Source organism: Halopseudomonas sp. 4NH20-0008 (assembly GCF_057548395.1).
In genome coordinates this window covers 171,360-229,030 of sequence record NZ_BAAJMD010000005.1, presented here as the reverse complement: position 1 = coordinate 229,030, position 57,671 = coordinate 171,360, and the positions used below count along the sequence as shown (strand labels likewise).

Below are 57,671 nucleotides of genomic sequence, written 5' to 3'. Positions count from 1 at the left end.
TGGAAAAGCTGCTGATGGGGCTCTACCACCCGGACTCAGGATCGATCCTGATTGATGGCATTGATCTGCGCCAACTCGACCCGGCTGATCTACGCCGCAACATTGGCTACATTCCGCAGGATATTCATCTGTTCTACGGCACGTTGCGCGAAAACATTCTGATTGCCGCGCCCCATGCCACTGACCAGCAATTGATCGAGTGCGCACGCTTGAGCGGCCTGACCAGCCTGACCGACCGGCATCCGGACGGCTTTGACCTGATGGTGGGCGAAAACGGCCAGCGCCTGTCTGGTGGTCAGCGTCAATCCGTGGCCATTGCCAGAGCCATCATCAGTGAGCCACCGATTCTGCTGCTCGACGAACCTACTGGCGCCCTCGACCATGCCAGCGAAGAACTGGTCAAACGCAGCCTGACCGAGCTGGGCCAGGGCAAGACCGCGCTGATCATCACCCACCGCACCGCCATGCTGGAACTGACGCAACGCATCCTGGTGATCGACGGCGGCAAGATTGTGGCCGACGGTCCGAAGAAGGATGTAGTCGAGGCCCTGCGTCAAGGCCGTATCTGGAGTGCCCAGACATGAGCCAAAAGAACCCTGACAAGCCCCTGGAGCAACGCGGTTTTGAGGCCCTCGGCAAGGCCAGCAACTTACCCGGTCTGCGCAACTCCAAACTGCTCGACCGATTGCTCAAGCGCTGGCTCGGGCATGACCTGAGCGACAACTGGTCAATGGATGCAGAGTGGGCACGCCTGCATCAGGAGCCGGCCAGAGCACGACCGTTACTGCACGCCCTGTTTGCAGCGGTAATCCTGCTACTGATCTGGGCCGGTTTCGCGCCGCTGGATGAAGTGGCCAAGGGTGAAGGCCGGGTGATCCCCTCGCAGCAGCTGCAGATCATCCAGTCACTGGATGGCGGTATTGTCGAAAGCATTCATGTGCGTGAAGGTCAGGTTATCGAAGAGGGGCAGTTACTGCTGAGCATCGACAGCACCCGCTTCATGTCCGATCTGGCCGAACGCCAGGCGCAATCAATCGCACTACGCGCAGAGATTGCCCGCCTGCGTGCGCTGGTTTCTGACGAGCCGCTGAGCTTTGATCAAGAACTGCAAACGCAATCACCCGCGCTGGTCGAAGACGAAACCCAGCTCCATGCCAGCAGTCTGGCGGAATTGGAACAACAGCAATCCATATTCAGAAATCAGTTGATTCAGCGCCAGCAGGATCTGCGTGAAGCACGCGCTGCCAGCGAACAATACCGCACCACCCTGGATCTGACCTCGCGCGAATTGGAGCGCACCCGTCCCTTGCTGGCCTCCGGCGCCGTCTCGGAAGTGGATCTGTTACGCCTCGAGCGCGACGTAGCCAACTTGCGTGGTGAGCTTAACCGCGCCAACGCGGCCATCACGCGCAGCAGCGCAGCCATTGAAGAAGCCGAGAACAAGATTCTCGAGTCACGCTTGAACTCGATCAACCGTTGGCGTGCTGAGCTCAGCCTGGCCACCACCAAGCTCGAAGCCCTTGAACAAGCCGAAACCGGTCTGCGTGACAGGGTCAGTAAAACCGATATCACCGCGCCCGTTCGCGGTACCGTTCAGCGCCTGTTTGCCAACACCGTCGGCGGCATTATTTCCCCTGGCAGGGACATCATGGAGATTGTTCCACTGGATGACCAGCTGCTGATTGAGGCACGCATCCAACCCAAGGACATTGCCTTCGTCAGACCCGGACAAAACGCCATCATCAAGTTCACAGCCTATGATTTTGCTGTTTTCGGTGGCCTCGAGGCGGTCGTAGAACACATCAGTGCCGACACCATTACCGATGACCGTGACAATACCTTTTACCTGGCCCGGCTACGTACCGAATCCGCCGGCTTTGGCCAGGACCTGTCGATCATCCCGGGCATGATTACCCAGGTTGATATCATTACCGGCAAGAAAACCGTTCTTGAATACCTGCTCAAGCCGGTTCTGCGGGCAACCTCTGAAGCCATGCGTGAACGTTGATCATGACTCAAGACTTATTCATCACCGACGCCCACACCCTGTCACCCCGTTGGCAGCAATGCTTCCCGCTGGCTCGCATTGTCGACTCAGCGGCCGATCTGCCTGACGACGGCAACCATTTCCGGGCCTGGTATCTGGCTGACAGAGTTCCTGACTGGAGCGCTGAGGTAGCTGTACTCTGCAAGCGGCACTTTACCGTGATTGTCATGACCCGTGCGGCGAGCTTCAACCAGCTTACTGACAGCCTGGGTGCGGGTGCACGCGGTTACGTCGATGCCTTCGCCAACCGCGAGATACTCGACCAGGTTGCCCAGAGTGTGTCCGCTGGCGCACTCTGGCTTCCGGCTGAAGTGGTCTCTTCGGTGGTTGGCGCGCTGAATCGTCACACCCACTCTGAGACATCCCAGCAACAAAACGATATGACCCTGGCCCGCCTTACCGGGCGCGAGCGTGAGGTGGTCGAGGCACTGCGTCAAGGCCTGACCAACAAGCAGATCGCTATCCAACTGGATATCAGTCCGCGTACAGTCAAGGAACATCTCGGTTCAGTCTTTGCCAAACTGGGCGTCAATGATCGACTGCAACTGGCCTTGCTGTTCAACAGCCATCAACAGACCGATCGCACCCTGTCCTGAACTGCATTCGACCCGGAGGAACTGCCATGTTTGTCAAACGTGATTCGCTGGGACAGATCATCACCATCAGCCTTGAGCAGACGCCGGATTGCAATGAGCCGATTGATGACAGCGACCCCATGCTGGTGAACTTTGTTCAGAACAACCGCACGACCGCGCTGCAAGAGTACGAACTGAAGGAGACCGACCTACCCTTGATCCGGGTGATCGAGGATCTGGTCGATCTGCTCTCGGAAACCGGTGTGATCCGCTTCACCGACCTGCCCCAGGAAGCCCAGAGCAAGCTGTTGAAACGCAAGTCCATGCGCCGTCGCAGCTCCAGCCTGAACCTGCTGGACTACGACAGCGATGTGATTTGACCCGGCTTGCTTAGGCCGGATCCTGAACCCCTGGTCCGGTCACCGCATCCAAGCCACAATCCCAGGCACGCTCTATCACCTTAGCGTTCTGCACGCCTTCAAGTACCAAGGTCAAACCAATCGAATGACCCAAGCTGCAGAGCCGCTGCAAATAGTTCGCAGCCCCGCTGTCATCCTGAAGACGCTGGGCATACACGGCATCAACCTTAAGGTAATTCAGTCCCACGTCATGCAGCGCGGCTGACTGCATGAAAGCCGCGCCGGCGCTATCCAGACCAATACGACAACCGGTGCTGCGCATGCGCTCGACAAACAGCGCAATCGCCTCAGGGTGCTGCAGTGCAATGCGTTCCTGGCACTCCAACCAGACATGCGCTGCCTGCTGCGCATGCCGCCTGAGCAACTGTTCCATGCGCTGCAATCTAGGGGCATCAAGAATGATTTCCGGTGACAGGTTGATGGCAATATCACCCTGTAGTCGAGCATCGGCCAAGCCCGTCAGCACATGCTCCAGCAGTGCCAGATCAAGGTCAGGCTGCAAGCCCAGACGCCGGGCCCAGGGAATAAAGTAGCCAGCACTGCGCAGGCTGCCTGCCAGCTGCAGACGCATCATCGCCTCGTGATGCAGGACCTCACCCTTGCTCGACATGACCGGATAAGCCTGAATCGCTACGCCATCCTGCAGAGCGACCAATAAAGCCTCACGCCAGTCCTCGGCGGTGACAAAGGGCACAACGTCAATCTCGCTACGGGTTTCCAGTTCGGCATGGGTTTGGCCTTGCTGCTCGGCACGTGCCAACACACTGTCTGCGCGCATCATCACGCTGGCCCGGGACTCGCCTGGGTAAAAGCTGCAGCCGGCCTGCAACAGTACCGGCCTGGCCTGATCGGTTGCCGCGGCAACCTGCTCAAGACGTTGCAACAACTGCTCACTGAGCATCGGCAGATCGCTCACTTCAGTCAGCACCAGGGCAAAGTCCGAGCCATTCAGGCGACCGAAATAGCGCTCGCGATAATGCCCTGCAATCCCTGCAATCTGGTCTTGAACGCCGTCAGCCAGGGCACAGATCAATCGGTCGCAGCCGGCATGCCCCAGCTGGCTGTTGAGTCCGCCCAGATCCTCGATGCGAAACAGAAAAAAACCGTGCTGAGCCTGTCTGTCCGCAGCAGACAGCACCGCATCAAACTGGCTGAAAAAGAAACTCCGGTTGGACAAGCCCGTCAGGCTGTCATGTTCCAGCTCATAACGCAGCTTCTCCAGACGCCGCGCCTCAATATCCAGAATGCTCTTGACCTTCAGCGACAGGCTGTTCATGGCCCGCACCAGCAAACCGAACTCGCGGGTACGGGGCTCACCGGCGGTCAGGAAACGCTGCTCACCAATAGCTTCGGCCTGCAATATCACCGTGTCCAGCGGCCGGATAATACGTTTGAGCAGCAGGGAACCCACCAGACTGCTGAGCAGCGCCAGCGCCAGCATCCACACGCACAGCTGCCAGGCACTGCGCCATAGCGCTTCATAGGCGTAACCCTGATGGCTTTCAACACTCAGGCGCCCAAAGGATTGCCAGCCGTTGGAAACCAGGGCCGCGCCGGGCTGCACATCCAGCGCAAACAGATGCACAAACCAGTCGGGCACGCCCTGAACCTGCTCAGCCTGCGACTCGCGCAGCACCAGCGGCTCACCGTCAGTGGCATGCAGGGTGATGCGCAAATAGTGCCCCATATCAAACTGCGCCGAGACAAAGGTCTCGAGCAGAGCCGGGTCCTTTTCGATCTGGCTCAGGGTCAGGGCCAGGGAGCTGGCGTTGTCCATGTTCTTGAGGCTCAGCTGCTCTTCAAAGTACTGTTTGGCCGCCATAAAGCTCAAGCCAAAGCTGCTGACAAACATCAGACAGACCAGCAGGGCAATGGCAATCCAAAGCTGTTTAATCAACGACACGGCATACCTCTCTTTGCAGACTGACAGACAGGGGAATCACCACGACATACCCTCACTTTCCATGCGTTCGATAACATTACGCCAGCGCGACAGCCGCGCGGTGGAGCTGCCCAACGGGGTAGCTGAACCGGCTGCCCACATGCCCTGATAATTGAAACTGAAGACCGGATCCAGATCGGTGCGCATGCTTGCCGGCAGCAGATCCTCGATCAGGCTGTCGAGAATCAGCGGCTCCGAGCTCGGAGTGGCCTGGTAGCTCAGCACCATGTGGGCACGACTGGTGGAGCTGCGCGGCCCACCCAGGCGGGCCCGTACATACACCAGTCGCAGTTTGCTGTCGTCAACGCCAGCCTGCAGCAAGCTGATGTACTTGGCGATCACATAATCCTCGCAATCGCCCAGGCCGTGGCCCAGCGTCTCCAGTGGCGTGGCCCAGTAGTCCTCGGCCCCGTACAAATCACTATCGAGCCGGTAACGTAAATGCTCATGGAAAAAGGCATTGATCTGACGCACCTGGTCGAGCTCCGCTTGTCCCTGGAGCGAATACAGCAGGCTCTGCCAAAGGGCCGATACCGCCAGTCGGTCCTCACCAAAACGCGTCTTGAGCTGAGCATCAAAACGGCTGAAGTCGATACTCACCCCGCGACTGACCGGTTCGGCAAACAACGCCAGACTCCCCGCGAACAATACCATCAGCGACAGTCGCGCACGCTGCAGCCAGCGGCGCAACACCGATCCGGAAGCAGACGAGACTGAAGCGGGGTAGGGCAAGATGTATCCTGTCGCAAGAAGGCCGATATGGGTCAAAAACGGCTGACTATCACCTTGCCAGCATAGCGCAGCCGCTGGGGAAAATCCCCCTGCAGTGGACAGGCTAATACCCTGTCATTTCCAGATAGCCCACTCCACTATGACTACCCTGAGCGCGAACCGGGCCTTCCCAATAGCTGATACCGGTATCCATCCAGGCCTGCTCGTTCAGCGCGCGGGTTCTGATATCCAGCCCCAGCGAGGGAACCTGCAGATGCCAGCGCGTTGGCACGCTGCGCCCAGCCACGCGCGTCTTACCCTCCGGGGTCATGCGTATCTGTTCGGGCGCAAGCGGTGTTGTCTGACCATCGGCCGCAATCCAGGTACCCGAGTAATAGTGCCCTTGCGTGTCACTGCGCAAACGGAACAGCATCAGTTTGTTGCCATCATCCAGATGCAGTGAGAACCAGTCCCAGCCCTGCTGATCGGCTGCCAAGGGTTGACTGCTCCATTCCCGATCAAGCCAGGCCTGCCCCACGACCTGATGCTGTTGCCCCTGCCAGGTTATCTCGCCAGTGACCCGGTAGAAGGGCTGGCTGTAATACCAGGACGCCTGCCCGGCCGTCGATTTACGACTGAAACCGCGCTCACCCTGGAGCACCAGTGGTTGGTCGCTGTCCAACTGCAGACGATAGGAAAAGTCCTCACCCCCGGCTTCAACCTGCAACGGACTCAATGACTGGTTGGGCCGCCCCTGCAGTTGCCAGTCATCAATCCAGGCAGCAAAGGGTTGCAGACGAACACCGGCATGTCCAACCCCGCCGCGTGCAAGACGATCCGCATGCCGGTGCCCGCTGGCATGGGTCAGTGCGGCATGACCCAACCAGACCTGCGCGCTGGCCCAACCCTCCTCGGCCTGGGCAGCTGTTTGCGGCTGCAGGGCCTGACGGAACAAGGTCCACTGCACACCCCATTCCTTACCCTGCTGGTCGCGCAGATTGGCCGTGACGTACCACCACTCAATACGGTAATCCGGGTGGGCGGCGTGGTCCCCCGGGAAGCGCAGCTCGCGGCCCGCTTCGACGGCGGTAAAACCCTCAGAAGCTTCGCCCAGTCCGGCGAAGCCGCGCATTTCAGGCGCAGGAGTCGGTTCACAGCCGACCAGCAACACGCTGGCCAGCCAGCACAACAGATGCACCTTAGACTTCATGGCTAAACCCCTTGAGCAAGGCCTGCGGCCCGGTTCTGGCCAAACGCCAGAGCGGTACCAGACTGGCCAGCAACACGGCCAACAACGCCATCAGCACCAGGGTCAGCCACTGTCTGGGGAACCAGTGCCAGGGCAGTCGCCAGCCAAAGGCCTGCACATTGACCACATCCACCAGACACCAGGCCAGCAGCAAACCCAGGGGAATGGCCAGTAACGCCGTCAAAGTCGCCAACACCAGCATCTGCAACAAGCTCAGCCAGGCCAATTGCCGGGGTCGCAAACCCATGGCCCAGAGCGGCGCCAATTGAGTCAGACGACTGTCAGACAGGCTCAGCAAACTGGTCAACAGCGCCACGGCCGCCACCCCTAGGGTGAGCGTGTTGAGCGCCGCCGTGGCGGCAAAGGTCTGCTCAAACACCTGACGTGAGTAGCGTTTGAGCGAGGCCTGATCTATTACCCGGCTGCTGGCCAGATCGAATTGATTCTGCAGCGCCTGAGCCAGACTGGCCGCGCTCCCTGCCTGCGTCAGCAGACCCAGACTTGAGAGCGGTTGTTCGGGCCAGCGCTGGGCCAGCAGGTTGGCCGAAAGCAGAATCTGACCACGCGGATTGCCATAGTCAGCATAACGACCCAGCACGCGTGTGGTCCAGGACCCCTGCGGCGTATCCAGCGTCACGGCATCATTGACCTGCAGATTCAGACGGTAGGCCAGTTGCTCACTGAGCAGCACACCTTCACCGGCGGCCAACTGCGGCCAGACATCCGCCCGCGCTTCCAATAGCGGCCAGGTATCGGCATACAAGGGATGATCGACTATGCCGCTCAACTCGGAAGGCCACCCACCCACTCGGGCTTGAACCTGCCAACTGGGCAGCTGATCCAGTACCTCGGGCTGCGCATCAAGCCAACTGACAATCTCCCGTGCCTGCTGGTTCGAAGCTGGACGCACATACACATCGGCAGCCAGGCGCTGATCCAGCCAGCCATTGAAGGTCAGGCGGAAGCCTTCGGTCATGCTGCCTACCCCAACATTCGCCGCCAGCGCCAGCATCAGTGCCATCAACGCCATACTCAGTCCGGATAGTTGCTGCTGACTGTCAGCCCAGAACCACTGCGCCACGGGGCCCTTTGCGAGGCGGCCGGCAGCACGTAACAGCAGACTCAGACCCAGAGGTAACAGCCAGGCCGCGCCTAACAGTAACGATGCCAACAGGGCAAAACCGGCCAGCAATCCATCGCCCAGTCGCACCAGCAGTGCCGCCCCCATCAACAGCCCGACACCCAGCACAGCCAGCCTGATCAGGCTGCGATTCTGCGCCTCACGCCAGGCTTGCGGCCGCGCCCACGCCAACAAAGGCAAACGCAGGGCGGTCAGTACCCGACTGCCACCGGCCAGCAGAGTGCCGCAGAGTGCCATCGCCAGTCCGGCCAGCCACCAACTGGCATCCAGATTCAATTGTGCCCCGACCTGAGCGCCATACAACCCGCGCAAACTGGCCGCCAGATCACCTATTAATGCTGCCGCCACAGCAAAGCCACTGAGGACGCCAAGGCTGCCGCCCAGCAGCGCCAACAGCAGTAACTCGAGGAGCAATACCGAGGCCAGCATGGGCAGGCTGACGCCACTGGCCCGCAGGCTTTGTAGCAAGCCACGCCGCTGTTCAAGTGCCAACCCGAAGGCCGCATGCACGATAAACAGGCCGACCGCAAATGCCAGCAGCCCGAGCGCCGACAGATTGAGATGGAAGCTGTCCGTCAGACGACCCAGATCGGCCTCCTCCCGACTCTCGCGTACCAATGGCACGTCCGCTGGCAATGCTCGCTCCGCACCCTTGGGCCCGTCCGCCAACAGCAACTGCGTGAGCTGATCGGTACCAAGTAGCCGTTGCGCCTGACCGATATCCATGAACAGTTGGCCGGGCGGCAAACCATCTATTACCTGCAACGCTGGCACGGTCTGGCCGTCGGTCAAATCCACCGCTTCACCAGGCTGCAAACCCAGTTCTGCCAGTGTCTCGGCCGCCAGCCAGGTGCGTCCCGGCGCCAGCAGAAAATCAAGCAAGGCATCGGCAGCGGTGTTCTGGCCGGTCAGTGGACTGTCGCTTGGCAGACTCAGCGGGTCAAAGCCGGTCAGTTGGACGCGCCGCTCAGTGCCGGCAATCGACAGACTCAGGCTGCCCTGCACAATCGGTGACACTGCCCAGCCCTGGCGACGCAGCTGCACAAACACAGCCTGATCAAAGGACTGCCCGGTGGGACTGACCAGCAGCGTGCTCTGTTCGCTGCCGAACACCGCTGCGGCCCGGTCATAACTGTCACGCGCCTGACTGTTTAGAGCTTGCACGCCGGTCCACAGGGCCGTTGCCAGCCACAAGCCGATCAGTAGACAACTCGCCTGCAAGGGGTGGCGTCGCCAGTGGCTGATCAGGCTGTGTAACACCCACAGGAAGCGACTGATCATGGCCGTGCAGCAGGCTGAACACGGCCCATGGACAAGCTGACCTGCTGCTGCAAACGACCAGCCAGGCCGGCACTGTGGGTGACCATCAGCAGCCCGGCACCACTGTCGCTGACCAGCGACAACAGCAGTGTCAGCACCTCGTCGGCGGTCTGCTCATCCAGGTTGCCGGTGGGCTCGTCAGCCAGAATCAACGGTGGCCTGACAGCCAAGGCGCGGCCGACCGCCACCCGTTGCTGCTGACCACCGGAGAGCTGTTCGGGATAGCGCTTAAGCAGTTCCGACAGGCCAAGCTGCGCGGCCAGATAGCCTTGCCACTCGACATCCAGGCGCCCGGCCAGGCGCGCCTGAAACGCCAGATTGTCAGCCACGGTCAGGGACGGAATCAGATTGAACTGCTGAAAGATCACCGCTACCTGTTCACGTCGATAGGCCGCACGGGCCCTTTCGCCCAGGTTGTCGAGTGCCAAGCCATCGAAGCGAATCTGCCCCTGATCAGCTGTATCAAGGCCACCCACCAGGTGCAGCAAGGTACTCTTGCCACTGCCGGACTCGCCCATCAGCGCCATGGTCTGGCCCCGTTGCAGGCTAAGATCGATGCCATTCAACACCGGCACCCGCCCCTGTGGACTGCTGTAGCCCTTGTACAGATCCCGTACTTCAAGCATGACCTGCATACTCCCGACTGAACGCATCCAAGGGGTAATCCGGCGCAGCAGCCGCCAGCTTGTGTTGGGCCTGCCGCCATTGATCGGGGGACAAGCCGGTCCAGCGCTTGAAGGCCCGGGAAAAACTGGCCGCCTCGGCATAGCCCAGCTGCTGGGCTATGCTGTCCAGCCCCAGGGCGCTGTCGTGCAACAGCCGCTCGGCCAGAGTGCGGCGCACACGCTGATCCAGCGCGCGATAGGCCTGCCCTTCATTGGCGAGTCGACGGTGCAAGGTTCGCTCCGACAATCCCAGCCATCCGGCCACCTCAGCGGCGGTATACAAATGCCCGGAACGACTCATCAGCGCCTGCAGCACCTGCCGAGCCAGCGGCGTCTGCACATCATCGAGCTGTTCACACAGGCGTTGGCACAGACTGGCACAGTTACGCTGGGTAACCGGATTGGCCTGCGGCAGGGCCTGGTTCAGGTCGTCCCAACTGATCAGCATGGCGTTCTGCCCGGTACCGAGCACAACCGGACAGTCAAAGTAATCGGCATAGTCGGCCTTCGGCTCAATTGCCGGCAGGTCAAGATACACCGCCAGCGGTCTGAAACGCCGTTGCAGCAATTCACCATAGACCGCTTGCCAGGCAGCCAGCCCGCGCTCGATGACCAGGCAACGGGCGTCTTCAGGAAGTACATTAGCGTCCAGCGACATCAACAATCCATTGCTGTCGGCCTGTAGGGCGACCGGACAGATCGACAGGGCCAGAGGTCGGAACTGCTGGGTGATATCGATGGCTTCACGCAGGGTGCGGCTGGCCAACATGGTGTAGCCGAGCAGGCCGAGACTGGTGAGGTGGTAACGCTGCCCCAGCAGCAGACCGCTGCCAGGCGCCGGGTGTTGCGCCACCAGATTGCGAATCACCGCCAGCTCCTGCCAGAGTTCAAGACTCTGGACGTGCTCGATCGGCGTATCCTGCAAACCGGTTTGTTGCAAACAGCTTTGTGCAGACACACCAAGCTCCTCAGCCAGGGCCAGCAGCAGTTTTACATTGGTGTTGTCGCGGCGCTGACGCCAGTTCATGGGAGCAACCCCGGGCCACGTGAGTGGCAGTAAGTATCATGCCGTGGCGGCAATAATCATGGAGTGAGTATAGGGGCTGCTGCATGATCAAACAGCCGTCAACCTATAACAAGAGGTAACCGCCATGCCCGAATTCTTCTACACCACTGCGCAAAACAATCAGGCCCGCCCCAGCCAACACTTCAACGTCAAACCGGTGGCCGGCTCATTGGGCGCGGATATTCACGATATTGACCTTAACAACCTGTCCGACGCGGGCCAGGCCGACCTGCGCCAGGCGTTGATGGATCATCAGGTACTCTACATTCGTGACCAGTCTCTGAGTGTTACCCAGCTGGAGGCGGTATCACAGCGCTTTGGCGAATTCGGCGTCGAGCCCTATGTCACGCCCATGGCCGACCACCCGCATGTGGTGCATGTTTTGAAGGAAGCCGGTGAAGGTACGCCCTTTGTTTTTGGTGGCGCCTGGCACTCGGACTGGTCCTTCCAGGCCAGACCGCCGGCCTTTACCCTTCTCTACGGGCACGATGTGCCTGAGGTTGGCGGCGATACCCTGTTCAACTCCATGTACCTGGCACTGGAATGGTTGTCTCCTGCCATGCGTCAGATGCTGCATGGTTTGAACGGTGTTCACAGTCCGGAGTTTGGTTATGGCCCTAATTCAAAGCACAACGCCGGGCTGGAAAGCATGCAGATTCGTTATGGCGAAAATGTCGACCATGATGTGCGCTGTCATCCACTGATTACCCGCCACCCGGAAACCGGTCGCAACCTACTCTTTGCCAACCCGGCCTACACCCTGGGTATCGAAGGCATGAAACCGGAAGAATCCCGCCCACTCCTGGACTACCTGTTCTCGGTGGCCACGGCACCGGCCTTTTGTGTGCGTATGCGCTGGACGCCGGGTACCCTGGCGATCTGGGATAACCGCTGCGTCTGGCACCAGCCGGTCTCGGACTATTTTGGAACGCGTCGGGAAATGTTCCGCACCACGGTAGTGGGTGAGCCACCCGTGCGGGGCAGTCTGTGATGCTGTCCGCCAGCGCCGCCGCACAGCGACTGCTGACGGCACGGCAGTCGGGACAGGGCTGCGAATCACTTGGCCTGCAGGCCCTGGAGCAGGGTTATGCGGTGCAGGCCGAACTGACAGCCCTGTGGCGTAGCGCTGGCCTGCAGCCCTGTGGCTACAAACTGGGCTTGACCGATCAGCGCATGCAGCAGGCTACCGGTGTCTCACACCCGCTGTACGGGCCGTTGATGCGTCAGTGGCACTACCCGAGCCCGGCCAGACTGACAGACGCAGGCCTGCTGTCGCCGCGTGTGGAAGGGGAAGTCGCGTTCGTGTTCAAACAAGGTCTGGACGATGCGAACGCCAGCGAAGCTCAACTCAAGGAAGCACTCAGCCATGTGCTACCGGCGCTGGAGGTCTGTGATTCAGCCTTCCTCGGCTGGCCTACCAGCTTGCCTGACGCACTGGCGGATAATCTGTCCTGCGGCCTGTATGTGCTCGGCGATCAGCCGGTTGCCGTTGACACGCTGGACTTCGCCAACCTGGAGATGACCCTATTGTGTAACGGTGAACAGGCCGCCAGAGGACATGCCAACCAATGCATGGGCAGCCCCCTAATGGCCTGTCTGTGGCTGGTACGCGAACTGGCCGCCCAGGGTACGCCGATACAGGCGGGCGAGATCATCCTGTCAGGTGCGTTGGGGCCGATGCTGCGTGTCAATGAAGGGGATAGCGTGCAGATGTCGCTGGGTGTGCTAGGCGAGGTCAGCTGCTACTTTTGAAGGCAAATGAAAGGCAAAGAAAAACCCCGCCGAGGCGAGGCTTTGCAGAACGTTATTCCTGATCATCCGTAATGGCGGTGTCTCCAGACACTGTCCCTGATCCTTGTTGGTATGGTCGCTTCCTGCGCTTGCTCCAAGCACGAGCAATAATACGCAGGCAATGCAGGTGCGCCCATAGCCAATGACCGTTAATCCCTGTAAGCCATAGCTTACAATTGGTAACATTTGGCTCCAACCGAGACAATTGAGACTACCTGACGGCCAGAGCCGTCAGGTATGACCCGGCTCAGAACTGGGCTGCATCCAGCTCATACAGCGGCTCGCTACCGGCACGAACAGACTCACTGAGCGAGTGAATACGCGGCAGCATGCGCTTGATGAAGAAACGACCGGTGCCAATCTTGGACTGGTAAAAGCCGTCAGCATCATCAGCCAGACGCGCTACGGCCGACTTGGCCATCATCGCCCACATGTAAGCATAGGCTGTGTAACCAAAGACATGCAGGTACTCCACCGAGGCCGCACCAATTTCGTTCGGGTTGGTCTTGCTGCGGTCGATAACCAGGGCGGTCAGCTCATCGAGATTGTCGATGGCCTTAGACAGGGGCTGGACAAACTCGGCCAGTTCCTTGCCCTGATTGGCTGCTATAAAGCCACGTACTTCATCAAGGAACACCTTGACGAAGGCACCGTTGTTGGCGACTGTCTTGCGGCCCATCAGATCCAGTGCCTGAATACCGTTGGTGCCTTCATAGATCTGTGCAATGCGCACGTCACGAACCAGTTGCTCCTGGCCCCATTCGCGCACATAACCATGGCCCCCAAACACCTGCTGGCCATGCACGCAGTTTTCCAGACCCACGTCGGTAAAAAAGGCCTTGGCTACCGGTGTCAGCAGGGCAACCAGATCTTCAGCCTTTTTCTTGATCTCGGCATCATCGGCGTACTTGCTGATATCCAGCTGCGAACCCACATAGGTAGAAAACGCCCGACTGCCCTCGGTCATGGACTTGATGGTCAGCAGCATGCGACGTACGTCGGGATGCACGATGATCGGATCAGCGGCCTTGTCCGGTTGCTGGGCACCGGTCGGCGCGCGGCTCTGAATGCGGTCACGGGCGTAGGCCACGGCGCTCTGGTAGGAGGCCTCGGAACAACCGATACCCTGAATACCAATGGACAGGCGCTCGTAGTTCATCATGGTGAACATGGCATTCAGGCCCTTGTTCACTTCCCCGATCAGATAACCCTTGGCGCCATCAAAGTTCATCACGCAGGTAGCCGAAGCCTTGATGCCCATCTTGTGCTCGATCGAGCCACAGTTGACCGGGTTACGCTCGCCCAGGCTGCCATCGGCATTGACCATGAACTTGGGTACCAGGAACAGCGAGATACCCTTGGGACCGGCCGGTGCGTCGGGCAACTTGGCCAACACCAGGTGAATGATGTTCTCGGTCAGATCATGCTCGCCGCCGGTGATGAAGATCTTGGTACCGGTCACCGCGTAGCTACCATCCGCCTGCGGCACTGCCTTGGTACGGATGATGCCCAGGTCAGTCCCACAGTGCGGCTCGGTCAGACACATGGTGCCCGCCCAGGTACCGGCATACAGGTTCGGCAGGTAAGCCTGCTTGAGCTCTTCACTGCCATGGGCGTCCAGCGCCAGACAGCAGCCTGCCGTCAGCGCCGGGTACAGTGCAAAACTGTTGTTGGCGCCGTAAACCATCTCCTCGACCTGCACACCCAGGGTCTTGGGCATGCCCAGTCCACCAAAATCGGGGTTGCCGCCCAGCCCTACCCAGCCACCTTCAGCGTAGGTGCTGTAGGCCTGCTTGAAACCGGCGGGTGTAGTAACCACACCGTTATCCCACTTGGCGCCTTCTTCATCACCGCTACGGTTCAAGGGTGCAATGGTCTGCGAGGTAATCTTGCCGGCTTCCTCAAGCATCGCATCAGCGGTTTCCCAATCGATGGCGCCGTTCAGCCCAGGCAGGCTTTGCCACAGCTTGTCAGCCTCGAACACTTCATTCAGAACGAAACGAATATCACGCAGGGGGGCTTTATAGTCGGCCATGAAAAGATCCTCTCGCAGTCATTGCATCCGGGGCAGTCCGGAACATGGGACGATTGTAGCGCGGCAACGTTTCAGGTCATAGCGTCTTTAAATGACTAAATTGTAATTTTCGGTCACAGATCCTCACGATTGCTGCGAGGCTTTCCCGTTGATTCTTTCAGTTTGCACCAAAGCATGCTGTTGCAGCGCGATCTAGCCTACAGCTGACCGTCAGAGCACAGGGATGTGCGATGGCGAGCCCCACGGATGGCTTGTAGCGTGTCAGCTGTAGGCTAGATCGCGCTGCAAAATACCCCGCCCACTGAAAAGCCCATATTAAAAAGCCCCGAACCAGTCGGGGCTTGTTGTTTTTCACTTGCAGCTTGCGGCTGGAAGCTTGCCGCTGACATTAAAACTGATCAGCGGTCATCTGCATCAAGTTGTCAGCACCTGATTCCAGCGCTTCAACATGGGCACGGGCACGCGGCAGCAGACGCTTGAAGTAGAACTCCTGGGTGGCTAGCTTGGCCTTGTAGAAGTCCTCCTCAGTGGTACCGGCATCCAGCGCAGATTGTGCCGCCACAGCCATCTTCAACCAGAAGAACGCCAGGATCACGTAACCCGAATACATCAGGAAGTCCATTGCCGCCGCACCCACTTCCTCGCGGTTCTGCATGGAGCGCATGGCGATCTTCTGGGTCAGCTCACCCCACTCGGCGTTGAGCTTGTTCAGCTTGGCTACGTACTCACCCAGGGTCGCATGACCTTCATTGGCCTGACAGAATTTGTGCACTTCCTTGGTGAAGGCACGCTGCATCTTGCCCTGGCTCATCAGCACCTTGCGGCCCAATAAATCCAGTGCCTGAATGCCGTTGGTACCTTCATAGATCAGACCGATGCGGCAATCCCGTACCTGCTGCTCCTGGCCCCACTCACGGATATAGCCGTGACCACCGAAAATCTGTACGCCGTGGTTGGTTACTTCCAGGCCGGTTTCGGTCATGAACGCCTTGCAGATCGGCGTCAGGAACGCCAACTGGTCATCGGCATTGGCACGCACGGCTTCGTCCTTGGAGTAATGCGCCTTATCCAGCAACTGAGCGGTGTAATAGGACAGTGCGCGGTTACCTTCATTGAAGGCTTTCATGGTCAGCAGCATGCGGCGCACGTCAGGGTGAACGATAATCGGGTCCGCAGACTTCTCGGGCGCAGCTGGACCAGACAGGGCACGCATCTGCAGGCGGTCCTTGGCATAGGCAATAGCGCTCTGGTAGGAGGCTTCGCCATGACACAGACCCTGCATACCGGTACCCAGACGCGCATGGTTCATCATGGTGAACATGCAGTTCAGACCTTTGTTGATTTCACCAATCAGGAAGCCGGTGGCACCGTCAAAGTTCAGCACGCAGGTAGCAGACCCTTTGATGCCCATCTTGTGCTCCAGCGAGCCACACTTGACGCCGTTGCGCTCACCGACCTCGCCGTTGGCGTCAGGGAGGAACTTGGGCACGATGAACAAGGAAATACCCTTGGTGCCAGCCGGGGCATCGGGCAGCTTAGCCAGCACCAGGTGAACAATGTTCTCGGCAAAGTCATGCTCGCCACAGGAAATAAAGATTTTTGTCCCGGTGATTTCGTAAGTGCCGTCTTCGCGCGGGATAGCACGGGACTTGATCAGACCCAAATCAGTACCACAATGGGGCTCGGTCAGACACATTGAACCCGTCCAGGTACCGGGAACCAGCTTGTTAAGATACAGCTCTTTCTGCTCCGGACTACCGTGGGCGCGAATCGCTGCGGAACAGCCATGGCTCAAACCGGGATACATGCTCCAGGCGTAGTTGGCGGACGCGGTCATCTCGGCCACAACCAGGCCCAATGACGCTGGCAGGCCCTGACCACCGTATTCGACCGGACCGGTCATGGAGCCCCAACCGTTATCCACGTACTGCTGGTAAGCTTCCTTGAAGCCCTTGGGTGTGGTGACAACACCATCATCAATATGACAACCTTCTTCATCACCGGAGCGATTCAGCGGGGCCAGTACTTCACCGGCGAATTTGGCACTTTCTTCAAGCACTGCGCTGACCAGATCAGGGGTTGCATCCGTGAGGCCATGGGCCTCGTAACCGGCGGCAAAGTCGAATACTTCATCCATCACAAAGCGCATATCGCGCAGGGGGGCTTTATAGTCAGGCATGATATTGTCTCCAAAACATGGCAGGACCATACCTGCCATGACGTATTCATACGATCGTTTGAACACTACGATCAGGTCGCCACAGGGTCAAGACATTGGACTCTGAATTACACTGCTTGATACAAAGCCATAAGGCAGCATACAGGCCAGCAGAAAGACAGTCTGTATCCTTGTCGAAACACTCGCCGAATACCATGAGCCAAGCCCTTGAAAGCACTGACCGAGTTGATATTCGATAACCGTTTTGCCCAACTGGGAGACACCTTCTCCAGCGCCGTGATACCCCAGCCACTGCATAACCCTCGCCTGGTGGTTGTCAGCCAGTCAGCCATGGCGCTACTTGATCTGCGCCCGGACCAGGCTGAAACCAGCCTGTTCACCGAGCTGTTTGCCGGGCAGAAGATCTGGAGCGATGCCGACCCCCGGGCCATGGTCTATTCCGGCCACCAGTTCGGCCACTACAATCCGCAACTGGGTGACGGCCGCGGACTGCTGCTTGGCGAAGTCGTGAATAACCGTGGTGAACACTGGGACCTGCACCTCAAGGGTGCCGGCAGCACGCCCTATTCACGTATGGGCGATGGCCGTGCGGTCTTGCGCTCGTCTATCAGAGAGTTTCTTGCCTCTGAGGCGCTGCATGCGCTGGGTATTCCCAGTAGCCGCGCGCTCTGCGTCACTCTGGGCGACAATCCGGTCTACCGAGAGACCGAGGAACGCGCTGCCATGCTGCTGCGTCTGGCGCCGTCGCATATTCGCTTCGGACACTTTGAATTCTTCTACTACACCAATCAGAGAGACGCGTTGCGGCAACTGGTCGACTTCACCCTGGACAACTGCTATCCCACGTGCCGCGTTGAGCCGGAACCGGAACGCGCGCTATTCCGTAACGTACTGGAGCGCACGGCAGTGCTGATTGCCGGCTGGCAAGCCTATGGCTTCTGTCACGGCGTAATGAACACCGACAACATGTCGATCCTTGGCATCACCTTCGACTTTGGCCCCTACGCCTTTCTCGATGACTATGATGCACGACATGTCTGCAACCACTCCGATCATGAAGGCCGCTACGCCTTCCACCGCCAACCGGCGATCGCCCACTGGAACCTTGCCTGCCTGGCCCAGGCATTGACCCCCTTCGTGTCAGTCGACAACCTCAAACAGGAGCTGGCGCAGTTCATGCCACGGTTTCAGTCCCACTACCTGAAACTGATGCGCAGACGCCTGGGTTGGGCCGGGAGCCAGCCTGAGGATGAAGGCCTGCTGGAGCAACTGCTGCAAGCCATGCAAACCAGCGCGTGTGACTATAACCAGACGTTGCGCGCCCTGGCTGAGGACGACCCCGGTGTACGCGACCGTTTCATTGATCGGCAGGCGATGGATAACTGGCTGACATTGCACCGTCAACGGCAAACCCTTGATCCGAGCGCACTGGCGCAACGGCAGGCATGCAATCCGCTCTACATTCTGCGCAACTACCTTGCTCAGGAAGCCATCAGCGCCGCCGAGCAGGGTGACTTCGGCCCTGTCCGGCGTCTGCATGAGGTGCTGCAGCAGCCCTGCCAAGAGCAAGCCGACGCCAGCCAATTTGCAGCGCCACCTCCGGATTGGGGCAAGCATCTGAAGATCAGTTGTTCATCCTGAGCAGCACCCGTCTGATATATCTTTACGGAATATCAAAATCAGTTTTGGTGCTTGGACAAGTCTAATATTCCACTTTACTGTGGCGGCCTGATGGTCTCCGGTGAACGGGGCCGATACCTCATACGAGATTCAGGTTGCCGATGAACTGGGATTCCCTGCCAATGATTGGCGTAGCTGCCCTGCTGTGCTGGGTGTTCTACGCCTTTGCCCGTGAAAAATTCAGCCCGGATGTGGTCGTCGGCATTGCTGTTGCCGTATTGCTGGTCAGCACCCTGCTGACGCCCAGCGATGTGCTCGGTGTCCTATCCAACAGCGCCCCCATCACCATTGCCTGCATGTTCGTCATGTCCGCTGCACTGGAGCGCACCGGTTGCGTCGAGGCTCTGGGCAAATGGCTGTCACGGCTCGGTGGCGGCAGTCCGATGCGTACGCTGTTCAGTCTGATGGTCACTGCCATGCTGCTATCGACCTTTATCAACAATACGCCGGTCGTCGCCATCCTGACGCCGGTGGCGGTGGCGCTGGCGGCACAGGTCGGCAGCAAGGCCTCGAAGATGCTGATCCCCCTGTCCTATGCCACCATTCTCGGCGGCACCATGACCATGATCGGCACCTCGACCAACATTCTGGTCGACGGCGTGGCGCGGCAGAACGGCATGGAACCCTTCGGCATGTTCGATATCTTCCTGCCTGGGCTAATCATGGCCGGCATTGGTCTGGCCTTCATCATGCTGATCGGCCACCGTCTTTTGCCGGACCGTGAAAGCCTGTCCAAGACCCTGCGCCCGGACCAGTCCCGGCCGTTCATGACCGAATTGCTGGTGCCGCATGATTCACCGGTGATCAATCAGACCATCAGTGATGCCAAGCTCAATGGTGGCAGCGGCATTCAGGTATTGAAAATCTTTCGCGGCGACGAGGAGCTGTCGACGCCACTGAACACCACGGTACTGAGCGCCGGAGACCGTCTGGTGCTGCATGCCAACATGCGCGACTTCATGGAACTGCGACAGAATGGCCTGCTGACCTTCAACCGCGAACAGGCGGCCAATTTCGAGACCATTTCCACCCGCGATGTGGTCCTGGCCGAGGCGATTGTGGGTCGCAACTCACGTTACAGCCACCGCCCGATGCGCGACCTGAACCTGACTGCGCGCTATGGTATTCACGTACTGGCCATCCACCGACACAACGAGAACATCCAGGACAATCTGGATGAGTTTCAGCTGCAGTTCGGTGATGTCATGCTGGTTGAGGGTACGCCGACGCAGATCAAGAAGTTCGCTGACAATGGCGACTTGATCAGCCTGAATACCGTGCAAGAACGCGCCTACCGACGCAACAAGGCACCCATTGCAATCGCTGCCATTCTTGCGGTCATGGTGCTGGCGGCCTTCAAGGTCATGCCCATCGAGGGACTGGCAATGATTGGTGCGGCTATCGTTATTGCCAGCGGCTGTCTTGACACCGAGGATGCCTACAAGGCCATTGACTGGCGCATACTGACTATCATCTTCGGCATGCTGGCCATCAGTATCGCGATGAACAAGGTCGGACTGGTGGACACGGTGGTCGGCCAGGTAATGACCCTGTCACCCCTGCTCGGCCCGCTGTTCATGCTGTCATTCGTCTATTTGCTGACGTCGATTCTTACCGAGATAGTCAGCAACAACGCCGTGGCGGTGTTGCTGACACCCATTGCCATCGGTGTTGCCCAGCAACTGGGCGCCGATCCACGGCCTTTTGTGATCGCCGTCATGTTCGCCGCCAGCGCCAGTTTCGCCACCCCCATCGGCTACCAGACCAACACCTTCGTCTACAGCGCCGGAGGCTACCGCTTCACCGATTTCATGCGCATTGGTATCCCCATGAACCTGATCATGTGGGCTACTGCGACGCTGATCATTCCATTGATCTGGCCACTCTTTCCCGCCTAAGAGGGAAAGAGTGGCCAGATCAAAGCTGCAAGCTTCAAGCCGCAAGCTACAAGCTGACCAAGCAAACTCAGAGATCATTAATCCTCTACAGTCACGCCGTTGCCGGAGAGTAACGACCCGCTACTAGCCAACTCGGACAGCTTGTAGCTTGCCGCTTGGGGCTTGTGGCTGGCTCAGGCGCTTGCCGCCGCAAGCGCTTGAGTCAGATCAGCAAGAATATCGTCAATATGCTCAATGCCGATCGACAACCGCACCATATCCCGCGGCACCCCGGCCTTGGCCAGCTCTTCGTCGTTCAACTGACGGTGTGTGGTAGTAGCCGGGTGGCAGGCGAGTGATTTGGCGTCACCAATATTGACCAGCCGCACGATCAACTGCAGCGCATCAATAAATCGGGCACCGGCTTCCTGCCCCCCCTTGATCCCGAATGACAGGATCGACGCAGGTACGCCACCCATATAACGCTGAGCCAACGCGTGCTCGGGATGGTCAGGCAGACCGGCAAACTGCACCCAACTGACCTGGGGATGCTGCTGCAAATAGTGCGCGACCTTCAGCGCATTTTCACAATGCCGCTCCATACGTAGCGCCAGGGTTTCCAGTCCCATCAGAATCTGAAAGGCATTCATCGGTGACAGTGCGGCACCCATATTGCGTAGCGGCACGACCCGGCAACGGCCGATAAAAGCAGCCGGACCAAAGGCTTCGGTATAAACCACGCCGTGATAGGAAGGATCTGGAGTATTCAGCAGCGGAAAACGCTCGGCATTGTCCGCCCAGGGGAAACGCCCGCCATCAATCACAATGCCGCCCACCGTCGTGCCGTGGCCGCCGATATACTTGGTCAGCGAATGCACAACGATATCCGCACCGTGCTCGATCGGCCGACACAGCGCTGGCGTGGCGACGGTGTTGTCGACGATCAGGGGCACACCATGGCGGTGTGCGGCGGCAGCCAGCGCGGCGATATCGATGATATTGCCCGAGGGATTGCCAATCGATTCGCAGAACACCGCCTTGGTGCGGTTATCTATCAGGCTTTCCAGCGCAGCAATATCATCATGCGCCGCAAAGCGTACTTCGATGCCCTGGCGCGGCAGGGTATGGGCAAACAGGTTGTAGGTGCCGCCATAAAGCTTGGCCACCGACACAATATTGTCACCGACCTCGGCCAGGGTCTGAATCGCATAGGTGATAGCCGCCATGCCCGAGGCCACGGCCAGACCACCCACCCCGCCTTCCAGCGCAGCCACACGCTGTTCGAGCACGTCATTGGTCGGGTTCATGATCCGCGTATAGATATTTCCCGGCACCTTGAGGTCAAACAGATCAGCCCCATGCTGGGTGCTGTCAAAGGCATAGGAAGTGGTCTGATAAATCGGCACCGCCACGGCTTTGGTCGTGGGGTCAGGGGAATAACCAGCGTGTATCGCAAGGGTTTCGAGCTTCATGTTCATACCTTGTCTATCATGGGGTGTAATGCTCAGCATGCCCACGCCGCCACCGACAGGTCAATGCCTGACATTCAGCAAGATCGCGCATCTTGTCTCAAGTCAAATATTCCGCCGGCTGCGACGGGCATACTGTTGAAAACCACATTCAGGGAGTACCTGCCGTGTCACCGATTATTGCTGCCAGCGACCTCAGCCCGGAATCCGATCTGGCCGTCAGCCGAGCCTGCATGCTCGCCAGCCGTCTCAAGGCCCCTCTGATTGTACTGCATACCGTGGATAATCAACTGCCACTGATGGCTCAGGACAAGGTCTGTGAGGAAGCCAGGCATCTGCTTGCAAAACAGCTTGAACGTTGCCCGAAAGACGTCGGCACTGGCGTGCAATTGATTGTCGAGCCGGGGCGGGTTGCTGAAAGCATTCTACGTACCGTAAGCGAGCAGAATGCCCAGCTACTGGTCATGGGCCGACATCATCAGGACAACACCGAGCTTTTTGTTGGTACTACGCTGGAACGGGTCAGCCGCCTATCGTCGGTACCGGTGCTGATGGTGGCGACCCCCGATGGCGACTACAGCAGCGCGCTGCTGGCGCTGGATTTTTCCACCTGCGCCAGTGAAGCACTGCGCTGTGCTGCCCTGATATTGAACGGCGGGCAGCTGCACGCACTGCACCTGTGCAATCCACCACTGGGTACCCGTCTGGCCGGGCCAGCTGCGCGCGAGACCTTTATGACCGAGCAGCAGGAAACCTTGTCCTATCTGCTGGAGGATGAACTGGAAACCCTGGATATGATTGGCACACCGCGCCCAAGGGCCGAGCTGCAGGTACAAAGCGGTGAAGTCCGGGCACAGCTGGAAGAAGCGATTAAACGCCTGCAACCAAGCTTTATTGCACTGGGTAGCCACAGCCGCAGCAGCATGGGCGAGTCGCTGCTAGGCAGTTTGGCCCAGGCCCTGCTGCGCGAGCCACCCTGTGATGTGCTAGTGGCTCGCTAGGGAGCCTCTGAAAACCAACTGCGCTGACTCAGCTGGCTTCAATATGGTCATGCAAGGCAATAAACTGCTGAGTCAGCTTGTGTCGGCCATCAAGGAAGATCAGCGGCGTACTGACCTGGTGTGATTCGCGCATACGCACCGAGCTGGGCAGATAGACCGGCAGTACCGGCAAGCCCTCGGCAATCAGTTCATCGAGAATCTGTTGCGGCAAACTGGCGCGGGACTGGAACTGATTGACCACGATGCCCTCAACCTGCAGGTCCTCGTTGTGCTCCTCGCGGATATCTTCCAGCTCGCCGAGCAGACCATACAGCGCCTGGCGGGAAAAACTGTCGCAATCGAAGGGAATCAGGCAGCGATCTGCGGCAATCAGCGCAGACATGGTGTAAAAATTGAAGCTTGGCGCGGTATCAATGTAGATCCGCTCATAGTTGTCTTTAAGATCGTTCAGCAACTTGCGCAGCTTCTGGATCTTGTAGCGCGACTCAAGCTTGTGCTGCAGTTCGGCGAGCTCGGGACTGGCCGGCATCAACCAAAGGTTTTCAAACGGCGTTTCGGTGACGAACTGCTCGGCTTTCTTGTTGAACAGGCTGCTCGACAGGGTCTGCGAGAAGAAATCAGCAATGGTCAGGTCGACATCAGCCAAGCCCTCACCAAGCAGATAATGACTGGAGTTGGCCTGGGGATCGAGATCCACCACCAGGGTCTTGTAGCCCGCTGCCGCACTGACAGCGGCCAGATTGCAGGCGATACTGGACTTACCCACACCGCCCTTCTGATTGAAAATGACCCGCCGCATATCCCTCTCCCTGCCGTCTAACGGCTCAGCTGCTCTGGTTCAGACCACAATGGCTGACGGATCATGGTAAATGGCCGACAGCTCGTGCACTGCTTCAATAAAGGCCCCGGCATGGGCCGGATCCACTTCGGGGGTAATACCATGACCCAGATTGAAGACATGGCCATTACCCTTGCCATAACTCTTCAGGATTCGTGCCACTTCCTGACGAATGGCCGCCGGCTTGGCATACAGCACCGTGGGATCCATATTGCCCTGCAGGGCAACGCGCGAACCGACCCGTGAACGAGCGACGCCGATATCCATGGTCCAGTCCAGCCCCAGTGCATCGGCACCGGCATCGGCAATGCTCTCCAGCCACAGCCCACCGTTCTTGGTGAACAGAATGACCGGTACACGGCGGCCTTCATGCTCGCGGATCAACCCGGACACAATCTTGCGCATATAGGCCAGCGAGAAGTGCTGATAGGCATCAGCAGACAGGTTGCCGCCCCAGGTATCGAAAATCTGCACCGCCTGGGCGCCGGCGAGAATCTGCCCATTCAGGTAGGTAGTGACCGAGTCGGCCAACTTGTCGAGCAGTTGATGCATGGCCTCAGGCTGATCGTAGAGCATGGCCTTGGTCTTGCGAAAATCTTTTGAAGAGCCGCCTTCAACCATATAAGTGGCCAGCGTCCAGGGACTGCCGGAAAAGCCAATCAGCGGCACACGGCCATTCAATTCGCTACGGATGGTGCGCACGGCATTCATCACATAACCCAGGTCCTGCTCCGGATCGGGAATCGGCAGCGCGGCAATATCCGCAGCCGTGTCTATGCGCTTGCGAAAACGCGGGCCTTCGCCGGTTTCAAAGTACAGACCCAGGCCCATGGCATCGGGAATGGTGAGAATGTCCGAAAACAGGATGGCCGCATCCAGCGGATAGCGTTCCAGCGGCTGCAGCGTTACCTCACAAGCCAATTCCGGATTGGTGCAGAGCGCCATGAAATCCCCTGCCCGGCTGCGTGACTCGCGGTATTCAGGCAGATAGCGTCCAGCCTGGCGCATCATCCACACCGGTGTTACATCCACCGGCTGACGCATCAGGGCACGCAGGAAACGGTCGTTTTTCAATTCGGACATGAGGGGGTATCCAATAGCGGGTTCAGAGCGCCATTGTACCGGTTATTGCCGCGAAAGATCAGGGGCAGAAGGTCGTAACAGGTGAACAGATGCGTCAATGTGCCCCGTGCGGGGCACATTGATTCAAGTAGAATCAGACGCCGAGGTAACCGAGGATACCTTCAGCAGCCTGACGACCTTCCCAGATGGCCGTTACCACCAGGTCTGAGCCGCGCACCATGTCGCCACCCGCAAAGACTTTCGGGTTGCTGGTCTGGAACGGATAGGTCGCCTGCTCTTTTGCTACCACCAGACCCTGGTTGTCGGTCTCGATGCTGCTCTGCGGGAACCAGTTGGCCGGGCTTGGACGGAAACCGAAGGCGATGATCACCGCATCCGCCGGCAACACCTGCTCCGAGCCGGGAATCGGCTCAGGGCTGCGGCGGCCGCGGGCATCGGGCTCACCAAGGCGGGTCTCGACCACCTTCACACCCTCGACCTTGTCTTCGCCGACAATAGCGATAGGCTGACGATTGAACAGGAACTCGACACCTTCGTCCTTGGCGTTTTTCACTTCCTTGCGTGAACCGGGCATGTTTTCCTGGTCGCGACGATAAGCACAGCTTACCGCTGCCGCACCCTGACGGATCGAGGTACGGTTGCAGTCCATGGCGGTATCACCACCACCCAGGACCACCACGCGCTTGCCCTTCATGTCGATAAAGTCTGCCGCAGACTTTTCAAAGCCCAGATTGCGGTTGACGTTGGCTACCAGAAAGTCCAGCGCATCGTGCACGCCGGGCAGATCTTCACCGGGGAAGCCGCCTTTCATGTAGGTATAGGTACCCATGCCCATGAAGACCGCATCGAACTCGCTAAGCAGGCTGTCCATGCTGACATCCTTACCGATCTCGGTATTCAGGCGGAACTCGATACCCATGCCCTGAAAGATCTCGCGACGGCGCGACATGACGATCTTTTCCAGCTTGAACTCGGGGATACCGAAGGTCAGCAGGCCACCGATCTCCGGATTGCGATCAAATACCACTGGGGCAACGCCCGCACGGGCCAGGATATCGGCACAACCCAGACCCGCCGGGCCGGCACCGATGATGGCAACGCGCTTGCCGGTGGGCACCACGTGGGACAGATCAGGGCGCCAGCCCATGGCAAAGGCGGTATCGGTTATGTACTTCTCTACCGAACCGATGGTAACCGCACCAAAACCATCATTCAGGGTACAGGCGCCCTCGCACAGTCGATCCTGTGGGCAGACTCGACCACAGACCTCTGGCAGGGTATTGGTTTGATGCGACAGCTCGGCAGCCTCAAGGATATTGCCCTCGGACACCAGCTTCAGCCAGTTGGGAATGTAGTTGTGTACCGGACACTTCCACTCACAATAGGGATTGCCACACTCCAGGCAGCGATGTGACTGATCGCTGGCTTCTTCAGGGCGAAACTGCTCATGGATCTCCACGAACTGGGTCTTGCGCGCACGCAGCGGACGCTTCTTCGGATCCTGACGACCCACATCGATAAACTGGAAGTCGTTACTCAAACGGTCTGCCATCATTCCACCTCGTTACCGCAGCCCGACCCTCAGGGTCAGCGCCGCATCATCTCTGTCGCTGACCGGCCGCCTGGGGCGAGCCGGTCACTGTATGCCCGTGCTTACTGCGGATTCGCCAGCGTGGTCTTGAGCAGGGCGCGCAAACTCGCAGCCTTGGGCTTGACCAGCCAAAAGCGACGGATGTAGTTGTCCAGATTCTCGAGCACTTCCGCGCCCCAGGCACTGCCGGTTTCGTTGACATACTCGGTCAGCACCTGGGTCAGGTGGCTGCGGTAGGCCTCCATCGACTCGTTGCTGATGCGATGCAACTCGACCAGTTCATGGTTGAGCTTGTCAAAGAAACTGTTGTCGCGGTCCAGTACATAAGCAAAGCCACCGGTCATGCCCGCACCGAAGTTAGCGCCGGTATTGCCCAGCACGCAGACCATACCACCAGTCATGTACTCACAGCAGTGATCACCGGCACCTTCAATGACTGCATGCGCCCCGGAGTTGCGCACAGCAAAGCGCTCACCGGCCGTACCAGCAGCAAACAATTTGCCACCGGTTGCGCCATACAGACAGGTGTTACCAATGATCGCCGTCTGTTCCGAGCGGAACGGACTGGCCTTGGGCGGCACAATCACCAGCTTGCCGCCGGTCATACCCTTGCCGACGTAATCGTTGGCATCACCCTCAAGGTACATGTGCAGACCGCCGGCATTCCACACACCAAAGCTCTGACCGGCAGTACCCGTGAAGCGGAAGGTGATGGGCGCATTGACCATGCCCTGGTTGCCATGCACCTTGGCAATCTCACCGGAGACCCGCGCGCCGATGGAGCGGTCACAGTTGGTCAGTGCCATGTGGTACTCACCACCGGTCCTGCCGTCTATGGCAGCACGGGCCTGCTTGACCATCTGTTCGGCAGTCAGACCCTTGTCGAAGGGCTCATTGCGCGGCGACTGGCAGAATTGCGGCTTGTCAGCCGACACATCCTTGCTGAACAGCAACGGCTCCAGGTTGAGACCCTGCTGCTTGCTGGTGGTACCCGGCAGAATCTCCAGTAGATCAGTACGGCCAATCAACTCTTCCAGGCTGCTGACACCCAGCTTGGCCAACCACTCACGGGTTTCAGTGGCTACGTAGGTGAAGAAGTTCATCACCATTTCCACAGTACCAATATAGTGATTGTCACGCAGGTGCTTGTTCTGTGTAGCCACACCGGTAGCACAGTTGTTCAGGTGACAGATGCGCAGGTACTTGCAACCCAGCGCGATCATCGGTGCGGTACCAAAGCCAAAGCTTTCAGCCCCCAGAATGGCCGCCTTGATCACATCCAGGCCGGTTTTCAGACCGCCATCGGTCTGTACTCGTACCTTGCCGCGCAGATCATTGCCACGCAGCGTCTGATGCGCCTCGGACAGGCCCAGCTCCCAGGGCGAACCGGCATATTTGATCGAGGTCAGCGGTGATGCACCGGTACCACCGTCATAACCGGAGATGGTAATCAGGTCGGCATAGGCCTTGGCCACGCCGGCGGCAATGGTGCCGACGCCAGGCTCGGCCACCAGTTTGACCGAAACCAGCGCCTGCGGATTGACCTGCTTGAGGTCAAAGATCAGCTGCGACAGGTCTTCGATCGAATAAATGTCGTGATGCGGCGGTGGCGAAATCAGCGTCACACCAGGCACGGCATAACGCAGCCGGGCAATCAGTTCATTGACCTTGCCACCGGGCAACTGACCGCCTTCACCGGGTTTAGCGCCCTGGGCCACCTTGATCTGCAGCACTTCGGCATTGACCAGGTACTCGGGGGTTACGCCAAAACGACCAGAAGCAATCTGCTTGATCTTGGAGCTGCGCGCGGTGCCGTAGCGGGCGGGGTCTTCACCGCCCTCTCCGGAGTTGGAGCGTGCACCCAAGCGGTTCATGGCCTCAGCTATGGCTTCGTGAGCCTCGGGTGACAGCGCGCCAAGGGAGATACCAGCCGAATCAAAGCGTTTGAAGATCGATTCAAGCGGCTCGACCTTATCCAGCGTGATGGGCGTCTGGCTATCACTGATCTTGAGCAGATCACGCAGCGATGCAACCGGACGGTTATTCACCACCGCCGCATATTCCAGATATTTATCGTAGCTGTCGCCCTGAACGGCGTCCTGCAACAGGCGCACGACGTCAGGGTTGTAGGCATGGTATTCGCCACCAAAGACAAACTTCAGCAGGCCACCCTGTTGAATCGCTTTGCGCTGATTCCAGGCCTCGGCCGCCAGCAGTTTCTGCTCGGCTTGCAGGTCGGAGAAGCTCGCCCCCTGAATACGACTCGGCACACCCCTGAAACAGATATTGACGATCTCGTCAGACAAGCCGACCGCCTCAAACAGCTGGGCACCACGGTAGGATGCCACGGTGGAAATACCCATCTTCGAGAGGATCTTAAGCAGGCCCTTGGAGATACCCTTGCGGTAGCTCTTGAAGACCTCATACAGATCGCCGATGACTTCACCAGTGCGCAGCAGGTCACCCAACACTTCGTAAGCCAGGTAAGGGTAGACAGCGGAAGCACCGAAGCCGATCAGCACAGCATAGTGGTGCGGGTCGCGGGCGGTTGCGGTCTCGACCAGGATGTTGCAGTCACAGCGCAGCCCCTGGTCAACCAGATAATGATGAACCGCGCCAACGGCCATGGCCGCATGCACCGGCAAACGACCGGGGCTGATGCCGCGATCACTGAGGACAATCAAGGTCTTGCCTTCACGCACAGCGGCGGCAGCCTGCTCGGCTATTGCGCGCACAGCATCGCCCAGCGGCATATCTTCCGGCATGTTCAGATCAATCTTCTGACTGGCAAAGCCGGGACGATCCATGTTCATCAGCGTCCGCCACTTGGCAGGCGAGATCACCGGACTGCTGAGAATGGCGCGATTGGCGTGCTCAGGCGTCTCTTCGAACACGTTGCGCTCGGCACCCAGACAGGTTTCCAGCGACATCACGATGGCTTCACGCAGTGGATCGATGGCCGGGTTGGTGACCTGAGCAAACTGCTGACGGAAGTAATCGTAAACAGAGCGTACACGACTCGACAGCACAGCCATGGGCGTATCGTCACCCATGGAACCGACCGCTTCCTGACCATTTTCGGCCAGCGGGCGCAGCACCTGATCACGCTCTTCAAAGGTGACCTGGAACATCTTCATGTGTTGCTTGAGTTGCTCCTGATTGAGAAACTCGTTGCCGTGGTCGCGGTCATCCATGGTTGCCTGAATGCGCAGGGCATTTTCCTTCAACCACTTGCGGTATGGATGACGCGACTTGAGGCGATCTTCGATATCACTGGTGTGCAGCACTTCACCCGTCTGGGTATCAACCGCCAGAATCTGGCCGGGGCCGACACGACCTTTGCTGATCACGTCCTCTGGCTGGTAGTCCCACACGCCGATTTCCGACGCCAGGGTGATATAACCATTCTTGGTCACCACATAGCGGGCCGGACGAAGACCGTTTCTGTCCAATAGACAGACCGCGTAGCGACCCTCGGTCATGACGATACCGGCTGGGCCGTCCCAGGCCTCCATATGCATGGAGTTGAACTCATAGAAGGCTTTGAGATCAGCGTCCATGGTTTCGACGTTCTGCCAGGCTGGCGGCACAACCATACGAATGGCACGGAACAGATCCATACCACCGGCAATCAACAGCTCCAGCATGTTATCCATGCTGGATGAGTCGGAGCCGGTCACATTGACCAGCGGCGCCAGACTATCCAGATCCGGTAACAGATCGTTGCTGAACTTGTTACGACGTGCATGCGCCCAATTGCGGTTGGCGGTAATGGTGTTGATTTCACCATTGTGCGCCACCAGCCGGAATGGCTGGGCCAACGGCCACTTGGGCAGGGTATTGGTGGAAAAACGCTGGTGGAATACGCTGATCGCGGTTTCCATGCGTGCGTCAGCCAGATCAGGATAGAACTGCTCCAGATCGGCCGGCATCATCAGGCCTTTATAGGAGATGACCTTGTTCGACAGGCTGCAGACGTAGAAATTCTCGTCTCCCTGCATGGCGATCTCGGCCTTGCGACGGGCATAGAAGAGCTTGATAGCGAACTGCTGCTCATCCAGACCTTCGCCCGAGACAAAAATCTGTTCGATACGCGGCATGCGACTCAAGGCCAACGGCCCAAGCACGCTCTCGTCTACGGGCACGGGCCGCCAGCCGAGCAGGGTCAGGCCCTGATCCTGCAGTGCATTATCAAAGGCCGCATAGGCGGCCTTGGTTTCACCAGCGCTCGAGCCCATGAAGATCATACCCACGGCATACTGCTCAGGCAGCGTGACGTCCAGACTTTCCTTGGCTATGGCGCGCAGGAACTGATCAGGCTTCTGAATCAGCAAACCACAACCGTCACCGGTTTTGCCGTCGGCATTGATGCCGCCGCGGTGGGTCATGCAGGTCAGCGCCTCAATAGCTGTCTTCAGCAAGTGATGGCTGGGCTGGCCTTCCATATGGGCAATCAAACCGAAGCCACAGTTATCCTTGAACTGATCAGGCTGATATAGACCTGCTTTCATAGGCACGCTCTCATTAAAAAGCTTAAAGATCAGACACCTGTCAGCAGGTTAGGGAAAAGACCTGCACCGGCGTCGAAGAAAAAGGGGAGTTGATTGTACACAGCAGCCAAAACCACCACAATTTTTTTTGCCGCAAAAGCGTATGCAAATGTCGTAAAAAGGAAAGCTTTTACAATTTCAGCCCTTCGCGCGGGCTTTTTCATGCGTAAAGTCTGGGGCAAACCTGATCTGGCCATGCCGGAGAGTGATAACTTGAATGGAGGCTTAGCGCGCTCGGTATGATCTGATGCTTGCCGCCCCACCTTCGGAACGGCAAGCATCAGCAGTTCATTGCATGGATGACTGGATGTTGCCCATGCTTCTGGGCCAAGGCTTGAGCTGCTTTACCGGTTCTGGCAAAGCGGCAATGGCAGCCTGGGCCTGTTGCCGTGTCGAATAGCGACCCTGGGTTACAACAAACCAGGGCTGCCCCTCGTGACGGGTCTCAAAGAAGCCCAGGTCAGAGAGAGCGCTATTGCGACTGATAAAGCTCTTGGCTGCATCTTCGCTACGACTACCAAGCAATTGCAGCACATACTCGCTTGCGGCTGCCTCCCTGTACCAGGCTCCGTTGTCAGACTGGCTCGATATCGGCGCTTGCACCCGTGTTGAAACCGGCGTCGAGCGCTCAGCGGGTTGGGGGGCTACTGGTGCCGCCGCAACAGGAGCTTGTGCCTCGGCAACAGGGCTGGGCGTAGCGCTCGGCGCTGCAGGGGAACCCGCCACTACCACCGGAGGCGTACCTGCATCTGGCACTGACGGCGTATCAATTACCACAGGGTCCTGAAGCGGCTGAGGCTCAGAGCTGCCCGTCTGCGACCCAGGAGGCTCTGATGCCGCAGGACTGATCGACAGCGAATCCATTTCGGTTAATCCGGCCAGTTCAGGATCTGCATTGACCACCGCAGGGGTTGTCGCTTCAGGTAACTGCAATACCGTTTCGACCGGCGTCTGCTGCTCTTGATCACCCATCCACCAGGCAAAGGCCACACCAACCCCGACCAGCACCAGAGCCGCAATGGTTTTCAGCGGCAAGCCTGGTTTTGGGCCATCGACCGCGCGCTCTTGCTCATCCATTGCGTCCTGCATGGCTTTCATCGCCGCGCTGTTGATCAACCCTGGCCAGCCACCGCTGTGGTCATGAACCCACTCCAACTGTGCATCATCAACCAGCTCAATACCCTGTCCGGCGGCATCCAGTCGCTGGGCAATGTAATCGCGCGTTTCTTCCAGACTGTAAGGCTGCAGTGCAATCCTGTGTACCCAGCTATTGGCAAGATCACCATCGTCATCATCGCTGACATCAATTTCTATCTTGGCCAGCGCCTGGTCTATGCTCGGATCTGCAAACAAGAACAGGCGCAGAGCCGAGTCCTCACCGTCAACCAGGCACAGGTCGACTATATCCTGCAAGGCTTGCTGCTCAAGCAGCTCGGCATCATCAATGATCAAATAGAGCTGTACACCGGTCTCGTGCAACTGTTCCGCGCGGTCAAGTAACGCCTCAACATTGCGGCCACTGGCATTGACTGCCTGGCACAAATAACCCATTAACCCGCCTGACTCCGGAAACTCCTTCGCCGTCGTGACCACACACTGCGTTGTATCTTTGTTGGTACTGGCTACCAGAGCCTGACGCAGCAATGTCTTGCCGCTGCCATGCGGCCCCGTCACTAGTAGCGCACGATTACCGAATCGGGCGAGATGATGCAATTCGGCCAACACATTCTTGCGCTGCGGGGTAAAGAACTTGAAACCCGGTGTACGGGCGGCAAAAGGATCGTGCGTCAATTGATAGTGATCGAGAAAGGCTTCAATGCCACCCGGAACTGTCATGTCTTTTACCCTGCAACGGTTATTGGCGCCACGCATTCAGCGTGGCATTTAGTGATTCCAACGGAAAATCCGCTGTGACTTCCGCCTGACCCATCTGCCTGAGTAACACCAGGCGCAACTTGCCATCCAGCACCTTCTTGTCCACGGCCATCAGTTCCGTGAAGTCTTCAACTGTCATTTCGGTGGGTGGCGAGACCGGTAGTCCTGCCGCAGCGATAAGACTGCGTCCACGTTCAATGTCAGCGTCATTCAATCGACCAAGGCGGCGCGACAGATCCAGCGCCATTACCATTCCCGCGCCTACCGCTTCACCATGCAACCATTGTCCATAGCCTTGATGCGCCTCGATCGCATGGCCAAAGGTATGCCCGAGGTTGAGAATTGCCCGAACCCCGCCCTCACGCTCATCAGCGGCAACTACCTCGGCCTTGATGCAGCAAGAACGACTTATCGCTTCAGTTATCAAGGCTGCATCCAGCTGGCGCATTGAGGCCATATTGACTTCCAGCCAGGTCAAAAAGTCCGCATCACGGATCAAACCGTATTTAATGATTTCCGCCAGACCTGCACTGATCTCCCTAGCTGGCAAGGTTTTCAGGCTGTCGGTATCAATGATCACCGCCTGCGGCTGGTAAAAGGCGCCGAGCATATTTTTCCCGGCAGGATGATTGATGCCCGTCTTGCCGCCCACGGAGGAGTCAACCTGCGACAATAGCGTTGTCGGCACTTGAATAAAATCGACACCGCGTTGGTAGCACGCCGCCGCAAATCCGGTCATATCACCAATAACGCCACCACCGAGGGCGATCAATGTGGTCTTGCGGTCATGCCGGTTAAGCAGCAGTGCATCAAACACCTGCTGTAGCGTGGCCCAGTTCTTGAAGGCTTCGCCAGTAGGCAACACAACCTTGAGCAATTGATAATCTTTGAGTGTCGCAGAGAGCCGCTCCAGGTAAAGAGGGGCGACAGTATCATCCGTCACGATACAGACCTGGCGGCCATGGATATGATCTGTGAACAGCGTTGGCTGGTCGAGCAACCCACTCCCAATATAAATAGGATAACTGCGCTCACCCAATTCAACGTTCAATTGCTGCATCTTGTATCTCCCTCAGAATGCGACAAGAATACAACACCCGGCAGGGCATTGCATAAGCTGAACGAGTGCTTTGGAGAGTTATGCAGACTGTCAGTCGGCGCCATCTTGAAGGCGATTGAGGATGGTGTTGACCACAATCTTCGGGCCACGCTGATCAGTGTCGATGATGAGGTCGGCAATTTCGCGGTACAGCGGGTCGCGCTTGGCCATCAACTCACGTAAAACCTTTTCCGGGTCTGCCGTCTGCAGCAACGGGCGCTGACGATCCTTGGCAGTGCGCTGTAGTTGTTGATCGACGCTGGTGCGCAAGTACACAACCAGACCATGGGCAGCCAACGCATGTCGATTGGCTTCACGCATGACTACCCCACCCCCGGTGGCAAGAACGATACCCTGCTCAAGCACCAGCTCCGCAATCATGGCCTCCTCGCGCTCGCGGAAGCCTTCCTCACCCTCAACGTCAAAAATCCAGGGGATATCAGCACCAGTTCGCGCCTCTATCTCCCGGTCTGAATCCTTGAAGGGGTATTTGAGTTCCTTTGCAAGCAGACGCCCGATGGTGCTTTTCCCAGCACCCATCGGGCCTACCAGAAACACATTACGCAACGGGCTTACCTGGCAACGCTGATAGCTCCATTGTTGATAATGCGCGGGGTCAGGAAAATCAGCAGTTCAGATTTGGTTTCCGAGGTAATGTCCCGGCGGAAAGCACGACCCAGGATCGGCAGATCACCAAGGAAAGGCACCTTTTCAACACCGTTCTGTGTTTCGCTGGAGAACACACCACCGATCACGATGGTCTCACCGTCACCAACCAGAATGGTAGCGTTGACTTCGTTCTTGCGAATAGTCGGCACACCGTTCACTTCGTTGGTGAAGTCAGGCTCATCCTTGGTGACAATTACCTCCATGATGACCTGATTATCCGGAGTGATTTGTGGAGTTACTTCCAGCGACAGCACTGCCTCAGCAAAAGCGGTAGTAGTCGCACCACTGGAACTGGCTTCCTGGTAGGGGATCTCTGAACCCTTGAGGATTTTGGCCGTTTCCTTGTCCGAGGTAACCACCTTGGGCTGGGAAATGATTTCCCCATTACCGGTACTCTCCATGGCGGACAGTTGAAGGTCCAGAATGGTGTTATCAGTAATGAAGCCGATGCCAATACCTGAGGTAGACATACCGCTAGGCAGCCCCATATCAACGAAGGGACTGTTGAATGGACGGGTAGGACGACCCTGGAAGCCAGCGGTGGTCTGGTCTTCAGCGCTGTCGTCGACGCCCGTCTCACCATTCTTGCCAAACAGACTGAAGCGATCACCCATGCGCACGTTACCACCCCAGCGCACACCCAAGGCACGGTCAAAACCAACGTTGGCTTCAACGATTCGTGCCTCGATCATGACCTGACGGACCGGGATATCCAACTGGGTAACGATACGACGCAGTTCGTCAATGCGCTCCTGGGTCAAGGTAACCAGCAAGGTATTGGTACGATCATCAAAGATGACCGTACCTCGCATATCATCGGCGAGCGTGCCTTCATTCTCATCATCCTCATACAGGCTGGCAATGTCAGACGCCTTGGCATAATTGAGCTGAATGATTTCCTTGCGCAGGGGCGCAAGTTCAGCAATCTGGCGACTAGCTTCCAGCTCTTGGAGTTCGCGTGCAGCAATCTCCTCGGCCGGCGCCACCAAAAGCACGTTACCAATCTTGCGCTTGTCAAGACCCTTGGTCTTCAACACCAGATCCAGCGCCTGATCCCATGGCACATTTTGCAGACGCAAGGTGATGCTTCCCTGAACGGTATCGCTGGCGACCAGATTCAGGTCGGTAAAATCAGCAATCAGTTGCAGAACAGAACGCACTTCAATGTTCTGGAAGTTTAGAGACAACTTTTCGCCCGTATAGGCAAAGGCATCTGCACGGCGCTGTTCGACTTCGGTGCGAGTCAGCGGCTTGAAGCTTACAATCAGCCGGTTATCCGCCTGGTATACCAGATGCTCGTAAAAACCCGTGGGTTCAATGCTTACAACAGCGTTGCGGCCACTGGTGCTGACGTTAACAAAGTTGACCGGTGTAGCGAAGTCCTTCACGTCCAGACGCACGCGCAGTTGGTCAGGCAACTGGGTATCAGGGAAGGTCAGACGCACACGGCCGCCCTGCTCTTCAACATCAACGCGAATTGACGGGTCAGACAGGTCAATAACGACGTTACCTTCACCCTGATCGCCACGCTGGAAGTCAAGACCACGAATAGCAGGGGCTCCGGTGGCTGCAGATGCACTCACGGCAGGCTGCGACGCATCTCGCCACTGTGAAGGAGCTGCGGTTGCCGGCGCTACAGCTGTTGGCGTGTCAGCTGCGGTATAGCCTGGCGCACTGGCAGCACCCACCATGATATACAGATCATTGCCATCTACACGGGTAGCGTAGGGGACCAGGTCTGTCAGGTTGATAATGAGGCGCGTACGGTCATTCGCTTCAACCACGGTCAGGCTACGAGCATTACCCAGACCCAGCTCACGGTTGCGTTGACCAAGCTGGTTTTTTACCCCAGGCAAGTCAATCGCGATACGGGCCGGCTGATCGATGGTGTAACCCTTGGGCGTGGAAACAACCGGCTCGTCAAAGCTAAGCTTCAACTCAACCCGCTCGCCCGGCAGGGAGGCCACATCCAGATTCTGCAGATTGGCCGCCAGGGCCAGCGGACTTAACAGCGCAAGAACCGCTGCAAGTGAAAACTTTCTGGTTAAAGGCATGTGATTGCGTTCCACGCGTGACTGTTTGCAGTTCATTTTTTATCTCCCTGGTTGACTTATCCGCGCTCAGGCAAGCTGAGCGTTCGCGGGCGCTCCAACCAACCACCTTCACCGTCCGGGACGATTTCTACTACGTCGACACGGCCTTCTTCGATACTGGCAATACGGCCGTGATTTCGACCCAGATAGTCACCAATGCTTACCCTGTGCACACTACCAGCACCTCGTATAAGTGCCTGCATGCCCTGGTCGTTACTGAGGATGCCAACCATCTCAAAGGACTCGATGTTAAAGCCTTCAAGAAACTGTCGAACCCGGTCTTCATCGGGCTTGATATCCTGCGACCCGCGTGGCTGCGTCAGATCAATCTTGATCGGCGGCTGAAACGGACTACGCAAGGATGTTGCACTGTACGTGAATGCCTCATAGGGCTGAAATCTTGGCAGAGGCTCGATGGCACCGGCAGGACGAGCCCGAGTCTGCTCCATAAACTCTTGCAGATCGCTGAAGTTACCGCCACCACAGCCAGACAACAGCAAACCGGAGGCAAGTGCGACGCTCAGCATGGAATGACGCATGATCATTGCTCGCCTCCTGCTTCATTGTATCGATAGGTCTTAGCCAGAATGTCCATCTTGAGAAGGTCTGGATTACCACCCTCTTCTACTGGCTCGATTTTAAAATCATGGAGCGTAACAATACGGGGCAGGCCGGACACGCTACTAACGAACGTAGCAATGTCATGGTAGCTACCCGTGACTACTATCTGTATTGGAAGCTCGATATAAAATTGCTGTGCAACCTCAGGCTGCAGGGTAATGGATTCGAACTCAAGACCGCTGTTAAGACCCATCTGCGTGATATCTTCCAGCAAACCAGGCACTTCAGTGTCACTGGGAAGTTGTTTCAGCAGGGTTCCAAAGCGCTCCTCGATTTCTGCCAACTGTTCTTTGTAGGCTTCAAGGTTGGCTGCACGGAAGGACTTATCGGTAAATTCCGCACGCAAGGTTACTTCAGTGGCTTGCTCACGCTCCAAGGAAACCTGCAAATCCTTGAGGTGAAAGTGGTAGCCTGCAACCAACAGAGCGATAAGCAAAATAAGCCCAGTGATGAACTTCAGTGCACCCGGCCATGACCCCACGTTGTTAACGTCAATATTGTTAACATCAATCTTTTTGAAACTCTCAATTGCCTGATTAATGCTCATTGCTGGCCCTCTCCCTCAGCCGCGCTACGCGGGTCGGTCTGGCGCACAGACAGCTCGAACTCGTTAGCTTGATCCACACCACCCGAGGTAATAGCACGAACGGCAGTCAGGTTTGGCGAAGTCAGCCAATCAGAAGCATCCATTTGCCTCATCAGATTGGAAACCCGACTATTCGATTCTGCACCGCCCTTGATACTGACTACGCTGGCTTTCATTTCTACCAGACTGAAGAAAACACCGTCTGGCAAGGTCCGGGCCATTTCATCAAACACCCGCACAATAATTGGACGGTTACCCTGCAGATCCTGGATAACTTTCATACGATCAAGCAATTGGGTACGTCGAGCTTGAAGCTCTTCGATTTCCTGAATACGGGTATCGAGAAGCGCAATTTCTTTCTGCAAAAACGCATTCCGGGCATTTTGATGATCAATTTTGCCGTTAAGCACGCGATCACCCAGAAACACCAGGGCGGCGGCAAAGACAACAATCAGCACAAGAATGGTCAAAAACTCCTTCTTGCGCTCTTCCCTGAGCTGCTCGCGCCAGGGTAGTAGGTTAATGCGAGCCATTAGTCGAAACTCCTCATTGCCAGACCACATGCAATCATCAAGGCCGGCGCATCGTTGCTCAGTGCCACGGCATTAACCTTGTTGGACAGGGTCATGTTTGCAAAGGGGTTAGCTACCAACGTGGTGGTGCCGATTTTCTGTTGAATCAGTTGATCCAAACCGGGAATCGAAGCCGTACCACCAGCCAGGAGGATGTAGTCCACGTCGTTGTACTGACCACCAGCAAAGAAAAACTGCAGTGAGCGGGAAACCTGCTGAACCACGGCATCTTTGAAGGGGCTTAGCACTTCCGACTCGTAGTCGTCAGGCAAACCGCCTTGCTTCTTGGCCAATCCAGCTTCTTCCTGGGACAAACCGTAGCGCCGCTGAATCTCGTCAGTCAGCTGCTTGCCACCGAAGAGCTGCTCGCGGGTATAAATGATTCGACCCTTGCTGAGAACACTGAGGGTCATCATGGTGGCGCCGATATCGATCACTGCCACAGTCAGCTCATCGCGGTTGCCATCCAACTGATCAATTACCAGATCACAGGCCCGCTCCATGGCGTAAGCCTCGACCTCGACCACCTTGGCGTCAAGACCAGCCAGGGCCAAAGCGGCTTCACGAATATCAACGTTTTCACGACGGCAAGCTGCCAGCAGCACTTCGACGCGATCAGGGTTGCGCGGGGAAGGCCCCTGAACCTCGAAGTCGATAGCCACCTCATCGAGAGGGTAAGGAATGTATTGATCGGCTTCCAGCTTGATCTGCTCTTCCATCTCGTCATCATCCAGACCGGCATCCATCTCGATGGTCTTGGTTATGACGGCGGAGCCGGCAACAGCCACAGCGGACTGCTTGAGCGAGGTACGGGAGCGCGCAAGGACTTTTTCCAAAGCCTGGCCGACACCCTCAAGCTCGACGATGTTTTTCTCGACCACCGCACTGGGTGGTAAAGGTTCAACCGCGTAGGCCTCAACCTTGTAGCGGTTCCCGGAGCGACTGAGCTCGAGCAGCTTCACAGTAGTGGAACTGATATCGATACCCAGCAGCGTGTTCGCTTTTTTCTTTATGAGCCCTAGCACGGCCAATTTCCTATCAGCATCCGACACTTACGGACGGTTTATGTTTTCCTACATTAAATAACAGTCCGTCTACAAGCGCAAATAGCTAAATCAAAAAAAATACGCTTATAATGCAGACTGTTAACCCGTTCTCACCTGACCTTTACTCTAACCAATTCATTTGACAGGGAATTTGCCCGTCCCTTATGCGCTTTCTAAAACTTGCTTTCTGGTCCCTAATTGCCCTGATTTGCGCCCCGATAATGGCGCTAAGCGGCATTGCACTGTATCTGAGCCCTGCTTTGCCGGACGTAGAGACCCTGCGCGACCTGCAATTACAAACCCCTCTGCGGATATATAGCACAGATAACAAATTGATAGCTGAATTCGGTGAAATGCGCCGAATTCCAATTCGTTATGAGGATGTCCCAAACGACTTTATTAACGCCATATTGGCTGCCGAAGATGATAATTTCCTCAATCATCACGGCGTCGACCCCAAAGGTCTGCTCCGCGCAATCACCGAATTGGTGCAAACCGGTCAGATACAGACGGGCGGCAGCACCATCACAATGCAGGTGGCCAAAAACTACTTTCTCACCAGCGATCGGGTCTTTTCGCGCAAATTCAATGAAATTTTGCTGGCACTGCAGATTGAACGCAGTCTCAGCAAAACAGAAATTTTTGAACTCTACGTCAACAAGATCTATCTCGGCAACCGAGCCTATGGCATAGAAGCTGCGGCCCAAGTCTACTATGGCAAGTCGATCAACGAGCTGCCGCTGGCTGATCTGGCGATGATTGCCGGGCTACCCAAGGCACCCTCGCGCTTCAACCCCGTCGCCAACCCTGAGCGTACGCAGATCCGTCGCGACTGGATTCTTGGCCGTATGCTGAGCCTGGGCTATATCGACCAGGCCGCACATGATGAAGCCGTTGCCAGCCCAATCAATGCCCGCAACCACGGCGCCAATCCTGAAATGGAGGCGCCCTATGTTGCCGAAATGGCCCGACTGGAAATGCTTGAACGCTTCGGCGATGCAGCCTACACCAGCGGCCTGCATGTCTACACCACCGTCGACAGCCAGCTGCAAAGCCTGGCGAACAGAGCCCTTCGCGAGGGCCTGATGGAGTATGACCGTCGCCACGGATACCGTGGTCCGGAAGCCCATCATCCGGAGAGCGATCTGGAGAACGTTGAAGCGCTTTTGAGACCCTACACCAGTATTGGCGGCTTGCGGCCTGCGGTCGTACTTTCTGTTGAGGCTGACAAGGTAGATATTGCCTTGCGTGGCGGCATAACCGGCAGCATCCTCTGGGAAGCCATGCGCTGGGCGCGCCCACACTTGAATGCCAACAGCATGGGACCCGTGCCCCGCAAGCCAGAAGATGTTCTCAAGGTAGGCGATATTATCCGCGTAATCCCTGCAGATGATGACCTGTTCAAGCTGGCTCAAATCCCCGAAGCGCAAAGTGCTGTGGTGGTATTGTCGCCTCAGGATGGCAGCATCCAGGCACTGACGGGCGGATTCTCTTTCCAGCAAAGCAATTACAACCGCGCTACCCAGGCCCGGCGCCAACCCGGCTCAAGCTTCAAGCCCTTTCTCTACAGCGCCGCACTGGACAGCGGTTACACGCCGGCCAGTCTGGTCAATGATGCACCGCTGGTATTTGTTGATGACGGCGTCGATTCAGCCTGGCGACCGCAAAATTCCGGTGGTGACTTCCTCGGCCCCATCCGCCTGCGGGAAGCCCTGTACCGCTCGCGCAACCTTGTCTCGATTCGCCTGATGCAAGATCTCGGCGTAGATAACGCGCTCAGCTATATCGAAAAGTTTGGTTTCAGCCGTGAGGAGCTGCCCCGCAACCTTTCAGCGTCCCTGGGCACGCCAGAACTGACTCCGCTGCAGATCGCCCAGGGCTACACCATCATTGCCAATGGCGGTTTTGGTGTGCGTGCCTATCTGGTTGATCGCATTGAAGATCATAACGGGCAAATCATCGATTTCGCCGTGCCGGCAATAGCCCCCTCAGCCCGTACACAGCATGAAGAGCGCCTGCAGCGCTACGCAGAGCTCACCGAGTCGCCGGTTACCGACGTCGTTATCGCGCCACAGGTAGTCGATGCCCGTACCACCTATCAGCTCAGCAGCATGCTCAGGGATGTTATTACTCGCGGTACAGCCGTGCGTGCAAGGGCCCTGCAACGCGGCGATCTGGCTGGCAAAACCGGTACAACCAATGACCAGAAAGACGCCTGGTTTGCCGGCTACAACGGCGACTTTGCCACCACTGTCTGGGTTGGCTTCGACCAGCCAAGCACCCTGGGCCGGCGCGAGTACGGCGGCACCGCTGCACTGCCCATCTGGATGACCTTCATGGCCGGGGCGCTTGAGGGCAGACCGGAGAACAGCCAGCCCATGCCCCGCGGCCTGGTCAATGTACGCATTGATCCAGCCACTGGACGCAGTGCGCGCCCCGGCTCCGGCGAAGGCTTCTTCGAGGTGTTCAAGGAAGAAGACGCACCACCTCCTTTCAGCGAGCTGGATGCCGGTGGTTACAGCAGCGACGGCGCCGTAACACCACTGGAACTGTTCTGAGCCAACGCCAGCACCTGCTGGCGTAGCCATTGATTGGCCGGGTCGTGCTCGGATTCCTCGTGCCAGTACAGCGTCAAACCGATCGCCGGCAGTGGCAAGGGCATCGGCAGCAGCCTGTTACCCAGTGAGCGACTGACCAACTCGGCCTGACGACGTGACAGGGTCAGCAGCAAATCGCTTTGCGCCACCACCAGACTGGCCGCCTGGTAGCTCTGACAGCGCTGCACCACCTTACGCGCAAGCCCCAGATGCCCAAGCGCCAGATCCTCAAAGGACAACCCGCGGCGCCAGGATGCCACGGCAATATGCTCGGCTGCCAAATAACGCTGGGTCGTCAAATTCCCTTGAAAGTTTTTGCCCGCCACCACACACAGTGGCTCACTGACCAATTGCATCTGGCGTAGCGGCGCCTCGGCAGGACGGGCAATCTGAATCGCCAGATCAACACGTCCTGCTGACAACTCCAGTGGCAACTCCCGCCAGCGCACCCCGGCCGTATGCACACGGCAGAAAGGTGCCTGCTCGCGCAAATGCACCAGCAGGGCCGGCAGCATTACCGGCTCCAGCTGCTCAGGCAGGCTCAAGGTAAAGACGCGCTGATCCCGAAGCGGGTCGAACTGGCGTAGACGACCGACACCCTGCTGCAAGCGCTCCAGACTGTCGAGAATCGCCGGCGCCAGGCGCAAGGCCATGACAGTCGGCGCAACACCACGCCCCTCCCGCACGAACAGCGGATCAGCCAGATGCTCACGCAAGCGGCCCAGAGCATGACTGACCGCCGACTGACTGACATGCAGCACGGCGGCGGCCCGAGTCAGGCTGCGCTCACGGTAGATCACCTCAAACACCCTGAACAGGTTGAGGTCGATACGTGCCAGTGATTGCCATGCATGCTTTTCATTCATAATGACCACCTGAAAAAGCCTGGATTAGCCTAAAAAATAAGACATCTAGCCGCTCTCATGAAGCATATTCATGATCCTGAATGAATAATCATCGCTTCCTGCAGGCGCAACATGCGCCTAGTCTGAGCTCAAGCCAAAACAAGACGCAGTCCGCGCGGAGTCTCGACCATGAATGAAAGCCGCTATCTCGAGCAGCTAGAACAACTGCAGGAGGCCGTCTGGCCAGTCGGCCACGCCCGCGAACCTGAATACCCGCTGGGCCAACAGCCGCTAACCGACTACCTGCGCCAACGTGCCGAAACCACGCCAAGCAAGATCGCCATCGCCTTCTACGGTCAGCACACCAGCTATGCCGAACTGGATCAGCTATCCGAGCGCTTTGCCAGCCTGCTGCTGAATCAGGGGGTACAACCCGGTGACCGGATCGCGGTGTTCATGCCCAACTGCCCGCAATTTCACATCGCCTTCTACGGCATCCTCAAGGCTGGCGCAATCCATTGCCCGGTCAGCCCCATGGCACTGGGCATGGAGCTGGAATACCAACTCAAGGACTGTGGTGCAAGCGTCATGGTCTGCTTCGACCAGCTGCTACCGGCGGTACGCCAGGTACGGGCACATACCGAGCTACGGCTACTGATCAGCACCAGCCTTTCAGAACTCTGCCCTGCTGAGCCGCCGGTCAGCGTCCCGGATCTGCTGCGCGCACCCAAACTCGAGATCAGCGATAGCCTCGACCTGCTGCCCGAGCTGGCCAGGGTCACGCCCCGCACTGATCTGCCAAGACCGACGCTGGATGATATCGCCGCGCTGAATTACACCGGCGGCACCACCGGCCTGCCCAAGGGCTGCATCCACACCCACGGCGACATGCTCTATACCTGCGCCAGCTTCCTGCCAGCGGCACTGGGCCTGGATAGCCAGCGGGTCAGTCTGAACTTCATGCCCGAATTCTGGATTGCCGGTGAAAATGCCGGCCTGCTGTTCCCGGTGTTTTCCGGCACAACCCTGGTACTACTAGCACGCTGGGATGCGCTAAGTTTCATGCAGGCTATACAACACTATCAGGTCAATCACACCGGCCTGCTGGTCGACAGCGCGGCTGAAATCCTCGATCACCCGCAGGTCGGCGACTTCGATTTCAGCTCCCTGCAGATCACCAGTTGCGTGTCCTTTATCAAGAAACTGACCCCCGAGTACCGCCAGCGCTGGCGCGCTCTGACGGGTTGCACCCTGTTCGAAACCAGTTTCGGCATGACCGAAACGCACACCTGCGACACCTTCACCGCCGGTCTGCAGACAGACAATTTTGATCTCAAGTCAGCACCCACCTTCGTTGGCCTGCCGGTCCCCGGCACGCAGTTCAAGGTCTGTGATTTTGAAACTGGCGAGCTGCTGCCTTTGGGTGCTGAGGGCGAACTGTGCCTGCGTAGTCCGTCTCTGCTCAAGGGCTACTGGAACAAGCCCGAGGCCAGCGCTGAGGCGCTACGTGACGGCTGGCTGCACACTGGAGATAGCGGGGTAATCACTGACCAGGGCTTTATCCGCTATCTGGGCCGCCGCAAGGAAATGCTCAAGGTCAAGGGCATGAGCGTATTCCCCAGCGAACTGGAAGCCATGCTCGGCCAACATCCCCAATTGCTGGCCTCGGCGGTCATAGGCCGCCCGGATGACCGCAAGGGCGAAGTCCCGGTGGCCTTCGTGGTCGCCAAACCCGACGCTCAACTCACCGCTGCAGCGCTGACCGACTGGTGTCGACAGGCCATGGCGGCGTACAAGATACCCGAGTTTCGCATCGTCGACGCGCTGCCGATGACGGCGACCGGAAAAGTGAAAAAGAATGAATTGAAGGAATTACTGATCCCGCAGCAGACGTGACAATGCGCCCTTGCCGGCTACCTGTGCCGGACCGTCGATGCCCTGGACGGGCATCGCCGAGCCCCCAGGGATGGGTTCACGGCGTGTCCGGCACAGGTAGCCGGCAAGAGCGCTAACACCGATACTTGAAGGATCAGTAATTCCCGGCAGATTCCAAGCCAGCCCAGTACGATCAAGGATTAATGCATGCCCATCACCAAACTGCTGATCGCCAACCGTGGCGAAATCGCCATCCGCCTGGCCCGCGCCGCTGCCGAGCTGGATATCCCCAGCGTCGCCGTGTATGCCGAGGACGATGCGGCGTCCTTGCATCGGCACAAGGCCGATCAGGCCGTGGCGCTCAAGGGGCGCGGCGCCAGCGCTTATCTGGACGCCAACCAGTTGCTGCGCATTGCCTATGAACAGGGCTGCGATGCCATTCACCCCGGCTATGGCTTTCTCAGTGAAAATGCTGCCTTTGCTGCCCAATGCGACGATGCCGGCATTCGTTTTGTCGGGCCCGATGCCAAGGTATTGGCCTGCCTGGGCGACAAGGCCAGTGCCCGACGACTAGCCATGCAACATGGCGTGCCGCTGGTACAAGGGACCAACCAGCCGACCACGCTGGAGCAGGCAAGAGCCTTTATGGCCGACCTGGGACCCCAGGCGGCGGTGATGCTCAAGGCCCTGGCCGGCGGCGGCGGGCGTGGCATGCGTGCGGTGCTGGATCCAGCGGAACTGGACGAGGCCTATGCCCGCTGCCAGTCCGAAGCCACGGCCGCCTTCGGCAATGGTGAGCTGTATATCGAAAGACTGATCCGCCGCGCCCGGCATATCGAAGTCCAGATCATCGGTGATGGCCGTGAGGTAGCACACATATGGGAGCGCGACTGCAGTCTGCAACGACGCAACCAGAAACTGCTGGAGATCGCTCCGGCACCCGGTCTTGATCCAGCCCTGCGCGAACAATTGCTGAGTGCCGCCCTGAATCTCACCGGTGCGCTTGGCTACCGCGGTCTGTGTACGGTCGAATTCCTGCTCGATGAAGACAACGGCGACTTCGTATTTATGGAAGCCAACCCACGTATCCAGGTCGAGCACACGGTCACAGAAGCAGTCACCGGGTTGGACCTGGCACAGATCCAACTGCGCCTGGCAGCGGGTGCGACGCTAGCCGAACTGGGGCTAAGCCAGGCACAGATCCCCGCTCCGCGCGGCTATGCCGTGCAACTGCGAATCAACCTTGAAAGCATGGCCAGCGATGGCAGCGCACGTCCGGCCGGCGGCACCCTGAGCGCCTATGAGCCACCCAGCGGCGCCGGCATCCGCGTGGATGGTTATGGCTACAGTGGCTACACCAGCAGCCCAAGCTTTGACTCCCTGCTGGCCAAATTGATTGTTCAGGCCGATGCCGATTACCCCCAGGTCCTCAAGCGCGCCTACCGAGCCCTGTGCGAATTTCGCCTGGAGGGCGTGGCCAGCAATCTGCATTTTCTGCAGAACCTGCTGCTGCACCCGGATGTGCAGGCCAATCGCGTTACCACCGGCTTCATTGAAACCGAATCGGCTGCACTGGTTGGCGCCGCCGTACAGACTCATCCACACCTGTATGCCAAAACCGCGGGTGCAGGCAGTGCGCAACGCCATGCCGAAGCCGATGCGCCGGCGGGTACCCAGCCACTGAACACCCCGGTGCAGGGCGTACTGGTCAGCCTTGATGTGCAAGCCGGCGATGCGGTCGCCATCGGCCAGCAGGTCGCGGTGCTGGAAGCGATGAAAATGGAATTCGTGGTCAAGGCCAGCCACAGCGGTATCGTTCGCGCCCTTGCCGTGGCACCCGGTGACACCCTGTTCGAAGGCAGCGCCCTACTGTTTCTTGAGCCGGCCGAAGTCAGCGCCGACGGCCTGGCGACCGAGGAAAGCATTGATCTGGAGCTCATTCGCAGCGACCTGCGCGACGTGCTTGAACGGCAGGCCGACCTGACCGATGCGCGCCGCCCGGAAGCCGTGGCCAAACGGCGCAAGACCGGCCAGCGCACCGCCCGCGAGAATCTTGCGGACCTGCTGGATGAGGGCAGCTTCATGGAATACGGCGGTTTTGCCCTGGCCGCCCAGCGTACCCGCCGCAGCCATGAGGAGCTGCTCAAACTGAGCCCGGCCGACGGTCTGATTACCGGCATAGGCACCGTCAATGCAGCGCAGTTCGGTGCTGAAAAGGCTCGCTGCATGGCCATGAGTTACGACTACACGGTCTTTGCCGGTACCCAGGGCGTGACCAATCACAAGAAGACCGACCGCATGCTCGAGCTGGCCGAGCAGTGGCGTCTGCCGCTGGTGTTCTTCACTGAAGGCGGTGGTGGTCGCCCCGGCGATATCGACAAGGTCGGCGTGGCCGGACTCGACTGCACCACATTCATGCGCATGGCCCGCCTCAGTGGTCAGGTACCGCTGGTCGGCGTGGTGTCCGGCCGCTGCTTTGCCGGTAACGCCGCCCTGCTCGGTTGCTGTGACGTAATCATCGCCACCGAGAACGCGACCATTGGCATGGCCGGCCCGGCGATGATCGAAGGTGGCGGTCTGGGTCGCTTCACTCCGGAACAGGTCGGCCCGACCAGCATGCAGGGGCCCAACGGCGTTATCGATGTACTGGTCAAGGATGAAGCGGAAGCGACCCGGGTGGCCAAGCAATATCTGAGTTATTTCCAGGGCGATCTGCCCGGCGGCGAGTGCGCCGATCAGCGCCTGCTGCGCCACCTGATTCCGGAAAACCGTCTGCGTGTCTACGACATTCGCGAGGTGATCGAGACCTTGGCCGATAGCGGTTCGGTACTGGAGCTGCGCCGGCAGTTTGCTCCCGGCCTGATTACCGCGCTGATCCGTATCAACGGCAAGGCCTTCGGCCTGATGGCCAACAACCCCATGCATCTGGGCGGCGCCATCGACGCGGTATCCGGCGACAAGGCCGCGCGCTTCATGCAGCTGTGCCAGGCCCATGGCCTGCCGATGGTTTCCCTGTGCGACACCCCCGGCTTCATGGTCGGTCCGGATGCCGAACAGCAAGCTACCGTGCGGCATGTCTCACGCATGTTTGTCACCGCTGCCAGCCTAAGAATTCCGTTCTTTACCGTGGTCCTGCGCAAAGGCTACGGCCTTGGCGCGCAGGCCATGGCCGCTGGCAGCTTCCATGCACCCATGTTCACCATCGGCTGGCCGAGCAGCGAGTTCGGCGCCATGGGCCTGGAAGGAGCCGTGCGCCTGGGTTATGCCAAGGAACTGGCGGCGCTTGAGGACCCCGCAGAGCAGCAGGCGCTGTTCGACAAGCTGGTGGCCGAGCTGTACCAGCGCGGCAAGGGTTTGAGCATGGCCAGCTTCCTCGAGATTGACTCGGTAATCGACCCGATGGAAACCCGTGACTGGCTGCTTCGTGGCCTCAGCTCGGCGCCACCGGAGTCACTGGAGCGCGGCCTGCGGCCCTTTGTCGATACCTGGTAGCGCGCCGCATTACCATCATGAAGGCTGGTGCAGGCTGTCCAGAACGATTACCCGATCGGCTCTGGGCAGCTGCGCCTGATCGTGCCCCAGCAACAACACGGTCCGACCCTCCAGCCACAGTTCCAACCTGGCCTGAATGCGCTCACGCAAAGCGTGATCCAGTCCACTGAACGGCTCATCAAGAATGATCAGCGGCGAGGCCTTGAGCAGTACACGTGCCAGTGCCAGGCGACGCCCTTCTCCCCCCGACAGCTGTCGGCCCGACTCGCCCACCCAGGTATGCAAACGGTTTGGCATCGCTCTGACCAGGTCAGCCAGCTCTACCATCTCCAGCACCTGCCAGAGCTCCTCATCACGGGCATCCGGTTTGGCCATCAACAGATTGGCGGCAATACTGTCATGCAGTAATTCAGTTTGCTGGGTCAAGTAACCTAGCTGCCCACGCAGGGCACTCAGGGGCAGATCAGGCAACGAAACGCCACCCAGCGTGATCTGCCCGCTATCCGGATCACGCAAACGCGCCGCGAGCGCAGCAAGGGTTGATTTACCGCTACCCGAACGCCCCGTCAGGGCCACGTGTTCGCCTTGGGCCAGATACAGGTCAACCGCTTGTAACCCGGCATGGACTACCGTGACACCTTGCCAGCTCACGCTGGTATCCAGCGACAGCGGCCGTGGGGACAGCGGCTCAAGCAATTGCGAGCGTAGTGCTGCCTGTCTATTCAGGCGAGCAGCGGCTGTAGCGGTGGCGCCATACTGGACAAAAGCTGCAGGCAAGCCGGCAAGGCCTTCACTCAGGGCCATCAGCGCCAGTGGCAACATGACCATCACCGGCCCGGATAACAACCCGGACTGATAGGCCTGGGCGCCGGCTAAAAGCGCAAGCAGCACCGCCAGCATGACACCCAGGGTGACGCCTGCCTGGCCAACAATAACGCGACGCTGCAGGGACAACTGCTCATTCAACAGCTGCTGGCTGGCCTCCAGCAACTGTTGCCGATGCTCTGCCAGAGTCCCCGCTGCAGTCAGCTCGGCCAGACCCTGCAACTGTTCTACCGACTGCACCCGCAGACTATCCAGCAGCTCAATACGCCGGGCACTCAAATGTCGCCCCCAGGCCGCCATACCCAAGGTCACCAACAGCAACAAAGACAGCAGCAGGGCCCCAAGCAGCAGCGCCAGCATGGGATGAAACAGCGCCACCAGTGCGGTCACCACCAGAATCCCGAGCAGCGCCACCAGCGGGGGCGCCAACAAGCGCAGATAGAGACTATCCAGCGCATCAATATCAGCGGTCAGACGGTTCAACCACTGCGCCGCTCGAAAGCGGCCAAGCGTGACCCCATCAAGTGTCGCCAATGCGGCAAAATGCGTGGCCCTGAGGTCAGCCAACAACTGCAGGACAGTACTGTGATTGAACACCCGCTCGGCATAACGCGCGACCGTTCGGCTCAGGGCAAAAAAGCGGATACCGCCACCCGGAAGATAGATATCAAACATCACGCGTTGACCCGCTGCCCATAACAGCGCTGTCACCCCGGTGGCCGTAATGAACCAGCCGGACAGCGCCAATAAGCCGACCGCGCTGAGCAGCGTCAGCGCCATCAGCAACGCGCCGAGCCAAAGTCGGCTGCGGCGTTGCAGCATCAGGGCCAGCCAGGGCTGCAATTCACGCATCGGCAATACACCCGTCACGCAACAGGACGCAGCGATCAGCCAGAGCCATCAGGGCCGGGTGGTGGGTCGCCATCACCAGAGTGCGGCCGCTTTCGGCCAGGGCAGCCAAGGCCTGAACAACCTCGGCTTCGCTCTCCTCATCAAGACTCGCTGTAGGCTCATCCAGCAACACCAGCTCGGCATCCGACAGCCACACACGGGCCAACGCCAGGCGTTGCGCCTGACCTCCCGACAAACCCCGCCCGGACTCACCAAGCGGAGTGTCCAAGCCCTGTTGCTGGGCTGCCAGCAACGGGCCGAGGCCAACCGCCTGTATCGCCTTAAGCATGTCAGCCGCGCTGGCATGCGGTGCCGTGAGCTGCAGATTCCTGGCCCAACTGCCCTGAATCAGAAAAGGGCGCTGCCCTAGCCATGCCAGCGGCAGGCGTCCGGGTAGTTGTCCAAAGACACTGATGGCGCCATCCGTTGGCTGGATGAAGCCGGCAAGGCAGTGCAGCAGGCTGGTCTTGCCTGCGCCAGAAGGGCCCACCAGTGCCACTACCTGACCGCGCGTCAGATCAAGTGATACTGCGTGCAAGACCCGCCCGCGTCCGGGATAGTTCAGGCCCACAGACTGCAGGTTGATACGCTCAGCGTCCGGCATGAGACCTTCGCCCGCAGTCGGCTGTTCAGCTGTGTGTGCCATCTCAGCGAACAGGGTCACCATCCCATCAGCGGCGCCCAGGGCCGCAGCACGGTCGTGATAGGACTGTGCCAGATTGCGTAATGGCTGAAAAAACTCAGGGGCAAGCAGCAAGATGAACAAGCCGGAAAACAACGTCAGCTCTGCTGCCGGACCAAACTGAATATAACCAAGCAGGGCGAAACCGATGTACATCGCGGCCACGGCAATAGCGACGGACGCGAAGAACTCCAGAACAGCAGATGACAGAAAGGCAATACGCAGCGTTCGCAGGGTAACGGCCCGATAGCGCTCGGCAACGTCCCGGACTGATGAAGTGGATGCCGCGACCTGTCCAAACAGTTGCAAGCTGGTCAGACTTCGCACCCTGTCGAGAAAATGTCCAGCCAGCCGTCCCGCTTCCAATACATGCTGCTGGCTGACTTTCTCGGCGCTCATGCCAATCAGCGCCATAAACAGGGGAATAAGTGGCGCAGAGACCAGCAAAAACACTGCAGCCAGCCAATCCAGCCAGCCCACCACCAGCACAATCAGCAACGGGCTCAACAACGCCAGCCACTGTTGCGGAAGATAGCGGGCGTAGTAACCATCCAGAGCATCAACCTGCTCAACCCACTGGTTAGCCAGGGCCGCGCTCGAGCGATCAGCCAGCCTGACCGGGCCGAGCCGGCCCCAGGCATCGCTCAGATCCTCGCGGACCTGCTGTCTGATCCTGGCACTGGCATGCTGACCACAACGTTCCTGGCCGGCCTGGAACAAGACACGCAACCCGACCGCCAATAACAGCCCCAGGCCGGCCCAGACCAGTTCATGGAGGGGTCGCTGCTGAACCAGCAGGGCATCAACCAGCCAGGCTATCAGGCCCATTTGCGCAATGATGCCAAGGTTGTGCAGCACGCCATTGACAACCGCCGCTTGCAACCATGGCTGAACTGACCGGGCCTGTTGTCGTAGCCAGTCGCGGCGCCGCCGCGCAGACTCAGTGATAGCCTTCACCCACCCGAACCTTGCCGCGGAAGACCCAGTAGGTCCAGGCTGTATAACCCAGGATGATAGGGATCACAAAGAGCATGCCCAGTAGCAGAAACAATTGCGATTCCGGTGCTGACGCCGCATCCCACAGGGTAAAGTTCGGCGGGATCACATAGGGCCAGCGGGTCCAGAGCAGACCGAAGTAGGTGGCAGCAAACATGCCCATGGTCGCCAGAAACGGCATGGCCTCGCTGCGTTTTTTCAGACTACGCCAGATCTGCAGGGCGAACAGCAGTGTCAGCACGGGGAAAATCCAAATCCAACGCACTTCGGCAAACCAGCGCTCAAAGGCCGCCGGGTCGACAGAGGGCGTCCAGATGCTGATGATGGCAAAGACCGCCAACACAGCGGCCAGCAACCAAGGTGCCAACCGATAGGCCCAAGCCTGAATATAGCCTTCGGTTTTCATGATCAACCAGGTGCAACCGAGCAGCGCATAACCGGCCATCAGGCCCAGACCGGTCATCACGGTAAAGGGCGTCAGCCAGTCAAACGCGCCGCCGGCATAGGCCAGCCCCTCGGTTTCGTAGCCCTGAATATAGGAACCCACTACCACGCCCTGGGCAAAGGCCGCCAGAAACGAACCACCGGCAAAGGCCCAGTTCCAAAGATAGCGCGAACGCTTGGCCTTGAACCTGAACTCAAAAGCCACGCCGCGAAAAATAAGGCCGGCCAACATCAGGAACACGCCGATATACAAAGCCGGCAAAAGGATCGAATAGACCAGTGGAAACGCCCCCAGTAGCCCGGCACCACCGAGCACCAGCCAGGTTTCGTTACCGTCCCAGACCGGCGCCACCGAGTTCATCATCACATCCCGCGCATCTTCATCGGGAGCAAAGGGAAACAACAACCCGACGCCCAGATCGAAGCCGTCCATCAGCACATACATGATCACCGCGAAGGCAATAATCATGGCCCAGATCATCGACAAATCCAAAAGAGATGCTTCCATGTTCAGGCTCCCTGCTGTTCAAGTGGTACATCGCTGCCAGACAGCGGCCGCGCCGGGCGATGGGCATCGTGCTGGTCGCTGGCCTGCGGCTTGATCTCCAAGCCGTCCTGCAGTACGCGCATCAGGTAATACAGCCCGGCACTGAAAATCAGTCCGTAGACCAGCACGTAGCCGAGCAGGCTGAACAGCGCCATGCTGCCGGTCAATGAGGGTGTCAGCCCCTCGGCATGCGTGATCAATCCCTGCACCAGCCAGGGTGCGCGGCCTGTCTCGGTGACCACCCAACCCGCCAATACGGCAACGAAGGGCGTCACACTCATCAACCGCAAGCTTTGCAAAAACCAGGGCGTCTGCCAGTAACGCTGGCGATGGCGCAGCAGCAACCCGGCAAAACCCACCGCGATCATAAGCAAGCCCAGCCCGACCATGACCCGAAACGACCAGAAAACCAGTGCAACGGGCGGCTGCTCGGCAACCGGCACTTCGTTCAACCCTTTAACCACACCATCGGGATCATGCGTCAGAATCAGACTGGCCAGCTTGGGAATGGCAATTTCAAAGTGGTTGGTCTGGTTGGCCTGATCCGGCCAGGCGAACAGTAACAAGGGCACGCCAGAGGCCGTCTGCCAGTTCCCCTCCATGGCCGCGACCTTCATCGGCTGGTGTTCAAGGGTATTGATTCCATGGAAGTCACCCACCACGGCCTGGGTCGGCGCAACCAGCAGAATCAGCCAAAGGCACATGGACAAGGCCCGTCGGTTGACCTCTACCTCACGTCCGCGCAACAGATACCAGGCGCTTACCCCAGCGACCACAAAGGCGCCGGTCAGAAAGGAGGCCAGCGCCATATGGGCAAAACGGTAGGGAAATGACGGATTGAAGATGGCCTCGGACCAGGAGGTGACAAAAAACACGCCCTCCCGCAACTCGACCCCGGCCGGCGTGTGCATCCAGCTATTGGCCGAGAGAATCCAGAACGACGAAATGAACGTACCAAAGGCCACCATGCAGGCGGCCATCAAGTGAACGCCCTTGGGCACTCTATCCCGGCCGAAGAGCAAGACACCGAGAAACGCCGCCTCAAGGAAAAAGGCCGTAATCACTTCGTAACTCAATACCGGACCAAGGAAATTGGCCGCTGAATAGGAATAATTGCTCCAGTTGGTGCCGAACTGGAAAGACATGACAATACCGGATACCACACCCATACCGAACACCACGGCAAATACCTGTATCCAGAACTTCGACAGTCGCTCCCAGACCGGATTGCCGGTTTTAAAAGACAGCGCCTCAAGAAAAGCGATGAACGAGGCCAGACCAATAGTGAAGACCGGAAAAATCGCATGAAAGGACACCACGAAGGCGAACTGGATGCGCGACAACAGAAGGGGATCAAGTTCCATGCCACTAGCTCCTTGCAAGGGTTGGGCGGGTAAAGCGCCAGGCTAAGCTTACAGACTGGCCTGACTGCACTATGCAACAACCCCTGCCTCACTGACAGGCGGCCAATTGACGCATACCCCCAGGAGTTTAGACCAGAAACCAGAGCGTCATGCCCAACGGCAGCAGAATGGCTGTGGCAATGCCCATCAGACTCATGCCAAGGGCGGCAAAGGCGCCCGCCTCCTCACTTTCTTCCAGCGCCCGCGCCGTGCCTACGGCGTGTGCGCAGATACCCATGGCCAGTCCCCAGGCCGCCTGCGAACGAATGCCAGTGATCTTAAGCAGCCAGGGACCGAACAGTGCGCCTATGATCGCCGTAATCATGACGAACACCGCCGCCAGTGCCGCTACACCGCCGATCTGTTCAGCCACCAGCATGGCTATCGGCGAGGTCACCGATTTCGGCGCCATGGTCATCAGCAGCATATGATCGACCTGCAGCGCCCAGCCAATCAGCAGCGTGCTGATGGTCGCGAACAGGCCGCCCAGCAACAGGGTCAGCATCACCGGCCAGAAAAAGTCGCGAATCTTGCGCAGGTTGACATACAAGGGTACCGCCAGGGCAACCGTGGCCGGCCCGAGCAGAACCAGCAGCGGCGCCACCGCCTCACGGTACGTGGGGAAATCCACGTCGATCAACAGCAGCACCGTGATCATGATGACAATCGAAATCATCACCGGATGGAACAGTGCCAGCCGGGTTTTCTCATACAGCGCCACGCCCAGCTGATAGGCCGCCAGGGTCACGCCGATCCAGAACAGCGGGTGCTCGACAATCGCTTGCCAGGCCAGACTCAAGGCGCTCATGGCTGATCCTCCGAGCGCTGCTGTCTTTGCAATAGGCGCTGCATCAACCAGCCACACAGCGGCAGAGCGAGGAAAAACGACAGGGTCAGCGTAACGACGATGGCCAGACCATAGGCGGCCATTTCCGCGCCGTAGGCCATGATACCGACAGCCGGCGGCACCAGGATCAACGGCAGGTATTTCAGCAGGCCGGCGGCAGCCTGTTCGATCGGCTCACCGACTTCACCGCGGATCACCAGAAACACCAACAGCAGCACCATGCCAATGATCGGGCCCGGCAGGAAAGACAACCATAGAACATTCAGGCCCGTGCCGATCAACTGAAAAAGGATCAACCAGGTCAGACCACGTATCAACATCAGTGCTTCCCAACAGAGGTGTGTGCAACAAGAGTAATCAGGCCGCTGCGCGCTGACCAGTAGCAAATAGGCTAAGCCTGCTTCTGCGGAACAGAAACGACACAGGCCGGAACGAGCCGGCCTGCGGGTATAACAGACTGCCTGTTATTACGGGTCAATAACCGCGCAGCGAGGCAAAGCGGTCCGCGTGGAAGCGGTAATCACCAAACAGCTGCTGCAAGGGCCGCGCGCGCTTGATGAACAGACCTACATCAAACTCATCGGTCATGCCCATGCCGCCGTGCATCTGGATGGCCTCGTTGGTCGCCAGCTCGGCCACTTCACTGGCTTTGGCCTTGGCCAGACTGACCAGTACCGGCGCCTGGGCATCGCCCTCATCCAGCGCAATCAAGGCCTTGATCACTACCGACTTGACCAGCTCGATCTCACTGAACAGGTGCGCGCAACGGTGCTGCAAGCCTTGGAACGACCCCAGGGTCACACCGAACTGCTTGCGTTCCTGCAGGTATTTCACCGTCACTTCAAAGGCCTGAGAGGCAATCCCGAGCAGCTCGGCGGCGATCTGCGCATTGGCGACATCAAACAACGCCTCCAGCACGGCAAACCCTTGCCCGGTCTGACCCAGCAAAGCAGCCGAACCAAGCTGCACATCCTTGAAACGGATAATCGCCGCATTGCGGCTATCGACCATACTGGTGCGCTCAATACTGACCCCGGCAGTCTGAGCATCAACCAGGAACAGGCTGATGCCGTCACGGTCCTGCACGGCGCCAGCCGTGCGCGCCGAGACAATCAGGGTGTTGGCCACATGGCCGTCAATCACAAAGCCCTTCTCGCCATTCAGCAGGTAACCCTCGCCCTGAGCCTTAGCCGTGGTCGCCACTCGAGACGGAGCATGGCGCGCCGCCTCATCCACCGCCAGCGCAGTCAGCAGACGACCTTCGGCGATGGCTGGCAGCATGTCCTGCTGCTGCGCCGGGGTGCCGGCCAATTGCAGGGCACAGACACCCAGTACGGCGGTCGAGAGCAGCGGCGACGCACTCAGGTTGCGCCCGGCCTGCTCGAATACCTGACCCATGCCAACATGGCCAAAGGCTGAGCCACCAAAGGACTCAGCCAGCAGCGTGCCAACAAAACCCATCTCCACCATGCTTTGCCACAGCTCACGGGAAAAGCCGGTTTCATCGCGGCTGTCGCGCAGTTGCCGCAACTGGCTGATCGGCGCCTGCTCGGCGAGAAAACCCTTGGCGGCGTCACGCAGCATCTGCTGCTCTTCATTCAATACCAACATTGCCATTGTTCTGTCCTCTGTCCGCTCACTGGAGCCCAAGAATGTTGCGGGCGATCACGTTCAGCTGCACCTCAGAGGTGCCACCTTCGATCGAGTTACCCTTGGAGCGCAACCAGCTGCGTGGCAGTTGGCCCTCTTTCCAGGCGGTGCCCTCCCAGACCATAGCGTCACTGCCGGCCAGGGCGATCATCAGCTCCTGGCGGCGCTTGTTCAATTCAGTGCCGTAGTACTTGAGCATGGCCGAGGCCGCGCCAACGCCCTGCCCGGACTTGGCTTCATCCACTACCCGCTCGGCGGTCAGCTCAAAGGCCTTGGCATCCAGATCCCAGCGCGTAACGTCACTGCGCAGATACCCATCGGACAACTTGCCGTTCTCCAGGCCAATGTGCTCGGCGGCAAACTCCGGCAGGGTCTTCTGGCCCGCGGCGGTGCGGCCCATGCCACCGATCATTTCGCGCTCATGGGTCAACAGATACTTGGCAATGGTCCAGCCGGCGTTGATTTCACCGACCACCTGACTCTTCTCTACTCGCACGTTGTCAAGGAAGGTTTCGCAGAAGGGCGAGCTACCGGAAATCAGCTTGATTGGCCGGGTCGTAACGCCGGGGGAGGTCATGTCAAACAGCACCAGACTGATACCCAGCTGCTTCTTGGCTTCGGCGTTGGTGCGCACCAGACAGAACATCCAGTCGGCCTTGTCGGCATAGGAAGTCCAGATCTTCTGGCCGTTGACGATAAAATGATCGCCCTGGTCCTCGGCCTTGGTCTGCAGCCCGGCCAAGTCAGAACCGGCACCCGGCTCACTATAGCCCTGACACCAGCGGAT

Annotated in this window: 43 protein-coding genes (2 of these 43 cut by a window edge); 12 read left to right on the top strand and 31 right to left on the bottom strand. The window is 58.6% G+C overall.

The genetic code is table 11. The features are described 5' to 3' along the window. The 4 genes in view from AC27HQ_RS07430 to AC27HQ_RS07415 are tightly spaced (at most 26 nt apart) and all read left to right on the top strand, a layout consistent with a single transcriptional unit that may run on beyond the window. Positions 1-584, top strand: partial view of a type I secretion system permease/ATPase gene (locus AC27HQ_RS07430; RefSeq protein WP_487155511.1) — the 3' end only. It extends 1,555 nt beyond the left edge of the window; the window shows 584 of its 2,139 coding nt (coding positions 1,556-2,139); the start codon falls outside the window, past its left edge; it ends in the stop codon at positions 582-584. Beyond that, positions 581-2,008, top strand: a complete 1,428-nt coding sequence (locus AC27HQ_RS07425) for an HlyD family type I secretion periplasmic adaptor subunit (protein WP_487155510.1) — start codon at positions 581-583, stop codon at positions 2,006-2,008. The genes AC27HQ_RS07430 and AC27HQ_RS07425 overlap by 4 nt, the downstream gene beginning before the upstream one ends. A 2-nt stretch (positions 2,009-2,010) precedes the next feature. After that, positions 2,011-2,643, top strand: coding sequence for a helix-turn-helix transcriptional regulator (locus AC27HQ_RS07420; RefSeq protein ID WP_487155509.1), 633 nt, complete (start codon positions 2,011-2,013; stop codon positions 2,641-2,643). Positions 2,644-2,669: 26 nt separating this feature from the next. Beyond that, a complete protein-coding gene (locus AC27HQ_RS07415) occupies positions 2,670-3,002 on the top strand; it encodes a hypothetical protein (RefSeq protein ID WP_487155508.1) in 333 nt (110 codons plus the stop codon). Between the two features lie 10 nt (positions 3,003-3,012). Here AC27HQ_RS07415 and AC27HQ_RS07410 read toward each other — a convergent pair whose 3' ends face one another. The 6 genes from AC27HQ_RS07410 to AC27HQ_RS07385 all read right to left on the bottom strand — a co-directional run bounded on the left by AC27HQ_RS07410 (position 3,013) and on the right by AC27HQ_RS07385 (position 11,096). Beyond that, the gene (locus AC27HQ_RS07410) at positions 3,013-4,944 is read right to left on the bottom strand and encodes a bifunctional diguanylate cyclase/phosphodiesterase (RefSeq protein WP_487155507.1); all 1,932 of its coding nucleotides are present in this window, start codon (positions 4,942-4,944) and stop codon (positions 3,013-3,015) included. 36 nt (positions 4,945-4,980) lie between these two features. Continuing rightward, entirely contained in the window at positions 4,981-5,715 is a 735-nt protein-coding gene (locus tag AC27HQ_RS07405) for a transglutaminase-like cysteine peptidase (protein WP_487155506.1), read from the bottom strand. A gap of 103 nt (positions 5,716-5,818) precedes the next feature. Then, positions 5,819-6,904, bottom strand: coding sequence for a lipocalin-like domain-containing protein (locus tag AC27HQ_RS07400; protein WP_487155505.1), 1,086 nt, complete (start codon positions 6,902-6,904; stop codon positions 5,819-5,821). Beyond that, complete coding sequence (locus tag AC27HQ_RS07395; protein WP_487155504.1) at positions 6,894-9,365, bottom strand: FtsX-like permease family protein; 2,472 nt, start codon at positions 9,363-9,365, stop codon at positions 6,894-6,896. Before AC27HQ_RS07395 ends, AC27HQ_RS07400 begins: the two co-directional genes overlap by 11 nt. Beyond that, positions 9,362-10,030, bottom strand: coding sequence for an ABC transporter ATP-binding protein (locus tag AC27HQ_RS07390; protein ID WP_487155503.1), 669 nt, complete (start codon positions 10,028-10,030; stop codon positions 9,362-9,364). Before AC27HQ_RS07390 ends, AC27HQ_RS07395 begins: the two co-directional genes overlap by 4 nt. Continuing rightward, on the bottom strand, positions 10,023-11,096 hold the full coding sequence (locus tag AC27HQ_RS07385; RefSeq protein WP_487155502.1) for an AraC family transcriptional regulator: 1,074 nt from the start codon (positions 11,094-11,096) through the stop codon (positions 10,023-10,025). The genes AC27HQ_RS07390 and AC27HQ_RS07385 overlap by 8 nt, the downstream gene beginning before the upstream one ends. A 124-nt stretch (positions 11,097-11,220) precedes the next feature. Here AC27HQ_RS07385 and AC27HQ_RS07380 point away from each other — a divergent pair, with 124 nt between their 5' ends. Both AC27HQ_RS07380 and AC27HQ_RS07375 read left to right on the top strand, forming a co-directional pair. Beyond that, positions 11,221-12,126, top strand: coding sequence for a TauD/TfdA dioxygenase family protein (locus AC27HQ_RS07380; RefSeq protein ID WP_487155501.1), 906 nt, complete (start codon positions 11,221-11,223; stop codon positions 12,124-12,126). Next, positions 12,126-12,887 carry a 2-keto-4-pentenoate hydratase gene (locus AC27HQ_RS07375; RefSeq protein WP_487155500.1) on the top strand — a complete coding sequence of 254 codons (762 nt, stop codon included), beginning with the start codon at positions 12,126-12,128 and terminating at the stop codon, positions 12,885-12,887. Before AC27HQ_RS07380 ends, AC27HQ_RS07375 begins: the two co-directional genes overlap by 1 nt. Before the next feature lie 286 nt (positions 12,888-13,173). Here the strand turns inward: AC27HQ_RS07375 and AC27HQ_RS07370 are convergent, their stop codons facing one another. Both AC27HQ_RS07370 and AC27HQ_RS07365 read right to left on the bottom strand, forming a co-directional pair. Further along, the gene (locus AC27HQ_RS07370) at positions 13,174-14,961 is read right to left on the bottom strand and encodes an acyl-CoA dehydrogenase C-terminal domain-containing protein (RefSeq protein WP_487155499.1); all 1,788 of its coding nucleotides are present in this window, start codon (positions 14,959-14,961) and stop codon (positions 13,174-13,176) included. 388 nt (positions 14,962-15,349) lie between these two features. Then, on the bottom strand, positions 15,350-17,140 hold the full coding sequence (locus AC27HQ_RS07365) for an acyl-CoA dehydrogenase C-terminal domain-containing protein (RefSeq protein WP_487155498.1): 1,791 nt from the start codon (positions 17,138-17,140) through the stop codon (positions 15,350-15,352). Between the two features lie 207 nt (positions 17,141-17,347). Here AC27HQ_RS07365 and selO point away from each other — a divergent pair, with 207 nt between their 5' ends. After that, on the top strand, positions 17,348-18,781 hold the full coding sequence (selO, locus tag AC27HQ_RS07360; protein WP_487155497.1) for a protein adenylyltransferase SelO: 1,434 nt from the start codon (positions 17,348-17,350) through the stop codon (positions 18,779-18,781). 140 nt (positions 18,782-18,921) lie between these two features. After that, the gene (locus tag AC27HQ_RS07355) at positions 18,922-20,718 is read left to right on the top strand and encodes a sodium:proton antiporter (RefSeq protein WP_487155496.1); all 1,797 of its coding nucleotides are present in this window, start codon (positions 18,922-18,924) and stop codon (positions 20,716-20,718) included. A gap of 173 nt (positions 20,719-20,891) precedes the next feature. Here AC27HQ_RS07355 and AC27HQ_RS07350 read toward each other — a convergent pair whose 3' ends face one another. Further along, on the bottom strand, positions 20,892-22,169 hold the full coding sequence (locus tag AC27HQ_RS07350; RefSeq protein WP_487155495.1) for a bifunctional O-acetylhomoserine aminocarboxypropyltransferase/cysteine synthase: 1,278 nt from the start codon (positions 22,167-22,169) through the stop codon (positions 20,892-20,894). Between the two features lie 164 nt (positions 22,170-22,333). Here AC27HQ_RS07350 and AC27HQ_RS07345 point away from each other — a divergent pair, with 164 nt between their 5' ends. Beyond that, complete coding sequence (locus AC27HQ_RS07345) at positions 22,334-23,167, top strand: universal stress protein (protein ID WP_487155494.1); 834 nt, start codon at positions 22,334-22,336, stop codon at positions 23,165-23,167. 28 nt (positions 23,168-23,195) lie between these two features. On the opposite strand, the gene AC27HQ_RS07340 is transcribed toward AC27HQ_RS07345, so the two are convergent. The 13 genes from AC27HQ_RS07340 to AC27HQ_RS07280 all read right to left on the bottom strand — a co-directional run bounded on the left by AC27HQ_RS07340 (position 23,196) and on the right by AC27HQ_RS07280 (position 39,769). Next, a complete protein-coding gene (locus tag AC27HQ_RS07340; RefSeq protein WP_487155493.1) occupies positions 23,196-23,966 on the bottom strand; it encodes a ParA family protein in 771 nt (256 codons plus the stop codon). 39 nt (positions 23,967-24,005) lie between these two features. Then, positions 24,006-25,088, bottom strand: coding sequence for a uroporphyrinogen decarboxylase (gene hemE, locus AC27HQ_RS07335; RefSeq protein WP_487155492.1), 1,083 nt, complete (start codon positions 25,086-25,088; stop codon positions 24,006-24,008). A 133-nt stretch (positions 25,089-25,221) separates the two neighbouring features. Continuing rightward, positions 25,222-26,640, bottom strand: a complete 1,419-nt coding sequence (locus tag AC27HQ_RS07330) for an FAD-dependent oxidoreductase (RefSeq protein ID WP_487155491.1) — start codon at positions 26,638-26,640, stop codon at positions 25,222-25,224. 101 nt (positions 26,641-26,741) lie between these two features. Beyond that, positions 26,742-31,190, bottom strand: coding sequence for a glutamate synthase large subunit (gltB, locus tag AC27HQ_RS07325; RefSeq protein ID WP_487155490.1), 4,449 nt, complete (start codon positions 31,188-31,190; stop codon positions 26,742-26,744). Between the two features lie 29 nt (positions 31,191-31,219). Next, positions 31,220-31,510: a hypothetical protein gene (locus AC27HQ_RS07320; RefSeq protein WP_487155489.1), complete on the bottom strand. Its 291-nt coding sequence runs from the start codon at positions 31,508-31,510 to the stop codon at positions 31,220-31,222. Positions 31,511-31,517: 7 nt separating this feature from the next. After that, positions 31,518-33,065, bottom strand: a complete 1,548-nt coding sequence (locus tag AC27HQ_RS07315; RefSeq protein ID WP_487155488.1) for an AAA family ATPase — start codon at positions 33,063-33,065, stop codon at positions 31,518-31,520. Positions 33,066-33,084: 19 nt separating this feature from the next. Then, positions 33,085-34,164, bottom strand: a complete 1,080-nt coding sequence (gene aroB / locus AC27HQ_RS07310) for a 3-dehydroquinate synthase (protein WP_487155487.1) — start codon at positions 34,162-34,164, stop codon at positions 33,085-33,087. Between the two features lie 90 nt (positions 34,165-34,254). Next, positions 34,255-34,770, bottom strand: coding sequence for a shikimate kinase AroK (gene aroK, locus AC27HQ_RS07305; protein ID WP_487155486.1), 516 nt, complete (start codon positions 34,768-34,770; stop codon positions 34,255-34,257). Positions 34,771-34,775: 5 nt separating this feature from the next. Further along, positions 34,776-36,926 (bottom strand): type IV pilus secretin PilQ, encoded by a 2,151-nt coding sequence (locus tag AC27HQ_RS07300; RefSeq protein WP_487155485.1) that lies wholly within the window; start codon positions 36,924-36,926, stop codon positions 34,776-34,778. Positions 36,927-36,982: 56 nt separating this feature from the next. After that, positions 36,983-37,510: a pilus assembly protein PilP gene (locus AC27HQ_RS07295; protein WP_487155484.1), complete on the bottom strand. Its 528-nt coding sequence runs from the start codon at positions 37,508-37,510 to the stop codon at positions 36,983-36,985. Continuing rightward, the gene (locus tag AC27HQ_RS07290) at positions 37,507-38,133 is read right to left on the bottom strand and encodes a type IV pilus inner membrane component PilO (protein WP_487155483.1); all 627 of its coding nucleotides are present in this window, start codon (positions 38,131-38,133) and stop codon (positions 37,507-37,509) included. The genes AC27HQ_RS07295 and AC27HQ_RS07290 overlap by 4 nt, the downstream gene beginning before the upstream one ends. Beyond that, on the bottom strand, positions 38,130-38,705 hold the full coding sequence (locus AC27HQ_RS07285; protein WP_487155482.1) for a PilN domain-containing protein: 576 nt from the start codon (positions 38,703-38,705) through the stop codon (positions 38,130-38,132). The genes AC27HQ_RS07290 and AC27HQ_RS07285 overlap by 4 nt, the downstream gene beginning before the upstream one ends. After that, entirely contained in the window at positions 38,705-39,769 is a 1,065-nt protein-coding gene (locus AC27HQ_RS07280; protein WP_487155481.1) for a pilus assembly protein PilM, read from the bottom strand. The genes AC27HQ_RS07285 and AC27HQ_RS07280 overlap by 1 nt, the downstream gene beginning before the upstream one ends. A gap of 185 nt (positions 39,770-39,954) precedes the next feature. Between AC27HQ_RS07280 and AC27HQ_RS07275 the strand changes: the two genes are divergently transcribed. Next, positions 39,955-42,348 carry a penicillin-binding protein 1A gene (locus AC27HQ_RS07275; protein ID WP_487155480.1) on the top strand — a complete coding sequence of 798 codons (2,394 nt, stop codon included), beginning with the start codon at positions 39,955-39,957 and terminating at the stop codon, positions 42,346-42,348. Here the strand turns inward: AC27HQ_RS07275 and AC27HQ_RS07270 are convergent. Further along, entirely contained in the window at positions 42,306-43,253 is a 948-nt protein-coding gene (locus tag AC27HQ_RS07270; RefSeq protein WP_487155479.1) for a LysR family transcriptional regulator, read from the bottom strand. The two genes, AC27HQ_RS07275 and AC27HQ_RS07270, sit on opposite strands and share 43 nt — an antisense overlap. Positions 43,254-43,421: 168 nt before the next feature. Between AC27HQ_RS07270 and AC27HQ_RS07265 the strand changes: the two genes are divergently transcribed. Both AC27HQ_RS07265 and AC27HQ_RS07260 read left to right on the top strand, forming a co-directional pair. Further along, complete coding sequence (locus AC27HQ_RS07265; RefSeq protein WP_487155478.1) at positions 43,422-45,128, top strand: AMP-binding protein; 1,707 nt, start codon at positions 43,422-43,424, stop codon at positions 45,126-45,128. A 186-nt stretch (positions 45,129-45,314) separates the two neighbouring features. Then, entirely contained in the window at positions 45,315-48,599 is a 3,285-nt protein-coding gene (locus AC27HQ_RS07260; protein WP_487155477.1) for a carboxyl transferase domain-containing protein, read from the top strand. Between the two features lie 15 nt (positions 48,600-48,614). Here the strand turns inward: AC27HQ_RS07260 and cydC are convergent, their stop codons facing one another. The 8 genes from cydC to AC27HQ_RS07220 form a co-directional block, all read right to left on the bottom strand. Beyond that, positions 48,615-50,276 (bottom strand): thiol reductant ABC exporter subunit CydC, encoded by a 1,662-nt coding sequence (gene cydC, locus AC27HQ_RS07255; RefSeq protein ID WP_487155476.1) that lies wholly within the window; start codon positions 50,274-50,276, stop codon positions 48,615-48,617. Then, positions 50,269-51,954, bottom strand: coding sequence for a thiol reductant ABC exporter subunit CydD (gene cydD / locus AC27HQ_RS07250; protein ID WP_487155475.1), 1,686 nt, complete (start codon positions 51,952-51,954; stop codon positions 50,269-50,271). Before cydD ends, cydC begins: the two co-directional genes overlap by 8 nt. Continuing rightward, positions 51,938-52,945: a cytochrome d ubiquinol oxidase subunit II gene (cydB, locus tag AC27HQ_RS07245; RefSeq protein WP_487155474.1), complete on the bottom strand. Its 1,008-nt coding sequence runs from the start codon at positions 52,943-52,945 to the stop codon at positions 51,938-51,940. Before cydB ends, cydD begins: the two co-directional genes overlap by 17 nt. A gap of 2 nt (positions 52,946-52,947) precedes the next feature. Further along, positions 52,948-54,348, bottom strand: coding sequence for a cytochrome ubiquinol oxidase subunit I (locus AC27HQ_RS07240; protein ID WP_487155473.1), 1,401 nt, complete (start codon positions 54,346-54,348; stop codon positions 52,948-52,950). A gap of 127 nt (positions 54,349-54,475) precedes the next feature. Beyond that, entirely contained in the window at positions 54,476-55,195 is a 720-nt protein-coding gene (locus tag AC27HQ_RS07235; RefSeq protein WP_487155472.1) for an LrgB family protein, read from the bottom strand. Beyond that, positions 55,192-55,554, bottom strand: a complete 363-nt coding sequence (locus AC27HQ_RS07230) for a CidA/LrgA family protein (RefSeq protein WP_487155471.1) — start codon at positions 55,552-55,554, stop codon at positions 55,192-55,194. The genes AC27HQ_RS07235 and AC27HQ_RS07230 overlap by 4 nt, the downstream gene beginning before the upstream one ends. Positions 55,555-55,708: 154 nt before the next feature. Next, positions 55,709-56,851: an acyl-CoA dehydrogenase family protein gene (locus AC27HQ_RS07225; protein WP_487155470.1), complete on the bottom strand. Its 1,143-nt coding sequence runs from the start codon at positions 56,849-56,851 to the stop codon at positions 55,709-55,711. A gap of 19 nt (positions 56,852-56,870) precedes the next feature. Next, a protein-coding gene (locus AC27HQ_RS07220; RefSeq protein WP_487155469.1) for an acyl-CoA dehydrogenase family protein crosses the window boundary here: on the bottom strand, positions 56,871-57,671 show its 3' portion. 378 nt of this gene lie beyond the right edge of the window; the window shows 801 of its 1,179 coding nt (coding positions 379-1,179); its start codon lies beyond the right edge, outside the window; its stop codon occupies positions 56,871-56,873.

Coding starts and splice junctions, on each gene's coding strand:
- AC27HQ_RS07425 (WP_487155510.1), top strand. CDS start 581: ATGAGCCAAAAGAACCCTGACAAGCCCCTGGAGCAACGCGGTTTTGAG.
- AC27HQ_RS07420 (WP_487155509.1), top strand. CDS start 2,011: ATGACTCAAGACTTATTCATCACCGACGCCCACACCCTGTCACCCCGT.
- AC27HQ_RS07415 (WP_487155508.1), top strand. CDS start 2,670: ATGTTTGTCAAACGTGATTCGCTGGGACAGATCATCACCATCAGCCTT.
- AC27HQ_RS07400 (WP_487155505.1), bottom strand. CDS start 6,904: ATGAAGTCTAAGGTGCATCTGTTGTGCTGGCTGGCCAGCGTGTTGCTG.
- AC27HQ_RS07395 (WP_487155504.1), bottom strand. CDS start 9,365: ATGATCAGTCGCTTCCTGTGGGTGTTACACAGCCTGATCAGCCACTGG.
- AC27HQ_RS07390 (WP_487155503.1), bottom strand. CDS start 10,030: ATGCTTGAAGTACGGGATCTGTACAAGGGCTACAGCAGTCCACAGGGG.
- AC27HQ_RS07385 (WP_487155502.1), bottom strand. CDS start 11,096: ATGAACTGGCGTCAGCGCCGCGACAACACCAATGTAAAACTGCTGCTG.
- AC27HQ_RS07380 (WP_487155501.1), top strand. CDS start 11,221: ATGCCCGAATTCTTCTACACCACTGCGCAAAACAATCAGGCCCGCCCC.
- AC27HQ_RS07375 (WP_487155500.1), top strand. CDS start 12,126: ATGCTGTCCGCCAGCGCCGCCGCACAGCGACTGCTGACGGCACGGCAG.
- AC27HQ_RS07370 (WP_487155499.1), bottom strand. CDS start 14,961: ATGGCCGACTATAAAGCCCCCCTGCGTGATATTCGTTTCGTTCTGAAT.
- AC27HQ_RS07365 (WP_487155498.1), bottom strand. CDS start 17,140: ATGCCTGACTATAAAGCCCCCCTGCGCGATATGCGCTTTGTGATGGAT.
- AC27HQ_RS07355 (WP_487155496.1), top strand. CDS start 18,922: ATGAACTGGGATTCCCTGCCAATGATTGGCGTAGCTGCCCTGCTGTGC.
- AC27HQ_RS07350 (WP_487155495.1), bottom strand. CDS start 22,169: ATGAAGCTCGAAACCCTTGCGATACACGCTGGTTATTCCCCTGACCCC.
- AC27HQ_RS07340 (WP_487155493.1), bottom strand. CDS start 23,966: ATGCGGCGGGTCATTTTCAATCAGAAGGGCGGTGTGGGTAAGTCCAGT.
- hemE (WP_487155492.1), bottom strand. CDS start 25,088: ATGTCCGAATTGAAAAACGACCGTTTCCTGCGTGCCCTGATGCGTCAG.
- AC27HQ_RS07330 (WP_487155491.1), bottom strand. CDS start 26,640: ATGGCAGACCGTTTGAGTAACGACTTCCAGTTTATCGATGTGGGTCGT.
- gltB (WP_487155490.1), bottom strand. CDS start 31,190: ATGAAAGCAGGTCTATATCAGCCTGATCAGTTCAAGGATAACTGTGGC.
- AC27HQ_RS07320 (WP_487155489.1), bottom strand. CDS start 31,510: ATGCTTGCCGTTCCGAAGGTGGGGCGGCAAGCATCAGATCATACCGAG.
- AC27HQ_RS07315 (WP_487155488.1), bottom strand. CDS start 33,065: ATGACAGTTCCGGGTGGCATTGAAGCCTTTCTCGATCACTATCAATTG.
- aroB (WP_487155487.1), bottom strand. CDS start 34,164: ATGCAGCAATTGAACGTTGAATTGGGTGAGCGCAGTTATCCTATTTAT.
- AC27HQ_RS07300 (WP_487155485.1), bottom strand. CDS start 36,926: ATGCCTTTAACCAGAAAGTTTTCACTTGCAGCGGTTCTTGCGCTGTTA.
- AC27HQ_RS07295 (WP_487155484.1), bottom strand. CDS start 37,510: ATGATCATGCGTCATTCCATGCTGAGCGTCGCACTTGCCTCCGGTTTG.
- AC27HQ_RS07290 (WP_487155483.1), bottom strand. CDS start 38,133: ATGAGCATTAATCAGGCAATTGAGAGTTTCAAAAAGATTGATGTTAAC.
- AC27HQ_RS07285 (WP_487155482.1), bottom strand. CDS start 38,705: ATGGCTCGCATTAACCTACTACCCTGGCGCGAGCAGCTCAGGGAAGAG.
- AC27HQ_RS07275 (WP_487155480.1), top strand. CDS start 39,955: ATGCGCTTTCTAAAACTTGCTTTCTGGTCCCTAATTGCCCTGATTTGC.
- AC27HQ_RS07270 (WP_487155479.1), bottom strand. CDS start 43,253: ATGAATGAAAAGCATGCATGGCAATCACTGGCACGTATCGACCTCAAC.
- AC27HQ_RS07265 (WP_487155478.1), top strand. CDS start 43,422: ATGAATGAAAGCCGCTATCTCGAGCAGCTAGAACAACTGCAGGAGGCC.
- AC27HQ_RS07260 (WP_487155477.1), top strand. CDS start 45,315: ATGCCCATCACCAAACTGCTGATCGCCAACCGTGGCGAAATCGCCATC.
- cydC (WP_487155476.1), bottom strand. CDS start 50,276: ATGCGTGAATTGCAGCCCTGGCTGGCCCTGATGCTGCAACGCCGCAGC.
- cydB (WP_487155474.1), bottom strand. CDS start 52,945: ATGGAAGCATCTCTTTTGGATTTGTCGATGATCTGGGCCATGATTATT.
- AC27HQ_RS07240 (WP_487155473.1), bottom strand. CDS start 54,348: ATGGAACTTGATCCCCTTCTGTTGTCGCGCATCCAGTTCGCCTTCGTG.
- AC27HQ_RS07235 (WP_487155472.1), bottom strand. CDS start 55,195: ATGAGCGCCTTGAGTCTGGCCTGGCAAGCGATTGTCGAGCACCCGCTG.
- AC27HQ_RS07230 (WP_487155471.1), bottom strand. CDS start 55,554: ATGTTGATACGTGGTCTGACCTGGTTGATCCTTTTTCAGTTGATCGGC.
- AC27HQ_RS07225 (WP_487155470.1), bottom strand. CDS start 56,851: ATGGCAATGTTGGTATTGAATGAAGAGCAGCAGATGCTGCGTGACGCC.